51 protein-coding genes and 1 tRNA gene (1 of these 52 running past the window's edge) are annotated in these 57671 nt (G+C 46.0%); 15 read left to right on the forward strand and 37 right to left on the reverse strand.

The window, feature by feature from the left end; genetic code table 11:
- Nucleotides 1–299: 299 nt before the first annotated feature.
- Nucleotides 300–875, reverse strand: coding sequence for a DUF5710 domain-containing protein (locus tag LRL21_RS37310; protein ID WP_240420882.1), 576 nt, complete (start codon nucleotides 873–875; stop codon nucleotides 300–302).
- 344 nt (nucleotides 876–1219) lie between these two features.
- Here LRL21_RS37310 and LRL21_RS37315 point away from each other — a divergent pair, with 344 nt between their 5' ends.
- Entirely contained in the window at nucleotides 1220–2854 is a 1635-nt protein-coding gene (locus LRL21_RS37315; protein ID WP_240420883.1) for an Ig-like domain-containing protein, read from the forward strand.
- A gap of 60 nt (nucleotides 2855–2914) precedes the next feature.
- Nucleotides 2915–3538, forward strand: coding sequence for a hypothetical protein (locus tag LRL21_RS37320; protein ID WP_240420884.1), 624 nt, complete (start codon nucleotides 2915–2917; stop codon nucleotides 3536–3538).
- A 163-nt stretch (nucleotides 3539–3701) separates the two neighbouring features.
- On the opposite strand, the gene LRL21_RS37325 is transcribed toward LRL21_RS37320, so the two are convergent.
- Nucleotides 3702–5342, reverse strand: a complete 1641-nt coding sequence (locus LRL21_RS37325) for a stalk domain-containing protein (protein WP_240420885.1) — start codon at nucleotides 5340–5342, stop codon at nucleotides 3702–3704.
- 488 nt (nucleotides 5343–5830) lie between these two features.
- On the opposite strand from LRL21_RS37325, the gene LRL21_RS37330 reads away from it, so the two are divergent.
- Nucleotides 5831–5998, forward strand: a complete 168-nt coding sequence (locus tag LRL21_RS37330; RefSeq protein ID WP_240420886.1) for a hypothetical protein — start codon at nucleotides 5831–5833, stop codon at nucleotides 5996–5998.
- Nucleotides 5999–6069: 71 nt separating this feature from the next.
- On the opposite strand, the gene LRL21_RS37335 is transcribed toward LRL21_RS37330, so the two are convergent.
- The 10 genes from LRL21_RS37335 to LRL21_RS37380 all read right to left on the reverse strand — a co-directional run bounded on the left by LRL21_RS37335 (nucleotide 6070) and on the right by LRL21_RS37380 (nucleotide 18872).
- Nucleotides 6070–6357: an alpha/beta-type small acid-soluble spore protein gene (locus LRL21_RS37335; protein WP_240420887.1), complete on the reverse strand. Its 288-nt coding sequence runs from the start codon at nucleotides 6355–6357 to the stop codon at nucleotides 6070–6072.
- Nucleotides 6358–6557: 200 nt separating this feature from the next.
- Nucleotides 6558–7853 carry an immunoglobulin-like domain-containing protein gene (locus LRL21_RS37340; protein WP_240420888.1) on the reverse strand — a complete coding sequence of 432 codons (1296 nt, stop codon included), beginning with the start codon at nucleotides 7851–7853 and terminating at the stop codon, nucleotides 6558–6560.
- Between the two features lie 243 nt (nucleotides 7854–8096).
- The gene (locus LRL21_RS37345; RefSeq protein ID WP_240420889.1) at nucleotides 8097–9119 is read right to left on the reverse strand and encodes an LLM class flavin-dependent oxidoreductase; all 1023 of its coding nucleotides are present in this window, start codon (nucleotides 9117–9119) and stop codon (nucleotides 8097–8099) included.
- Nucleotides 9120–9173: 54 nt separating this feature from the next.
- Entirely contained in the window at nucleotides 9174–11201 is a 2028-nt protein-coding gene (locus LRL21_RS37350; protein ID WP_240420890.1) for an ABC transporter ATP-binding protein, read from the reverse strand.
- Between the two features lie 17 nt (nucleotides 11202–11218).
- The gene (locus tag LRL21_RS37355) at nucleotides 11219–12100 is read right to left on the reverse strand and encodes an ABC transporter permease (RefSeq protein ID WP_240420891.1); all 882 of its coding nucleotides are present in this window, start codon (nucleotides 12098–12100) and stop codon (nucleotides 11219–11221) included.
- A gap of 28 nt (nucleotides 12101–12128) precedes the next feature.
- A complete protein-coding gene (locus LRL21_RS37360) occupies nucleotides 12129–13055 on the reverse strand; it encodes an ABC transporter permease (protein ID WP_240420892.1) in 927 nt (308 codons plus the stop codon).
- A gap of 26 nt (nucleotides 13056–13081) precedes the next feature.
- Nucleotides 13082–14749: an ABC transporter substrate-binding protein gene (locus tag LRL21_RS37365; protein WP_240420893.1), complete on the reverse strand. Its 1668-nt coding sequence runs from the start codon at nucleotides 14747–14749 to the stop codon at nucleotides 13082–13084.
- Between the two features lie 102 nt (nucleotides 14750–14851).
- Complete coding sequence (locus tag LRL21_RS37370) at nucleotides 14852–16180, reverse strand: LLM class flavin-dependent oxidoreductase (protein WP_240420894.1); 1329 nt, start codon at nucleotides 16178–16180, stop codon at nucleotides 14852–14854.
- Nucleotides 16181–16230: 50 nt separating this feature from the next.
- Nucleotides 16231–17379 (reverse strand): FMNH2-dependent alkanesulfonate monooxygenase, encoded by a 1149-nt coding sequence (gene ssuD, locus LRL21_RS37375; protein WP_240420895.1) that lies wholly within the window; start codon nucleotides 17377–17379, stop codon nucleotides 16231–16233.
- A 38-nt stretch (nucleotides 17380–17417) separates the two neighbouring features.
- Nucleotides 17418–18872, reverse strand: coding sequence for a 4-hydroxyphenylacetate 3-hydroxylase family protein (locus tag LRL21_RS37380; RefSeq protein WP_420832536.1), 1455 nt, complete (start codon nucleotides 18870–18872; stop codon nucleotides 17418–17420).
- Between the two features lie 366 nt (nucleotides 18873–19238).
- Here LRL21_RS37380 and LRL21_RS37385 point away from each other — a divergent pair, with 366 nt between their 5' ends.
- On the forward strand, nucleotides 19239–19838 hold the full coding sequence (locus tag LRL21_RS37385) for a TetR/AcrR family transcriptional regulator (protein WP_240420896.1): 600 nt from the start codon (nucleotides 19239–19241) through the stop codon (nucleotides 19836–19838).
- Nucleotides 19839–20162: 324 nt separating this feature from the next.
- Here the strand turns inward: LRL21_RS37385 and LRL21_RS37390 are convergent.
- The 3 genes from LRL21_RS37390 to LRL21_RS37400 form a co-directional block, all read right to left on the reverse strand.
- Nucleotides 20163–20233: transfer RNA gene (locus LRL21_RS37390), tRNA-Gly, on the reverse strand.
- Nucleotides 20234–20704: 471 nt separating this feature from the next.
- Complete coding sequence (locus tag LRL21_RS37395) at nucleotides 20705–21160, reverse strand: DUF6884 domain-containing protein (RefSeq protein ID WP_240420897.1); 456 nt, start codon at nucleotides 21158–21160, stop codon at nucleotides 20705–20707.
- Nucleotides 21157–21612, reverse strand: coding sequence for a hypothetical protein (locus LRL21_RS37400; protein WP_240420898.1), 456 nt, complete (start codon nucleotides 21610–21612; stop codon nucleotides 21157–21159). Before LRL21_RS37400 ends, LRL21_RS37395 begins: the two co-directional genes overlap by 4 nt.
- A gap of 108 nt (nucleotides 21613–21720) precedes the next feature.
- Here LRL21_RS37400 and LRL21_RS37405 point away from each other — a divergent pair, with 108 nt between their 5' ends.
- Entirely contained in the window at nucleotides 21721–22641 is a 921-nt protein-coding gene (locus tag LRL21_RS37405) for an aldo/keto reductase (protein WP_240420899.1), read from the forward strand.
- Between the two features lie 152 nt (nucleotides 22642–22793).
- Complete coding sequence (locus LRL21_RS37410; RefSeq protein ID WP_240420900.1) at nucleotides 22794–23981, forward strand: MFS transporter; 1188 nt, start codon at nucleotides 22794–22796, stop codon at nucleotides 23979–23981.
- Nucleotides 23982–24080: 99 nt separating this feature from the next.
- On the opposite strand, the gene LRL21_RS37415 is transcribed toward LRL21_RS37410, so the two are convergent.
- From LRL21_RS37415 to nikR, 4 genes are all read right to left on the reverse strand, one after another.
- Nucleotides 24081–25838 carry a putative bifunctional diguanylate cyclase/phosphodiesterase gene (locus LRL21_RS37415; protein WP_240420901.1) on the reverse strand — a complete coding sequence of 586 codons (1758 nt, stop codon included), beginning with the start codon at nucleotides 25836–25838 and terminating at the stop codon, nucleotides 24081–24083.
- A 150-nt stretch (nucleotides 25839–25988) separates the two neighbouring features.
- Nucleotides 25989–27659, reverse strand: coding sequence for a copper resistance CopC/CopD family protein (locus LRL21_RS37420; protein WP_240420902.1), 1671 nt, complete (start codon nucleotides 27657–27659; stop codon nucleotides 25989–25991).
- Between the two features lie 30 nt (nucleotides 27660–27689).
- Nucleotides 27690–28094, reverse strand: coding sequence for a DUF2203 domain-containing protein (locus LRL21_RS37425; RefSeq protein WP_240420903.1), 405 nt, complete (start codon nucleotides 28092–28094; stop codon nucleotides 27690–27692).
- Between the two features lie 11 nt (nucleotides 28095–28105).
- Nucleotides 28106–28591 (reverse strand): nickel-responsive transcriptional regulator NikR, encoded by a 486-nt coding sequence (gene nikR, locus LRL21_RS37430; protein WP_240420904.1) that lies wholly within the window; start codon nucleotides 28589–28591, stop codon nucleotides 28106–28108.
- Between the two features lie 696 nt (nucleotides 28592–29287).
- Between nikR and LRL21_RS37435 the strand changes: the two genes are divergently transcribed.
- From LRL21_RS37435 to LRL21_RS37450, 4 genes are all read left to right on the forward strand, one after another.
- Nucleotides 29288–29668, forward strand: a complete 381-nt coding sequence (locus LRL21_RS37435) for a hypothetical protein (protein WP_240420905.1) — start codon at nucleotides 29288–29290, stop codon at nucleotides 29666–29668.
- Nucleotides 29669–29676: 8 nt separating this feature from the next.
- Complete coding sequence (locus LRL21_RS37440) at nucleotides 29677–29925, forward strand: hypothetical protein (RefSeq protein WP_240420906.1); 249 nt, start codon at nucleotides 29677–29679, stop codon at nucleotides 29923–29925.
- A gap of 462 nt (nucleotides 29926–30387) precedes the next feature.
- Entirely contained in the window at nucleotides 30388–32613 is a 2226-nt protein-coding gene (locus LRL21_RS37445; protein ID WP_240420907.1) for a ribonucleoside-diphosphate reductase subunit alpha, read from the forward strand.
- Nucleotides 32614–33071: 458 nt separating this feature from the next.
- Nucleotides 33072–34109: a ribonucleotide-diphosphate reductase subunit beta gene (locus LRL21_RS37450; protein ID WP_240420908.1), complete on the forward strand. Its 1038-nt coding sequence runs from the start codon at nucleotides 33072–33074 to the stop codon at nucleotides 34107–34109.
- A gap of 340 nt (nucleotides 34110–34449) precedes the next feature.
- On the opposite strand, the gene LRL21_RS37455 is transcribed toward LRL21_RS37450, so the two are convergent.
- Together LRL21_RS37455 and LRL21_RS37460 are read right to left on the reverse strand one after the other, a co-directional pair.
- Nucleotides 34450–36186: a diguanylate cyclase gene (locus LRL21_RS37455; protein WP_240420909.1), complete on the reverse strand. Its 1737-nt coding sequence runs from the start codon at nucleotides 36184–36186 to the stop codon at nucleotides 34450–34452.
- Between the two features lie 37 nt (nucleotides 36187–36223).
- On the reverse strand, nucleotides 36224–36598 hold the full coding sequence (locus tag LRL21_RS37460; protein ID WP_240420910.1) for a response regulator: 375 nt from the start codon (nucleotides 36596–36598) through the stop codon (nucleotides 36224–36226).
- Between the two features lie 216 nt (nucleotides 36599–36814).
- On the opposite strand from LRL21_RS37460, the gene LRL21_RS37465 reads away from it, so the two are divergent.
- Nucleotides 36815–37198 carry a hypothetical protein gene (locus LRL21_RS37465; protein ID WP_240420911.1) on the forward strand — a complete coding sequence of 128 codons (384 nt, stop codon included), beginning with the start codon at nucleotides 36815–36817 and terminating at the stop codon, nucleotides 37196–37198.
- 42 nt (nucleotides 37199–37240) lie between these two features.
- On the opposite strand, the gene LRL21_RS37470 is transcribed toward LRL21_RS37465, so the two are convergent.
- The 7 genes from LRL21_RS37470 to LRL21_RS37500 form a co-directional block, all read right to left on the reverse strand.
- The gene (locus LRL21_RS37470; protein WP_240420912.1) at nucleotides 37241–38008 is read right to left on the reverse strand and encodes a LamB/YcsF family protein; all 768 of its coding nucleotides are present in this window, start codon (nucleotides 38006–38008) and stop codon (nucleotides 37241–37243) included.
- Nucleotides 38009–38156: 148 nt separating this feature from the next.
- Complete coding sequence (locus LRL21_RS37475; RefSeq protein WP_240420913.1) at nucleotides 38157–38444, reverse strand: CD3324 family protein; 288 nt, start codon at nucleotides 38442–38444, stop codon at nucleotides 38157–38159.
- A gap of 562 nt (nucleotides 38445–39006) precedes the next feature.
- Complete coding sequence (locus tag LRL21_RS37480; RefSeq protein WP_240420914.1) at nucleotides 39007–39795, reverse strand: alpha/beta hydrolase; 789 nt, start codon at nucleotides 39793–39795, stop codon at nucleotides 39007–39009.
- A gap of 121 nt (nucleotides 39796–39916) precedes the next feature.
- Nucleotides 39917–41035 carry a histidinol-phosphate transaminase gene (gene hisC / locus LRL21_RS37485; RefSeq protein WP_240420915.1) on the reverse strand — a complete coding sequence of 373 codons (1119 nt, stop codon included), beginning with the start codon at nucleotides 41033–41035 and terminating at the stop codon, nucleotides 39917–39919.
- A 68-nt stretch (nucleotides 41036–41103) separates the two neighbouring features.
- On the reverse strand, nucleotides 41104–42321 hold the full coding sequence (locus LRL21_RS37490) for an MFS transporter (RefSeq protein WP_240420916.1): 1218 nt from the start codon (nucleotides 42319–42321) through the stop codon (nucleotides 41104–41106).
- A gap of 197 nt (nucleotides 42322–42518) precedes the next feature.
- Nucleotides 42519–43346, reverse strand: a complete 828-nt coding sequence (locus LRL21_RS37495) for an eCIS core domain-containing protein (protein ID WP_240420917.1) — start codon at nucleotides 43344–43346, stop codon at nucleotides 42519–42521.
- A gap of 87 nt (nucleotides 43347–43433) precedes the next feature.
- Nucleotides 43434–45023 (reverse strand): bifunctional metallophosphatase/5'-nucleotidase, encoded by a 1590-nt coding sequence (locus tag LRL21_RS37500; RefSeq protein ID WP_275901095.1) that lies wholly within the window; start codon nucleotides 45021–45023, stop codon nucleotides 43434–43436.
- A gap of 278 nt (nucleotides 45024–45301) precedes the next feature.
- On the opposite strand from LRL21_RS37500, the gene LRL21_RS37505 reads away from it, so the two are divergent.
- Nucleotides 45302–46294 (forward strand): phosphate/phosphite/phosphonate ABC transporter substrate-binding protein, encoded by a 993-nt coding sequence (locus LRL21_RS37505; RefSeq protein ID WP_240420918.1) that lies wholly within the window; start codon nucleotides 45302–45304, stop codon nucleotides 46292–46294.
- A gap of 141 nt (nucleotides 46295–46435) precedes the next feature.
- On the opposite strand, the gene phnE (LRL21_RS37510) is transcribed toward LRL21_RS37505, so the two are convergent.
- Genes phnE (LRL21_RS37510) through phnC form a run of 3 tightly spaced genes read right to left on the reverse strand, consistent with a single transcriptional unit; the run spans nucleotide 46436 to nucleotide 48794 of the window.
- Nucleotides 46436–47233, reverse strand: a complete 798-nt coding sequence (phnE, locus tag LRL21_RS37510; RefSeq protein WP_240420919.1) for a phosphonate ABC transporter, permease protein PhnE — start codon at nucleotides 47231–47233, stop codon at nucleotides 46436–46438.
- Nucleotides 47230–48024 (reverse strand): phosphonate ABC transporter, permease protein PhnE, encoded by a 795-nt coding sequence (phnE, locus tag LRL21_RS37515; protein ID WP_240420920.1) that lies wholly within the window; start codon nucleotides 48022–48024, stop codon nucleotides 47230–47232. Before phnE (LRL21_RS37515) ends, phnE (LRL21_RS37510) begins: the two co-directional genes overlap by 4 nt.
- On the reverse strand, nucleotides 48024–48794 hold the full coding sequence (phnC, locus tag LRL21_RS37520; RefSeq protein ID WP_240420921.1) for a phosphonate ABC transporter ATP-binding protein: 771 nt from the start codon (nucleotides 48792–48794) through the stop codon (nucleotides 48024–48026). Before phnC ends, phnE (LRL21_RS37515) begins: the two co-directional genes overlap by 1 nt.
- 295 nt (nucleotides 48795–49089) lie before the next feature.
- On the opposite strand from phnC, the gene LRL21_RS37525 reads away from it, so the two are divergent.
- Both LRL21_RS37525 and LRL21_RS37530 read left to right on the forward strand, forming a co-directional pair.
- A complete protein-coding gene (locus LRL21_RS37525) occupies nucleotides 49090–50040 on the forward strand; it encodes an aldo/keto reductase (protein WP_240420922.1) in 951 nt (316 codons plus the stop codon).
- A gap of 86 nt (nucleotides 50041–50126) precedes the next feature.
- Nucleotides 50127–51056, forward strand: coding sequence for an aldo/keto reductase (locus tag LRL21_RS37530; protein WP_240420923.1), 930 nt, complete (start codon nucleotides 50127–50129; stop codon nucleotides 51054–51056).
- A 144-nt stretch (nucleotides 51057–51200) separates the two neighbouring features.
- On the opposite strand, the gene LRL21_RS37535 is transcribed toward LRL21_RS37530, so the two are convergent.
- The 5 genes from LRL21_RS37535 to LRL21_RS37555 all read right to left on the reverse strand — a co-directional run bounded on the left by LRL21_RS37535 (nucleotide 51201) and on the right by LRL21_RS37555 (nucleotide 55617).
- A complete protein-coding gene (locus LRL21_RS37535; RefSeq protein ID WP_240420924.1) occupies nucleotides 51201–52172 on the reverse strand; it encodes an NAD-dependent epimerase/dehydratase family protein in 972 nt (323 codons plus the stop codon).
- A gap of 111 nt (nucleotides 52173–52283) precedes the next feature.
- On the reverse strand, nucleotides 52284–52805 hold the full coding sequence (locus LRL21_RS37540) for a TetR/AcrR family transcriptional regulator (protein ID WP_240420925.1): 522 nt from the start codon (nucleotides 52803–52805) through the stop codon (nucleotides 52284–52286).
- Nucleotides 52806–53011: 206 nt separating this feature from the next.
- Nucleotides 53012–53437, reverse strand: a complete 426-nt coding sequence (locus tag LRL21_RS37545) for a chemotaxis protein CheW (RefSeq protein ID WP_240420926.1) — start codon at nucleotides 53435–53437, stop codon at nucleotides 53012–53014.
- Nucleotides 53438–53454: 17 nt separating this feature from the next.
- Nucleotides 53455–55023, reverse strand: coding sequence for a methyl-accepting chemotaxis protein (locus LRL21_RS37550; RefSeq protein ID WP_338044735.1), 1569 nt, complete (start codon nucleotides 55021–55023; stop codon nucleotides 53455–53457).
- A 24-nt stretch (nucleotides 55024–55047) separates the two neighbouring features.
- Nucleotides 55048–55617, reverse strand: coding sequence for an HD-GYP domain-containing protein (locus LRL21_RS37555; RefSeq protein WP_240420927.1), 570 nt, complete (start codon nucleotides 55615–55617; stop codon nucleotides 55048–55050).
- A 195-nt stretch (nucleotides 55618–55812) separates the two neighbouring features.
- Here LRL21_RS37555 and LRL21_RS37560 point away from each other — a divergent pair, with 195 nt between their 5' ends.
- Complete coding sequence (locus tag LRL21_RS37560) at nucleotides 55813–56763, forward strand: tyrosine-type recombinase/integrase (RefSeq protein ID WP_240420928.1); 951 nt, start codon at nucleotides 55813–55815, stop codon at nucleotides 56761–56763.
- Nucleotides 56764–57028: 265 nt separating this feature from the next.
- Here the strand turns inward: LRL21_RS37560 and LRL21_RS37565 are convergent, their stop codons facing one another.
- Nucleotides 57029–57671, reverse strand: partial view of a lipid II flippase Amj family protein gene (locus LRL21_RS37565; RefSeq protein ID WP_240420929.1) — the 3' portion only. 155 nt of this gene lie beyond the right edge of the window; only the last 643 of its 798 coding nucleotides appear in the window; its start codon lies off the right edge, out of view; the stop codon is at nucleotides 57029–57031.

Consider the following 57671-nt stretch of genomic DNA (forward strand, 5'->3'; position numbering starts at 1 on the left):
CAGTTTTCACGCTTTTTCGTTCTTGGTAAGTTACCCGTTGAATGGATCGTTTGTATTCAGCGCTTCATTCAAACGTATGTCTCTGTTGAGGTTAGAGTTACAAAATCTGGTTAATCAACAGGTCTGACTTCAAATAAATATTAGTTGGAATGAAAACAGCCTAAAATCGTCTGATTTTAGGCTATAAAATTATTCAAATTATGGCAAAGAAATAGTTCAAGCAACAAATACCTCCGTGACAACTCCTTCAGATTCTATATTATCTATAATGACAACTTGATCTACAAATGCCCATATTTCTACTCCATCCAACCCTTTGTGGTTGGCAGCCACTGCTCAAATGGCTTAAGATCAGCATCACCGGGAATATACCAGGATTTATTTCTGGAATTCCATTGCGCTCCCAGCTTTAATGCTTTATCCTTTTCCATCATAGGGACAACCAGTTGTACAGGCCTGATAGCCGGACTCTCGCTCAGCTTTTTTCTCCACTGCTCCAGGGGAATCTCGCTCCAGAGCTCAGTTTGTTCCTCATAGACAGCAATAAAGCTTTTTTTCATAAGCGTTCTGTTGATTTGCTGGTTGTCCACGACAACATAGTTATCGCCCTGCCCGGCGTCGCAGTGGGGACAAACATGCATGATATATTCCGATTTGATAAAGGCACTGTATCTGTTCTCCAAAATAATGCCGTGCTGTTTTGCTAGATCAATCATAGCCGCGGACTTTTCATAAGCTAATTCAGTATGAAAAAAATACCCGTTAAACAAAAATATCGTGTTGGTCGGTTTATACAGCAGTAGAATGTCCATGTGCTGATCGCATTTGTGGCAATGATATCCGGAGTGTATTTGAACTCCCCATTGTACAGTCATAAACAGCCTCCTTAGGTTTTGCATAGCAAAACTTGCATCATAAAGCGTATCCCTGGTTGTCCATAGCCAAGCTTGCTTGGTTAGCGTAACTGGATTATGCCAATTTGAGCTTCCTAGGTCATTTAACGGATGATGCGGAGTGAATCAAATTATATGCGTCCCCAATGTACTGTATTATACAAATTATACCACACTAATCCGACCATTCACACTGCTTGACTACTTAAATTCCTCAGCATATTTTATGGATTAATACTTTACTTTTCAGGTGCATATGTCGATAAAATAGTATGTAGATCAAATTCATATCATCATCCAAGAGAATAGAAGGAGACTTGTCGTATATGAAGTTACGTATTCCTCAGACACTGCTGCTGTCTGCTTTCCTTTTAAGCTCTAGTGTAACAACTACTCTATGGTGGGAAACTCCTGTTTATGCCGCTGTCCAAACAGCGAACGATCTCAAAGATTTGCAGGACAAGCTTGAAGCTGCCATATTCAGTAAGCCGGCTTCCTTCAGTATTACTTACACTGGCGGTGCCTTATCCAAGACCAATATGAACGCTTTGCTGGCAGCCATATATGAGACTGACGATTATTTACTTTATAGCACAAAGTCCTACGGCTATACGCTGTCGCCTGACAAGGATTTTACGACAATCAACCTGACTTTTACGTACTGGGAAACGGTAGATCAATCCAAAGATGTTGCTGCTCGTGTAAGCGATATATTATCTGAAATCATTACACCCGACATGAATGATTTTCAAAAAGAAAAAGCGATTCACGACTGGATCGTGTCCAATCTCGCTTATGATACAACTATGGTACAGCACTCTGCATACGCCGGACTTTTTGGCAACCGAAAAACGGTATGTCAAGGCTACGCTCTACTCGCCTATCGAATGCTGTCGGATGCAGGCCTGGAGAATAAGATTATTGAAGGAACCGCCGGAGGTCAGCTGCACACATGGAATCTGGTCAAGCTGGAAGGAAATTGGTATCATCTCGACACAACCTGGGATGATCCTGTACCCGATGTAGCAGGGCGACTTGCCTATGGCTACTACAATCTGACCGACGCCCAAATCAAGTCCAATCACACCTGGAAAAAGAAATATCCAGCTGCGACGGTCGATTTTACCACAACATTATTGAGTAAAGAGAATACAGATACAGCAAGAGCGCCTTTTTATCAAAAGCTCCAGCAATCGCTGGATCTGGATTATATGAAGGATGAGTATACCATCTCCACCCCGGCACAGCTTGCTGTCAAAATCAAAGAAACCATGGCTACCAATCAGCCATCCTTTACCGCTCGTTATACTGCCAAGAAAAGTATTGCCAATGACCTGAAGTCTGCCATTGGCAGCTTTGGTAATATTTCGTCATACAGCTACAGCTCACCCGATTATATGCGTACAGCTATAAGCACGGATGTATTGCTTACTGTTAATCTAACTTATGGTGATTCGGTTGCAGCGGCTGGCATAACATTAAATGACAACAGTATCACACTAAATGCCGGAGGTACGGCCCCGCTGGTTGCAACCATTCAGCCTTTGAACGTGTCTAATAAAGGTATTACATGGTCTTCCTCCAACAGCGCCATCGCTACTGTAAACAATAAAGGTGTTGTCTCGGGCAAGTCGACAGGAACCGCCACTATTACAGCTACAACCACCGATGGAGAGCTCACGGCTGCTGCTGAGGTTAATGTGCTGCAACCTGTAACCCGCATTTCGTTGGGAAAAACATCATTAAATCTCAAGGTTGGCGACCCTGATTTTACATTGAACGCTACAATCGCACCAACCAATGCCACGAACAAGACTCTCACCTGGTCAAGCAGCAACACGTCGGTTGCTACGGTAGATGAAGACGGTAACGTGCACATTCTTGCCTCTGGTAAAGCTGCAATCAGCGCCAAATCACAGAATGGCAAAACCGCCAGTGTCACCCTTAGCATCAAGCCTTAACTAAGGTTTCGTTAACATCCGAGAAATTGCAATTAACAAGCGATGCTGGGGGGATACTGCATGTTTAAACAACTTGGGCTTATAGGAATCATTGGCGTCATTATGGTTACACTTGGAGCTTGTGTACCACAAACGTTCGCGGTTTCTGCTCCAACAGATGAACCTCCACGTGCCGAATCTGTGGAGGCACCTGTGCCCCAACCGAATTTAAGCGATGAGGAACTCAAGAAATTCCAGGAGTTCATTCCTTCTATTCGCGCAGCCTCTATTATTCAAATAGCCGAGATTCGCAATCAGAATGAAGCCTTTATTCAATTTTATACGAGTTATAAAGAACTCAAAGAAGCTACACCCAACACTCCCATAACCGAAGAGGAGTTCAACAGTTATTTTCCAGCCATCGACACTGTTCATAAGGTGATCATGGAAGTAACCGTTCGGCTGCTGCACGACATACCTGCAGTTCGTAAAATTACCCTCAACGTGCCATTCAAAAACCAGTTATATGGGATCGACGCTAAAAAAAGGTCCGTTGAAATGTATCTGAAAGCAAGCTTTAGAAAAATGCATGATGAACCCGGCCAAAAACAATGGAAAGAGCTGGTCAAGAAGCTTTTCACTACCAAGGAACGGGATAAATTTGCTCAAAGGTTTATTCGGCCCTATCCGCCTCAGCTCCCATAGGTTTTACCAGCAGACGGTTGAATCAAGCTTATCACCCAACTCGTTAGGTTGGAACCGAGCTGGGATGGATGCCGGAATGCAGATGACGCTTTAGCGGCAAAGACGTCTAATACCAAAAAAGCTTACAGGGTATGACCACCTCGCAAGCTTTTTTGGTATTGAATTATTTATTAACAGGTCCTAATTGAATTTGGGCGATAGAAGCGCCTATTCCCGGCTCATTTGGCTTATTATCGCCGCGCGGCTGGTCAAAGTTGCTTATATACAAGGTATTTCCAATAAAATAAGGACTTGCAGGGAATTCCAAAGGACCATTATTATCGTTATGCGTTACCTCGGTTACCTTGCCGTCTATCGTTACCTTGACAATCGAATTACGCTCATTGGCGCAAACATACAGGGCCTGGTCCGGTCCGAAGTTAATGCCGTCAGCACCATAGAGCAGAGGACTTTTCGCCACTAATTCAGTGGTTCCGAGTGAACCATCTACGTTGACCGTAAAGCGGTTAATTTCCCCGCTGCTCGTATTCGATACGTACAGTTTGCCATCCTGACCAAAGGCGATTCCGTTAACAACAATAAGCTGGTCTGTGCGCTCTGCCTGCAGACCACTTTTAAACGTATGTAACTGCCTATCCGGTGTTACCATATAAATATTTCCATTGGCTCCGCCAGTCACATACAAATTGCCTTTTTTATCGAAAGCTAATCCGTTCGCACCTGCCACACCGCTGACGTAGGTTTCTACCTTAGCAGTGTCGAACATTCCGCCTTCCAAATCCTTGGCCAGCACCCTCAGGATAACACCCTCCTGACCTCCGCTTGCCATATACAGATTGCCGGCTGCATCTAATCCGAGACCTGTAGCTGCACGCGGCAGCTCGGTTAATACATCCACCTTACCACTATCGGCCATAATTCGGAACAGCTTCTTCGAATCTGAGTCTACCGTAAATACATGGCCCTTGGTATTGGCAATAACACCTTCAGTGCGCATCCCAGTTGCCTTCTGCGGGTCCAAATCAGCTAAAATCGATATTTGTGCGCTGTTGAATTTAATTGTTTGCTTTAAATCAGGCTGAAGCGGCAATGAATCATTGCCTACCCACTGCACGGTCAATGTATGCTCACCAGGCTTAATCTGATTGAATGCTACAGGCTCGCCTTTATATGAGTTGATTGCCAGCTTGGGATCGAGATCTGTATCGAGCCACACCAGCAGATGACCTTCACCTGCCTTGGGCGCTTTGTTTACTGTAAAATCGGATAATGTTAGGTTATGCGCCAATACTGCTATCTTCAATTCACTGCCCAAAAGATATTGCCCTTGGTTAATGCCCAATACCGACAAGCTTGGCTTACTATCCGAGCCCACACTGACGGCACGTGTTTTGGAATCATAACCTATGGAATAACCGAGAGATTCATAGATGAAGCGAACTGGAACATATGGCTTTTCTCCGACCACTTGCAAAGGAGCTGCCAAGGCGAGCTCAACACCGTTTACTTTAACCGCTTTCATATTTGCCGTAAATTCAAATGTGCTGCCGGATTTACGCAAAGCAAGCGTCTTAGCAGCGGTATTCCAAGTAATCTCAGCGCCCAACTGTCTCGCAACCTCGTCTGCAGGTCCATACAAACTGTTGTCCACCAAATACGTTCGAGCCGTAAATTCAGCGTCTTTCCCATTTAGCTTGAGCACCATGTCGGATTTCACCGGATCTGCTGCAAATGCAATGGACGATAGTAAGATCAGACTGCTGGTAGCCACCGCTGTCGCCGTGAGCCATTGTTTAATCTTCATTATTGAGCCTCCTTCTAATTTGCATGCTGCTTGTTCCTGTTGTGAGTGTAAAATCCGTGATGATGGAATCAGCTACCCATACATTCGATACGTTCCCTTGCCCTTCCTGCTTAAATCCGACATTCCCTATAAGGAATTTTCTCGTAAGATACGGTTTATTCCAGCGTGATCTCCACGCCGCTTGGGGGTACTGCGTTGTATGTGGATTATGAGGGTAATTATAAGTAGCAGACGATTCCCAATAATCTTAGGAAATGGGGTCTTATCATGAATGATTTGTATATCTATGCGCCGGTTATTTGTGCCCTTGCCGTTGCTTTTATCGTTAGTTATATAGCATTTCGCAAGAAGGACGAGAGTGCAAAATAAGCGGATTGGCTTATTCGCTGCTGCCCAGCCAGGATGAACCAGCTTTGACTGAATTTATCCGCTCATATTGTGGATGGAGTATCCTGTTTAGGAAACCCTAACCGTAAGGGGGTGACTTTATGACAGGCAGAAACAATAAACCGGATAATGACGGATCTGCAAGCAATCCAAGTCGGCTGGATCAGTTTGGCGATAAGCTATCCTCCCACAACGAAGAGGAGTTTCGTTCAGCCGCTGACTTGAACACAGAACAAAATTGTGAAGCTGAAGAACAGGAAAATCAGTAAATGATCGTATGATTTAAAAAAAGAGGATCGCGACGAGCTCCGGTCCTCTTGTATATTTTAAGCATTGAGTTTTATTTGTTATGATTGTTCATAAGCTGCTGTTGTGCCAATAAAATCATTTCACGAACCATCGATCCGCCAATTTGTCCCCCAATTTTACCTGCCTGCTCTGTTGATAAATGTCCATTGCGTCCTGCTGTGAGCGGGATTCCCAAGGATTGAGCAACCTCGTACTTCACATTTCCAGGCTCATTCATATTAACTGAATACCCCTTTCGTTGCATAACCTCACCCTTGAATCGCTCAACAGCTTGTGAAGCCTGGGGTACAATCAGATTGCGTCCTCTTCGTCTGGCCATATCGACATCTCCTTAGCTGGAATGGTTTACGCGTATTAACCTTAGGTTGGACTATACAAGCTTTTCCTATGCTTCGCATATGGAAAGAATGAATGCAGATGCTCGTGTAAACGATAAGATTATTAGAGTGGCAAGAAAAAAAAGAGCCTACCACTCTACTTTCGGTGGCAAGGCTCCTATTCATGTTGGTAATAGTGACTCTATCGAATTCTAATGTACACCGCAGTATCCGGTGCCTTGTACTTGCTGATTTTCAGCACGAGGCTTTTGTCGGATTCCTTAACAGATTCTGGTAGTTCAAACGTTAGGTTTTTTGTTGAGGTCACAAGTGGATCAATTGAACTGAATGTATGATACCAGTTATTGTCTAACAAGTGAGGCGTCTCCTTGTATTCGTAATTTCCGTCAAAGATCAGCATGGCCGTAAGCTTCTGCTCATCATTGCCAAAAATATCAAATGGAGTTCTCCTAATATTATCCTGGTTCTCAATAGTCAAGCTCATGATCAAAAATGTGTTGCCGTCTTTCGCGTTATAATACTGGTAAAAATATTTGGCTTGCTCTGTGTCCGTCCGATTATACACGAACGATTTGGGTGTCAGCTTGTACTTGTTTAATTCAAATGAATCATTTATTTTGTAGATCGGAACAACCTTTACCTCCCGGCTGACACTGGCTTCATTATTGGAGCTGTCCTTAAGTTTGTATGTAATAGTATAAGTACCTTCTTTATCCGTCGTAAAATTCCCCTTATCCATTGTAATGCTCTTCGTCAAATCACCGTCCACATTGTCTGTGCCAGCAATATCCTTCATTAAGTCGAGTGTATCACCGACAAAGACGCTATTGGCTGCAGGCAACTTAATTTGTGGCTTCTCGTTGTCGATAACCTTTAGCTTGACAGGCTGCTCGACTTGGTAACCTTTAGAATCCTTCGCTTTTACAACAAGCGTGTAATCTCCGAGCTTACTGGAGTTGAAGCTGCCCTCGATAACCGCATTTTTAGCAATATCCCCATCGAAATAACTTTGTGCGCTTAATGTCGTTTTTATATAATCCGTGCCTTTATCAGTTGGTGTAGCATTGAGTTCGCTATTGTTCAGCTTAATTTTTGGAGTCAAGCTTTTCTGGATAGCGCTCACCATCTCTTCGTTCTTCTTATTCAGTATCTTGTCATAATCTGGATCGTTCTCCTTCAATGCATTGATTCCGATCATGCCGAGCTCCAATTCATCCTTCGTATACAATTTATTAAGCACTGTTGTATAACCCTCGAGATTATCTTCCTTGTATGTCCGATGCTTTTTAATATCATTGTAATCGTTGTATTGGATTTTATTGTTGACAATGCTTTTGACATAATTTTGATCAATAATTTTTGTAATCTCTGCTTCGGGGTAACCCAGCTTCTCTAGCTTGCCAACTTCTCCACAGGCGCTTAAGGATGCACCTATCGAAAGAACGCTGATCATCATCGCCAAGCGCTTCAGTTTCATTATAAATCCCACTCCATATCCACCCAATTTTAGTTTAATTTTCTATCATTATACCTCTAAATAGGTACTTCATCTAACATAAATTAAAAATATTAGGTAAAAAGAACTATTATTTTGTTCAGGATAAATAAAATGTAATATAATGTAAAAAAGAACCTTGCCAACTTACTTCAGTGGCAAAATTCTCTTTAGGTTTATTGATTAACCATATTAGCGCAATCAAATGCTTACGATAAAGACGAGTTAAGAACGAACAAGCTCCGACAGTCCCAGCCTGATTTCTCTGAGAGCATCAAGCCGCTGGGACAGTGTCTTGAGTTCGATGTTGATCATAAGCTCATCAAATTCATATTTAAAATATAACTGCTTCAGCTTTTCGAAAACGGTTAGATGGGAACCATATATAATTATGGTATTTTTTTGTTCAATGGTGTACTTTTCGGAAGTTTGTCTGGTGAACTCGTTTAATAGCTCCAGGCTGCCTACCCTCAATTTTTTGCCATTTTCCAGAAAAATCTTGATAACTTTAAATTCCTCGGCTTGCCGTTCAGCCTCCTCATCGGTATCTGCCACAATGACTGATACCGCCATAATAACATGCGTGTCTGGCAGTCTTGATGGCTGGAACATGCTCCGATATGCAGCCAGAGCCTGCGTCTGCACTTCATCATCTCCACTGATCCACTGGGAGAATACATAAGGCATGCCCAGCTTCGCAGCTATCTCCGCGCTGGCGACGCTTGCTCCCAGCAAATAAAGCTCAGGCGATTGGGGCGGGCTTGGCTTCGCCCTAAGACCATACAACGGATCAGCTTGGTCCGTTCGATATTCATCGTGAACAAGCTGGTCCAAGAGTACCAACTTATCGACAAGTGGAATCACAGTCTCGCTCGGAACAGGCTGCAGCGCTCGCGTAGATCTGGGGAATCCACCTGGCGCCCTTCCAATACCCAGATCAACTCTGCCTGGCGCCAGGCAGGAGAGAAGATTGAAATTCTCTGCCACTTTATAGGGACTGTAATGCTGCAGCATTACGCCCCCCGAACCAATACGTATATGCTCCGTTCGCGCAAGCAAATAAGCGATTAAAACTTCTGGCGAAGGGCATGCAAAGCTATCCATGTCATGATGCTCAGAGACCCAGAATCGATGATACCCCAATCGTTCTGCTGCCTGTACAAGTTCAAGTGTGTGCTGGAGCGCTTGAGCAGCCGTCTCGTTCTCGGCAATGGGGCTTTTATCCAATATGCTTAATACAAATGACATCTTCTCCATCCTTTCCAGCCGAGTTCCTTTATCTATCTGCTTCCATTCCACTGCCTATACCGGATAATGACAAGCTGTGTAATGGTCCTTGCTGATTTGGGTCCACTCAGGCGGCTCCTCCTTGCAGCGTATTGTGGCAGCGGGACAACGGGTATGAAATCGGCAGCCCGAGGGCGGGTTAGCAGACGAAGGAATTTCCCCTTCTATCGAGGAAAGTACTTTTTTCCGGGTTGGATCGGGCCATGGAATTGAAGCAATTAACGCTTTCGTATAATGATGTGCCGGATGCCGGAATAGTTCTTCGCTGTCGGCAATTTCAACCAGCTTGCCCAGATACATGACACCGATCCGATCGGAAATATGCCTTACAATATGCAAGCCATGGGCGACAAATAAATAAGTCAAACCGATGTTTCTTTGTAAATCCTGCAACAGGTTTACGATCTGCGCCTGAACGGATACATCCAAAGCCGAGACAGCCTCATCCGCCAGCACAAACGATGGATTGAGCGCAATGGCTCTTGCTATACCAATTCTTTGGCGCTGCCCTCCGGAGAATTCATGCGGGTATCGGTCATACCACGAACGGTCCAGACCGACAATTTCCAGTAGCTCTTCGATTCGCTCCCGTTTGTCTTTGGCGTTCAAAGTTTCGTGTACCCTCAGTGGTTCACCTATGATTTCACTTATTTTCCAACGCGGGTTCATGGAGCCGTAAGCATCTTGAAAAATCATTTGCATGTTTCTGCGAACCTTCTGCAACTCCGGCTCGTCCAATCGGACCAAGTCCCTGCCTTGAAACCGAACCTCGCCAGCTGTCGCCTGCTCCAATTGCAGGATAGTGCGTCCAAGCGTACTTTTACCGCTGCCGGACTCACCCACCAGACCGAATGTTTCTCCTTCACGAATATGAAAAGAAACGTCGTCCACAGCACGAATAAAGGAAGAATGGCCCCATCCTTTTTTCAACGGGAACCATTTGCTCAAGCCATTGATTTCAAAGAGAGTCGAATGCCCCACCTTTCTCGCTGCATCGATTTCTACAATCGGCTCGGGTGCGGCAGCCAACTCGGTTACTTCCACCGCTCCCCTTCCCCATTCGGGCGATTTCACCAGTTCTGCGGAATGCCAGCAAGCCGCTTGCCGACCGTTAATATCCATAAGCGGGGGATTATCCCGCCTGCACTTCTCGCTTGCATACACACAACGAGGATGAAAACGGCAACCCGTCGGCAAATCACTCAGATTAGGAACTGCGCCTTTGATCGAATACAATCTCAGACTCCGGTCACTTTCCATAGTCGTGATGGATGCCAAGAGACCCTTGGAATACGGGTGATGCGGCTGCTCGAACAGTTGAAGCACGTTTGCTTGCTCAACAATTTGCCCCGCATACATGACAATAATCCGGTCTGCCATCTCGGCTGCTATCCCCATATCATGGGTAACCAGCAGGATGGACATGTTAAATTCTTTTTTTAATTCCTGCAGCAGTTGAAGAATTTGGGCTTGAATGGTCATATCCAACGCCGTTGTCGGCTCGTCGGCAATGAGCAGCTCCGGTTCGCAAGCTAGCGCCATGGCAATCATTGCCCGCTGCAGCATCCCGCCTGACAGCTCATTCGGATATTGCTTCATCCGCACCTCAGGCTCGGAAATACCAACTCGCTCCAGTAAATACACCGCCCGCTCCCAAGCTGCTTTCCGGCTGCTCGTTTTATGATGTACAATAATCTCAATAATTTGACTGCCGATTGTGAAGACGGGGTCGAACGCCGACATGGGCTCCTGAAAGACCATTGCCATTTTTTTGCCTCGCAAGCTGCGAAGCTGTTTAGAGGAGAGCGAAACCAGATCGATTCCGTCCAGCACCATCTCCCCTTTGGTAATCACACCGTTCTCATAATCAATCAATCTCATGATCGACTTGGATGTTATGGTTTTACCGCTCCCCGACTCCCCTACAATACATACCGTTTCCCCAACTTTAATATTCAATGAAACGTCAGAAATAGCCGTAAGGCTACCTTTCTTCGTGGAAAATTGTACCGTCAAATCCCGAATATCGAGCAAGTTTTTCAATAACAACCCTCCCTTCCCTATATCCGGCTGCTCTTGGGGTCTAAATAGTCTCGTAGATGGTCTCCTAACAAATTAACAGAGAGCACCAGCATCGTAATGATTAATCCCGGAAATGTGGACATCCACCAAGCCACCGTCAAATAACTACGTCCCTGTGACAGAAGCGAGCCCCAATCGGGAATTTCTTTTATAATACCTAGTCCGAGAAAGCTTAGGCTTGAACCTACTAATATCGAAGTCCCCATCCCGATTGTTGCCATAACCAGCAAAGGCGACCACGAATTGGGCAGCACATGCCGAACAAAAATTTGTATTCTGCTCGTTCCGATGGAGCGTGCAGCAGTAATAAACGAGCGCCTCTTAATGCTTAATATTTGCCCCCGAAGCACTCGCGCGTATCCAGGAACAGCCGATATGGCTACTGCAAGTACAATATTGAACAAGCTCGGCTTTAATGCTGCTGCAATGGCAAGTGCGAGTAAGATACCAGGAATGGTCATAATAATCTCAACCAATCGCATAACAATGATATCAAAGAAGCCCTCTATATATCCCGCCAGAACGCCAATTGTCCCTCCAATGATCCCTCCCGCAATAACGGAAGCAACCCCTATTAATAAGGAGTCCCGACTACCGTGCACAACGACACTAAACACATCTCTCCCTAAAAAATCCGTCCCGAACAGATGGACAGCGTTGGGTGGCTGCAAAATATGCGAAGGCATCATCACAGTTGGCGAATAAGGTGCAATCCACTCTGGAAAAAGAGCGCAAGCGACAATAAATATAATGAACAGAATGGAGCCATAAACAAGTAATTGGGAAACAATAAAACGTTTAACAACACCCGTAATTGAAGAAATGGACCTTTTTTTTATCCCGGTCTTATTGGTGGGCATGGACAATCTCATTATTTGCCGACTCCCTTCACCTATTTTGTCGCCTAACCCGGGGATCAATGAACGAATAGGAAATGTCCACGAGTAAATTTACCAGAACATAAATGATCGCCGTGAAGAAAATAACACCCTGTATAACCGGTAAATCCTTGGCCATCAAAGCTTCTGATATGACTCTGCCTATGCCTTGTCTGGAAAACACCGTTTCGATAACTACGGCTCCCGCCAGCAGCTCACCGCTCAGCACTCCGATCATCGTTACAGCCGGGATTAATGCATTACGTAATGCGTGCCGATACATCACCAATTTTTCAGGCACGCCCTTAGCTCGTAGTGTAACGATGAAATGCTCATTAATTACTTCAAGCATACTGTTGCGAACCAATCGTACAATGAAGCCCGCACCGACGATTCCCTTTGCAAACGCGGGTAAAACAAGCGTCCGCCATCCATCCGAGCCAATGGAGGGAAACCAGTTAAAATGAACGGAAAAGATAAGAATCAGAAGAATACCGGACCAAAAGGTAGGCATAGAGATACCGAATAAACCGACAATCCGCGCAGTCATATCTATCCAGCCACCGCGATGTACCGCTGAAAGCACACCCAATCCGATGCCGAGTACGACAGCGACAATAGCGCTCGCTGCCGCCAGCTTCAGGGTAGAGGGGAAATTCAGCATAATTTTGGGCAGCACGGGCTCGTCATTCATCAATGATTTGCCAAAATCCCCGCGAACCATGCGGCCCATGTATTCAGTAAACTGCACGTAAAATGGCCTGTCCACTCCGAGCTGATGCCGCAGCTGTGCCACCATCTCTGGAGTAGCGGACGGATCCAGCATACGATCTGTAGGATCACCCGGGAGCAAATATACGATAACGAATACGAGCACAAGCGAACCGAAGATCACCATCAGGGATGTCAGAAAACGAACAATTACCGCTTTGAGCACGTTAATGAACTCCTTCTACCTTAACCTTATTTTGCGATGAACACATCATTAAACAACGGGTATCCAGGCGAATCGAATTTCAAGTCGTGAACTGATTTGGCTGCTGCAACGGTATAGGGAAACACATAAATCGGAATGATGACGGCCTTGTCTATAACGGCCTTTTGAAACTGCTTGTAAATCTCCTCACGCTTGCTTTTGTCTGTTTCTTGCCCGCCTTGATCAATCAGCTTGTCGATCTCCGGATCAGATAATCCCGGTATGTTCCGTTGGTCGCCAGGCACGTTGTTAACTTGAGAATGATAGAAGAAACGAACTCTGTCGGGATCCGGGCTTACTGTGCTGTTTCCAAATACATCATAGGGCTGGCCTTTGGTTATTACGCTTGTGTAAGCATCCTTTGTGATCTGCACGTCTACGGAAACTCCAATTTCCTTCAACTGCTGTTGGATAATCGCGGCGATATCATTACGCTTTTCACGATTGGGGGAGCTGTCTACATAAAGAATTGTCAATTTCTTGCCATCCTTCTCCCGTATTCCATCCGCACCACGAACCCACCCCAATTCGTCCAACAGTTGATTCGCTTTCTTGACATCAGGCTTGACCTTATTCTCCACAGACTTGGAATAACCGAAAGTAGATGGAGATAATGGTGACCACGCACGTTCATAGGTGCCCATATAGAGTGTCTTCACAATAAAATCGACATCAATCGTTAATTGAAGGGCTTGTCTGGCTTTAAGCTCATTCCATGGTGCGTGTTTTTGGTTAATAAAGAGCGTGTAGGGCAAACCGCCCGTCTGAGTTTGAAAGATTTGAAAATTGGGATCGTTTTTTAGAGCAACAACGTTTTGCGGAGGGATCGTTTCACCCGCAAGCACCTGTTTGCTTAATACACTTCCAATTCGCGTCGCTTCTTCAGGAACAATCTTGAAGGTTAGCTTATCCAGGTAGGCTGGACCGTTATTGGACAAGCCCGTCGGTCCCCAGTTGTAATCGGGATTTCTTTCTACCACAATCTCTGAATTTTCCACCCATTTCACGAATTTGAACGGTCCTGTTCCTGCAGCCGGAATTTTACCTAATTGAGACCCAAGCTTCTCCAGTGCAGTAGGGGATACATTGCCAATAAAAAACTGGCTAAGTCCTGATAGGAAAGGAGCGTATGGCTTTTCGAGATTGACCTTGAGCGTATAGTCATCGATGACCTCAGAAGATAAGTAAGGCCCAATCGCCTCTCTTCCTACGCCAGACTTGGTGTTCGGATCAATAAGTCTGTCAAAATTGTACTTCACAGCTTGAGCGTTAAAAGGGGTTCCATCATGAAACTTGACGTCCTTACGAAGCTTGAACGTATAAACCATGCCATCTGCCGAGTTCGACCATTCGGTGGCAAGCCATGGTTTGACCTGATTATCCAGCAAAATAACAAGACTATCGAACAAGGTCCTCTGCACTCTGGCACCCAATGCCGATCCATCTCCATGCGGGTCAAGACTTCGTGGAGAGCCTGCAAGCGCATAGGTTAATTCCCCACCTTTTTGAGGTCCATTCGCTGCGGTGGTGTCTGGACCAGGCGCAGGTGAGCTCACCTTATTGGTCGATACATCGCTGCTGCACCCCGATAGAATCAACATAAGAATCATCATAATTGCGATATACCTGGTCCAGTCTCTTTTCAATATATGCATATTTGTTTCCCCTTTACTTGTTTGTGAATAATATTACAATTCCAATAGAATTAGTAGGTTTTAGTGCAAGAGCTTTCCGTTTTTGGAAAGAACCTGCGATGTTTAATGAAACCGATTTGCCGGACGCGACAATCCAAAATGCTCACGCAGCGTTGTTCCTTCATACTCGGTACGGAATAAACCACGCCTTTGCAGCTCCGGTACGACAAGATCAACAAAATCGTCCAGACCTCCCGGCAAATACGGTGGCAGAATGTTAAAGCCGTCCGCTGCTCCGGCAACAAACCACTCCTCCATAATGTCCGCTATTTGCTCGGGCGTTCCCTTTACCTGCAGATGCCCACGATTACCTGCATAACGTTCGTACAGCTGTCTTATGGTAAGCTGTTCCCGATCGGCGATGTCCTTAATCGGTTGAAACCGGCTGCTGGCTCCATGGGAATCGCCTAAATTGAACGATTTCGGTAACGGCTCGTCAATAGGGAATGGGGATAAATCGTATCCGAACATATAAGACAGCTTTGCAACGCCAACCTCAGGCAAGAGCAAATTCTGCAGTTCCCTTTCTTTACGCTCCGCTTCCTCCTCGGTTCTTCCGACAATGGGAATCAGGCCGAGCATAATTTTCAACTGGTCGGGAGTTCTTCCATAACGGGCAAGCCTTCCCTTGACATCCTGATAGTACTTCACGGCATTCTCCAGCGTAGACCAAGCGGTAAAAACCGCCTCGGCCGTCTCGGCCGCAAGCTCCTTACCGCCTTCGGATGTGCCTGCCTGGAAAATTACAGGGTGCCCTTGGGGTGGACGACTAATATTAAGTGGACCTCGAACCGAAAAATGCTTGCCTTCGTGGTTTAAATCGTGAATTTTATCCTCTAATGAAAAAATCCCCCTCTCTTTGTCAGCTACCAAAGCGTCTTCCTCCCAGCTGTCCCATAAGCCCTTTACGACCTGTACGAATTCTCTTGCCCTTTCATACCTCACACTGGGATCAGGCAAGCTATGCTGGTTGAAGTTATTGGCTTCCTGCGATTTGAAGCTTGTTACTACGTTCCATGAAGCACGGCCATTGCTGAGATGGTCTAGCGTTGCAAATCGCCTTGCCACATTAAACGGTTCGTTATAAGAGGTGCTTACTGTGGCCACAAGCCCTATACGCTCCGTCACGACAGCCAGTGCCGCCAAGGGAAGCATCGGATCCAAGCGTACATTGCTGGGATCGAACCGCCTATCATTCTGGCCAATGCCCAGCACATCTGCAAAGAAAAATGCATCAAATTTGCCTCTTTCAGCCGTTTGCGCAAGACGTTTGTAATAGTTAAAGTCATGAACTCCCAATGCATCAGCTTCTGGATGCCTCCAACCTGACACATGATGCCCTCCTGCCAGCAGAAAAACAGCAAGATGGAATTGATTGTGGGGATTTGCCATCGCGTATACCTCCATAGGTCTAAAGCTTCACGAGCATAAGCTTTTCAATTTCATTTCCCGCTTCTTACCTTCGCGTCAGGAATCTCATTGTTCGCAATCATTTCCCCGAATGGGCTAATGAAAGACGGGTTGCCGTTCCCTTCCGGTCTCTTAAGCGGCAGCTTGGGAAATAGCAGCTCTGCCGTGCGATAAGCTTCTTCCAAATGTGGATAGCCCGAAAGAATGAACGTTTCGATTCCTAAAGCGGCGTACTCCTTCATTCGAGCAGCCACGCTGTCAGGACTGCCTACCAGCGCTGTTCCCGCTCCTCCGCGTACAAGACCAATGCCTGCCCACAGGTTAGGGGAGATTTCCAGCTTTGAACGGTCTCCATTATGGAGAACGGACATCCGTCTCTGCCCTTCAGAGTCCATACGGGCAAAGATCTTCTGTGCTGATTGGATCGTCTCCTCATCCAAGTGCGCAATCAATTCATCAGCTGCCTTCCAAGCCTCCTCATCCGTCTGGCGGACAATTACATGAAGCCGAATCCCAAAGCGGAGGGTGCGTCCCTTGGCTGAGGCGAGCTTGCGCATATGCTTGATTTTATCTTCTACCTGATCGGGTGGTTCGCCCCAGGTAAGGTAGACATCTACATGCTCTGCAGCTATTTCTTGAGCTGCTTCCGACGAACCTCCAAAATAAAGCGGCGGGTATGGCTTTTGGATAGGAGGATAAAGTGTTTTGCCGCCTTCAATTCGGATATGATCTCCTTCAATATTGACTTCTTCACCCTCAAGCTCCTTGCGCCACACATCCAAAAACTCGCCAGTTAGCTTGTACCGTTCATCATGGCTGAGGAAAATGCCGTCTCCCGCCAATTCAACAGGATCACCGCCCGTTACAACGTTGATTAGCAGTCTCCCTTGGGAGAAGCGATCCAGGGTAGCCGTCATTCTGGCAGCAAGCGTTGGAGACATCAGTCCGGGGCGGACAGCCACCAAAAATTTCAATTTTTCTGTGGCCGTTACGAGTGTTGACGCGACGATCCAAGCGTCTTCGCACGATTTTCCTGTCGGCAGCAGCACACCGCTGTATCCCAATTCATCCGCAGCTTGTGCAATCTGTTTGCAGTAGGCGTAACTGACAGCGCGAGCGCCCTCCCTCGTCCCTAAATACCGGCCATCCCCGTGCGTTGGAATAAACCAAAACACTTCCATTGTAAACCCATCCTTCCCTTGCAATTAGTGGTTCTGTCTTAAACAAAGCTTGCGCCACGCTTGCTTGCTTCTTTGAGCAGCTTCCATACAGGGTCAGTCAATTGCTCTGTATGGGTCCCCAAATACTGATTGGCATATGCCCGAACCGGATCACCGGCGTAGAATCGTTCATATAGCTCATGCCTTGCCCCCAGAGGACTTCCGATCAAATCCCATGCGAGCTTAAACAGCTGCACTTTCTTCTCGGCACTGACAGATGCGCCTTCGAAATAAAGGTGCATCAGCTTGGAAATCGGCCCGTAGAAATCCTCCACTCCCGACGGGGCCTGTACGAAACCACCACCGCCCACTTGCTGCAAGATCTCTATCGCTCGTGGATAAAACTTGGTCCCGATGCTGCGCGCCGTATCAATATACGAGAGCTCGGGAATCCATACCCCCGTTTCATCCGGCTTTGCTTGCGTTTCCGAGGCAATTACCAAGGCTTTCATCACATTGATCTGATTCAGCAGTTCGCCAAGCTTCTCCTGAACATGTAGGAATCCGTTGGCACCGATCGCTTCCGCCACTGCGAACGCGATTCCAGCCACGAATTCCAGCTTAGCTACGTAGCGGACAATATTCTGGTGAAATGCAAGAGAATTGGCCGTTTTATTAGCCCGCAGCTTCAAAACCTTCTCCGAATCACCATGTAGCAGCACCCGTTCCCAAGGAACAAACACGTCTTCGAAGAATAGTACTGCGTCCATTTCCTCATACCTGGAGCTTAGAATATGGCTTTGCTCCCGATTGTCGGCAAAGGACTCCCTACAAACGATATGAAGCCCTTCTGAATTCGCCGGAACTATCAAAACATGCGCATGCTTACTTTCATCAGCTTTAAAATTCAAAAAAGAAAAAACGACAAAATCGTGGGTATAGGGGGCTCCGGTAGCAATCATTTTAGCTCCCCTTATGACAATGCCCTCACTCGTTTCCTTCACGACATGCAGGAAGCGATCAGCGATACGGCTGTCCTCCAGACCGCTGGAACGGTCAATTTGCGGATCAATAATCGCAGTAGTTAGGAATAGGTCATTATCCCTTGCCATTTCATAATAGGAAGATATTTTGGATTCAAAATGCGGATCAAGCCTGCCTATTTGTTCCCGGGCTGCGTACCAGCCGGTAACTAGGGAACGAGCGTAATCCGATAGGCGACTCATCATTCCATGTGTTTCTTGAGACCAATACGCGAAGGACCTGCTCCGCTGGGACAACTGCTCTGTCGAGTAAGGCACCAGAAACGAGCTGTGCGCAAAAGCTTCTTTACCCGGCACCTGGAATCCCACGATGTCTCTTTTATCAGGATCATCCAACATATTAAATAAATGGCGAATGGTCTCCAATGTTCCTTTGAATGCGGAATGTTGGGGCAAGGCTTCGATTTTAACACCTCCAAGCCAAACATTTCGCCCGTCCTGCAAACTTTTTAGAAAATAATCTCCCCGCACTCGTCTGATCTCCTCTCGCTATGCAGTAAAATCGATCGGTAACTCTTAAATATTCCGATTGATTTAGTGCGTTTAATTCATTATTATAGGTAGTATTCTATTTTATTCAACAATCAATATTTCAGTTTTTGACGAATAAACGACATTATTCGCCATTCTGTTGCCTAAGGAACCAATAAACTACTTGTGCCCCTAAATTGTAGATTTGATCTGCAGTCTGCTATAAACGCGTTATTGGGTAATTTTATCAATCCAAGCTCAATTATGGAATAAATTACAAATTATTATTTTGTTGTTTATTCGACATTATTAGTAAATTTGTTGTCTAAAAGGAGTTGAACCTATTTGTCATCCACTCATTCCAATATGGATCGACGCATTCAAAGGACACGCCAAATGATCGTGGAAGCTTTTCTCGCATTGTTGGAGCAAAAAGATTTTTCTGATATCATCATCAAGGACATTACCGAGAAAGCGAACGTTAACCGTTCCACATTCTATCTCCACTACCTGGATAAATTCGACCTGCTGGAAAAAATAACAGCCGAGCATATCACCGCTCTAAGCGAAGTCCTCCATCACGACAAAATAACCTATTACGAATATTATCCAAGCCATGATGTTCCTGATCCTTATTTCATCGCACTGTTTGAACATATAGCGAAGAACGAATTTTTTTACAAAATGATGATCACTAAAATGCCACGGTTGTCATTCTCCACTAAGCTGCAGGAATTGATTCGTGACAGTTGCTATGTAAGGATTTCGCACATTAGTCTTGAGAAAAAACTGATCGTTCCACTAGATTTGCTGCTGGATTATCTTAGCTGCTCCCTCATAGGCATTATCTATAAGTGGCTTGACCAGCAAATGATGTACGCACCGCGATACATGGCTTTACAGCTCACTCGCTTGTCTTTATCAGGTACTTACGAAGCCATGGGTCTGACTAGTCAGAATCCTTAAGCCAACTTCATCCTCGCGGATATAGCACTCGGGTCACCTATGCACTACCGCCACCTCACGGCGTGCTAGAGGCCTTCACTCTTGGGACGATGTGCTGCCGAGCACATAAAAAAACCGCCTTATCGGCGGAGTGACGAAGCTTATTCAGCAACCTTACTCAAACGTACGTTTAACTCATTCACCTCTTAAGAAGTCTGCAATAGCTTTCCGTCTAAAACAAAAAAAGGGCCTGCCACCCTACTTTCAGTGGCAAAGCTCCTTTACATGTTTGTTGCTCAAACCCATCTCGACTCATTTATCCCCATTCCAACGAGCGTAACAAAAAGCGGGTGAAGGGAATCGAACCCTCGCCTCGAGCTTGGGAAGCTAGCGTTCTGCCATTGAACTACACCCGCATGTATGGTATCCACGTCAATCTCATGTTACCTGCTCATTGATTATAAAGCGTTTTATTGCGATTGTCCAATAGGGTGTGACTTGAGACAGCTCGATGTTCAGCTATTTCAGCCGACAATCTTACGGGCTTTTCTCAGGTGATTTCAGCCCGCTATCCAACTCCGCATTTTTCAATTTGGTATCTTTTTTATAGCTCTAGCGAAAATCATTGCAATACTTCAAGAAATTCGAGATACTTCACATCACCAAGCCAAGGGAATGCTTAGCAAACTATCTACAGAAACAGCTCCCTTTCAAAATGAATATTTTTAATAGAAACCAGCACCTTCTCCTAATAAAACAAGAAAAAGAGCACCTCTATTATTGGGATGCTCTACAAATGTTAATATTCATCTTACCTATTTCTTTTTTTCCAACCCACGATACAACTAGCTCAGTTATGACCGCAAGCATACGAAACATCTCTTTACCTATTGTATTTTGTTGTATGCTAACAGCTCGTTGTTCAGCTTTTGCAGCATATAACCAATCCCTTTGCAGTCGCTCAACGGATAAGTCACGCTGCAGCTCGGATCGTAGAGCTGACTCAAGACGCGAGCATGCTTCTTCCCGCCTAGCATAATGATCTCCTTTATGTGATCCAGACGTTTATCTATAAGCTGCTGTCGGAGTGAATCGATGCTAATAATGTCTGTGCTTTTGTGGTTGAAAGCCAGATCGTAATTAGAGGGTACGATATCATCGGGCAGTAGAAAACCGTGCTTGGCAGAAAGAATGACCCAATCGGTGAAGAAGGTCACTGCATATCGCTGACAAGCCTTATGAAAGGCTCCAACATAGGCTTGTCTGGCTTCGGTAGGTCCAGCGGCAGCGTGGATGTCCCATATTTTCCTGGACCCGCAGGGAATGATGCATAATCGATTCATGGGGTAGCAGCGGCTGTCTTCAGGGTCGGGGTGATGTATTCCGCATACTTCGTAGTGTCCACCTTCCAATCGACAGTGATTTTATCTATATCTTTCCATGAAACAACTTTTGAACTTCCGTTAAGTTCGATCGCCTGCCCACTTTTTAACGCATCTGGATTAATTACCTGGTATGTTAAAGGCTGTTGGCCCTTATGTGTTATCGTTACCGATGCTTCATTAACATCTACTGTGGACAAGTACTGAATCGTGGGTACTTCTTCCAATGCATTATCTTTGACCAAGTAATTCACGTTTATCTTCCAATGCTCGGATTGCCCCTGCAGGGTTGCAGGCTCCATTGCTGCACTGGGTGCTGGTGAAGGTGTTGGTGTAGCCGTTGAGTTACAAGCTGTCAGAACAGCTGCTGCAAGCAATAGGACAATGAGGGGTGCTAATATACGGTTGCGCATTTCTCTAATCTTCTCCTTGTATGCTTTTAGCTTTATTATCTGCTTTTGACATCCGTTATGCAAATGTCGTTAAATAAAAGGATAACCATTATTCAAGGAGGAATACCTATGAAATATCGTCAATTGGGATCAACAAAGCTGAAAGTATCTGTAATTGGGGTCGGCACTTGGCAGCTTGGAGGCGAATGGGGTAAAACCTACACGCAGCAGGAAGCCGATGCCATTCTCGATCAGGCTAAAGAATCTGGCATTAATCTGATCGATACGGCCGAATGTTATGGAGATCATACCTCGGAATCGCTTATCGGCAGTTACATTGAGCGTGGACGCCGCGAGGACTGGGTAATTGCTACAAAGTTCGGTCATCAATTTCATGAGCATATGAACCGCTCCCAGCGTTGGTCGCCACAGGAGGTTATCTCCCAATTGGAGGCGTCGCTTCGAGCACTGCGTACGGATTATATCGATGTATATCAATTTCATTCCGGTACGGATGAAGCGTTTGATCAAGACGAGCTGTGGACCTTGCTCCACAAGCAGGTAGAAGCAGGTAAAATCCGTCATCTGGGCACCTCCATCGGCAGTAATGATAATTTGTACCAAACCGAACGTTCGAACAAGGTCGGCTCCGAGGTGATTCAGGTCATTTATAATCGACTGGACCGCAAACCCGAGGAGCGCGTATTCCCGTTATGTGAAGAGCAAAATCTCGGAGTATTGGCACGGGTTCCACTTGCTAGCGGTTATTTGAGCGGAAAATATAAGCCAGGCGTGGTGTTTGCTGACAATGACGTACGTAATGCTCATGATCGGAATGTTACGATAAGCAAGCTGGAGGAAGCCGAGCGCATCCGGCAGCACGAGGTACCTGAAGGCATGAATATGGCTACCTGGGCTTTGGCCTGGTGCTTAAAGCATCCTGCCGTTACAGCTGTCATACCTGGTTGCAAAAATGCGGAGCAGGTAATCTCCAATGCCGCAGCTGCCCAATACATATCCGACAATCACCCACAAAGCTGGAAAGCCTGATTGTGCGATTAAATTGTATAGTAAGATAATCCATGTTTTTGAATAGCACCGTCCATGTAAATTGACCGCTTATCAAGGTATGCTAATCCGTGAACATACTTCAAGGGCCAATTTCTGCCTCTGCCGCCCTCATACGAAAGGTTCTGAAGCAGATGAAAGTGTCGACCCGTATTTATTTGGATGCCGGATTGCAAAACATGAAAAGCGTGTTTTTCTTCACCTTTCTGGGGGTATTAATTGCCCGGTTGGGAGCTACCAATTTCCAAATTTCTTTATCCAATTCGCTTCCGCCTCTGTTTTGTGCGCTTTCGCTAGCTTTCCTTACGCGACAGCTCCCATTAACCAGAGGCGTTTTTTTGACAAGCGGATATGTGCGGCAGGGTGCATTTTTATGCATGGCCTTTTCCGTACTGCTCCCCAATCCAATCCCTTATTTGATGATTTTCTGGTCGATCAATGCTGTTTCGGTCATGATCAGCAGTGCCCAGCAGCCAGCCATTTTACGTAAATGGGTGGAACCATCCGAGTTTCCACGCATTTTTAGCAACAATAAAATAATTGGAATTATTATTGTCACGATTGGCAGCTTTACTGTCGGTCATTTTCTTGATATTTACAACTGGATGTTTCCCAAAAACTATGTCATATCGATGCTGATCGGCTGTTTTGCCACTTTTGCCGGAATGTCGCTTATTGCCGAGCTCGCTCCTCGTGAAAAAATGAAGTTCAAATTGTCCAAGGTTCATCCTTTTCAGGAATGTGACCGAAGAACCTGGTGGATGGGTCTCAATAATACAGGGATTGCGATGGTAGCACCTTTATTCGTGATTTACCATGTCAATGTACTCAAGCTTAGCAACGCACAAATCGCCTATTTCGTCGTCACGGCCGGTATCGTCTCCACCCTGCTGCTTCCGGTTGCACGACGTTTAATGGACCGCTACGGTATTCTCAAAGTATACGGCGTTGCTGTGATCGGCATGGCTCTAGCGATAATCCCTTATGGATTTATTCAATCGTTCTGGCTGCTGCTCGTGATTCAAGGCTGGGTGGGTGTATGTCTGGCCGTCCATGAAGTGTCTTCACAGACCATGATGATGAATGAAGCCGCGCGGCATGACAAGGAAATGGCTTACTTCTCTGACTTTCAATTGGTCATGAACCTGGGCAATGGCATCGGGGCACTTCTGGCCGGTGCGCTAACCGCCTTTCTGCCGATCTGGGGCTGTTTTATTACCATTGCCATTATACGGGTGCTTTTCTACCTGACATATCGTTCTTCACAAGCAAGTGAGGTCAAAGAGCAGCTTGCACTACCGAACGCATCGGCCAAGCTGTAGGGAATAGTTCCATAATACGCAGGCTTAGAAATGAATTTAAAAAACACTTCAACGACACTTTATTAGTGGGTTTGAAGTGTTTTTTTGAATGGGTTTCACTCACATGACATGATGTGCAATCGTTGGCATCATCTGAATTAGCTCATGAGCAGGCAGGGGCCTGCTGTATATGTATCCTTGGATTTCTCTGCATTCCACACTAGTCAGAAATTCAAGCTGCTCATTGGTTTCTACACCTTCTGCGATAACATCCAGCTTCAAACTGTGAGCCATCGCAATAATTGCCTGAACGATAGCCGCATCATCCGGATCAAAAGTGAGCCCTCTCACAAACTCCTGAGCAATTTTCAGCTTATGGATCGGAAATTTTTTCAAATACGTTAAAGAGGAATATCCTGTACCAAAGTCATCTATCGAAATCTGAACACCATGACAGCGCAATGTATGCAGCTTGTGTATGACTTGATCGACCTGAAACATCGCTATGCCTTCCGTAATCTCAAGCTCCAAGTATTGCGGATCCAAGCCACTTTCCTTCAAGGCATCCAGCACAACCTCAACAAAGCAGCCCTGATGAAACTGAATGGGAGAAATGTTGACAGCCATTTTCATCGGTTCATAGCCTGCCTGCTGCCATGCTACATTTTGCTTGCAGGCCGTCCGTAGTACCCACTCTCCGATTGGAATAATGAGTCCGGTTTCCTCTGCCAATGGAATGAATTCCCCCGGCGGTATCATTCCGAGATTCGGGTGCTTCCATCGCAGCAGTGCTTCCATTCCGATGATTCGATTATTCTCAATCTTAATCTGGGGCTGGTAGAACAAAACAAATTGTTCTTCCTCCAACGCCTTGTTCAGCCATTCCTCCATGATCAAGGTTTGAATGGCCTTATCATTCATCTCCGCAGTATACCTTTGAAATCCTGTCTTTCCATGCTCCTTGACACGATACATGGCTGTATCCGCATTTTTCATCAGTGTGACAGGGTCGCCGCCATCATCCGGATATAGGGCGATACCGATGCTGCAGCCGATACGCAGCTCATGCCCCTGCAGTTTGAAAGGAAGCGTTAACTGGGTTAAAAGCTTTTGTGCCACTTTATGTGCATCCTCTGCATTTGTTAATTGCTCGATGAGCACACAAAATTCGTCGCCTCCGGGTCGGGAAATGTGATCAATCGATCGCAAGCTGCTGCGCAGACGATCTGCTGCTTCAATAAGGAGCAAATCGCCGAAGTAATGACCGAACGTATTATTCACATTTTTAAAACGGACCAGATCAATGAACAGGACAGCTAATGAGTGATTGTTGAGCTTATGGCGTACGATTGCGGTTTCCATGTGCTCCTCGAACATTTTTCGATTGGGAAGGCCTGTTAGCATATCATGATACGCCAGGAAAAACAGCTTCGACTCCAACTTTTCCTGATGCCTGTTATCCATTAAAGCAAAGTACAGCATAGGTGGCATAAATAGAAGCAGTCCAGCAATATCGTATAACGTATACAGCATACCCTTGTGAATATCCGCATACGTAGTGAACATTCGGATACCCACCTCCACCAACTCTGCAATGACGAAAAGCAGAATCAACAAAGGAATAAAATAAGCCGTTTTCATCGCTCTCCGCCTAGCCAGCACATATACGAATGGAACGATTACGAGCAGGGCAAAACCTGTCATTAAATAATTCAACAAATCCAATTCCATTCCAAGTACAATTCTGGATGAGATGATTACGGTATATGAGCAGAACGTAACCAACCCAATGCATAGCAAGGAGGCATTATTCATGCTACCGCTTGTCCACTTATTTCCTTCTCCGACTTCATTGGACATAACCCTTTTATTATTCATGATGTGCCTCAGCTTCCTTAAAGGAATATCCTCTTTCCATCTATAATCCTCATTTTACCTTTTTCGATTAAATTCGACAATAGGAAGATAGACCAAAAGGCCTAATATCCAACTTTAAGATAATAGGCCTTTCATATTACTGCTTCACGATTAAAATACACGAATTTCTTTGACATACACAGTCTCATCATCGTTACTGTTCATAGCACGCACTTCCAGCTTCCAATAACCAGCATAAGGCAGATAAGCACCGCGCGATTTGTATGTGTACTGCTTCATTCCATACGTTTCTTCCATGCCATTACTATTGTCTGTTAGCTTCAATGGGACCTCAAGCGGCGCTATCTCGGGTGAACGCATATCCTGCAGCTTCAGCATGACCTGTTTAGGCTTGCCCAGCTCTTCCGGAAGCCAGATCTTCACCGTGAAGTCGTTCACTCCCGGATTATTCGGTGAGATTTGTGCAGTCATATGAACTTTATCACCCATGACATGCCAGCTCAGCGGCTCGTTTGCTGGCAGTGGGGTTAAATAGGTGAATATGCCGACTATTGCAACTATTAGTAAGGCTAGGACAGCATCTATTTTAAGTAAAGAGCCAATTCTCGAAACCCCATTGCGTTGATGGTAGAAGCGAAGCAGCGAGCCGGTCACAATAACGAGCAGTACCAGTGCGCTTTTGAACAGGAGCAGCTTGCCCCATTGTGTTTCTATTACGTAAAGAACATCCGGCAGCATAATAAGTACCGACAATACACCGGATACGACAAGTACAGCCAGACTGGCCAGTGCGACCCCCGAAACACGCGGGAATAAGGTGATCGCTTCATCCCTGCTTCGTTTCCACAATACTAGAAGCATCAGCAGCCCTGCTACCCATAGTGATGCAGCAGCCAAATGAACGACATCCAGCATGACAGTCTGATTCACTGGCTCAAAGGCAGCCGCGTGGCCGTTAAGGCTCTTGAACAGCCAAATGAGAACGACCCACAATAGATCGATCCATAGACTGCGGAATAACACGACAAACCCGAGAAGCGACAGCACCAATGAGGCAACCCACACATATCCGATACTCGTTTGCGTGAACAGCATCGCGAGAGCCTCTGAGCCACCATCCCCTACCATTGCAAACAAATGCGTGAACATCATAAAAATAAAAGCGACCACAAAGCCCCTTTGCAGCTGTAATGTCCAGCCTTGAAGCATCGTGTGCGTCGTTGCTCTCTGCATTCCGCTAAATCGCAGCCACAGCACCCAACCGGTAAACGCCAGCATAAAAGCATAATAAACGATTCTTGAGATGAAATGAATAATATCAGTAAATTTAACTCCACCGGAAAGCCCTGATGGATGCAAATGCTCACTATTTCCCATCGTACCTGTCGGTATATTGCTTAGGGTTTGTCCAACAGCGAACAAATACGTCGAGTCCACCGGATGACCGTCCGCCGATATCACATGATAACTAACGAGATAATTGCCTTGCCCCAGATTCGGCAGATCCAGCGTCAGCTTTGTGCGTTCCTGATTGATTTGTGCCTTATTGGCAGTAACCTGTTTTTTGTTCGTATCCATTACTCGAATCCAGAATACACCGTCTTCGAGACGTTCGTTAAAAGTCAAAACAATTTGGGCGGGTGGTTGATCCAACTCTGCATTGGCAGGCGGTACGGATTCCAGCAAACCGGCATGTGCTCCTGCAAATTGAGGTATTCCCAACAGCAGGGTAAACACGAACAAACTGATAAGAAGCAGCCCCGTCAGCCTTTGAACATACGCCGATTGCTTTCCCAGGTGCTTCATTCGTACGCTTGACATACTCTTAAATCCTCCTCGTGCAATCCCCGGTTATTCTTCAGTAAGCTTTTTTCTGCCCGCAAAGCCTTCTTCCATTCCATGGTAATGCGTAATGCTGTCCTCTCCCTGCCGCCAGCACAACAGCACCTCATGTCCGTTCCATATGGCCGGGAAATCGACAAGCCCAGTGTCAATGTCCTTTAATTGCACGCCCTTTAATTCAAAATTCTTCACAATTGTATTGCCTTCCATCTGTAAAAAATCCATTTCACATTCCAAGGTAAAAAATGGATCTCTACCTGCAGGCGGCACATGCTTGCGAAAATAGGCCTTCAACAGCTGCAGCTCATCATGTTTCTCGCGATATTGCTGTTTAATGCCCTGCAGCTTCTCAACATCCAATTTCACTAAAGGAATCATTGCATTAGCTTCTGCTAATGTAAAATAAGTAGTCACATGTTCATCCCCTATTCATGTTCATTGTGATGATGGTCATGGTCATGGTCATGATGATGTCCATGTCCAGCCGGGTCCGTTTCATCTACATGAGTCACGGAAAGCTCTGCATAGCCTACACCCTTTAATACCTGTATGCGCTGCTGCAAATCGCGAAGCCGACTGACAATTCCTCTAACGACAATGACCTCCAGGCATTGATGCTGGTTCAGATGAATGTGAAGGGTTGAATTAATTTCTTGATGGTACTGATGCTGAAGATCGGTTAAAACCATAGGCAGATCACTGACATGATGGTCATACACCAGCACAATCGTTCCCGCAGCCATCTGTTCAGTTTGAATATGACCCGGAGCCAGCAAGGCTCTGCGAACCAAATCCCGAACGGCTTCCGAACGATTGTCATATCCTTGGCTGACCAGCATGGCATCGAATTGTTCGATCAGTGATTGCGGCATGGAGATGCCAAATCTGACGAGCGCTTCCTTATCGTTCATATTTTTGTCTCCTTAGAGATGCATAGTCGTATTACCCCAAACCTCGCTTATTGCTTTAAATGTAGCACATCCACGAGCTACAAACCAAATTATTCACGTTAATGTCACACTTGAAGTCAGTTATGAGAATTCTCATTTTACAGGTGTCCATGAACCGAAAGGAGATGGAAGAAAGCAATGATTTCATTTGCTTGTCTACTCGCGTATACTACTATAGAATGACTAACTACATGGATAATAAGGTGATTTCCAATATGTCTACTTTTGATCGATATACGAATACAAAATTAGTCGCTTCAGCATGAAAAGTATATCATTTATCGAGGCTATGCCCCTACAAATAGTTCATATATCCTCGTCAAAGCTCTTACATCTGCATCTCCTCATATACACGACATTACGAAGCTGATCCATGAATACGAAATTTCCAAAGGCCTCTCGCATGAAGGTTTTGTCAAATCCATTAGTTTAGAAAAACAAGGCTCCGTCTTTGCTCTGACTATGGAGGATTTCGACAGTATCCCCCTCACAACCTATCTTCGATCGAAGCCTGTACCCCTTCATGTTTTTTTCCGATTGCCATTCAGCTCAGCAAGGCGCTGAGCGGGCTTCATCATCATCAACTTGTTCATAAAGATATTCATCCTGAACATATCTTGATAGATCCCGATACACTTAAAGTGAAGCTATGCGGCTTTGGACCCGATTGAATGGATTCACGCTCATATCGCTAAAGAACCCATTGCGGTTGACATCTACAATACAGAAATCCCTACCCTTGTTTCCCAAATGATTATGAAGCTGATACCCAAAAATATGGAAGAGCGGTATCAAAGTGCGTATGGCCTATCGGCTGACCTTGAAGCCTGCTACCAGCAATGGTCAGAAACAGGCAGCATTGCCAGCTTTGTGCTGGATCAGACTAGTCAGTTCGGTAATTTTGAAATTCCGCAGAAGGTTTATGGGCGTGAACTGGAGACAGCTCAGCTCGTAGAATGCTTCGAGAGGTTCGTAGATCATGGTAATAAAGAAGTCGTACTCATTACAGGTCACGCGGGCATTGGCAAAAATCGTTAATCAAAGAAATGTACAAACCTATCGTCGAACAAAAAGGGTACTTCATTTCCGGCAAATTCGTTCAAATAGATCATCATATTCCGTATGAACCGATCATCCAGGCATTTCGTGATTTAATTGGAGAGATTCGGTCTGAGCATAGCGGCAAGCTTATAATTTGGAAGGAGCAGCTTATTCAGACACTGGGACCGAATTTACCTGTCATTGCTGAGAATGAAGGCAGTCTCCCAGGCAAGAGAATTGAACCTACTGAATGAGGATCCTATTTAGTCATTATCGAAAAAGTCAACTAATCTATTGAACTCTTACAATGTGTAGGTCTATCCGACTATTTTTTATTTAGTTGATTTTCGTGTCGATTTAGAACATCTCGCTTATTTATCCGTAATTGACCGATTATGGCGAAATACAGCCATTTATTATAAAGCCCAAACCTTTCAGGACTATTTTTCGAGAAAATTAAGAGATTGACACGACACCATATATTGAGGTAAATTCATTTTACGGCTTCAAAAGCAACTAGATCTTGTGTGATCCACTATCATATGTCATTTGTTTTGTCAATGTGTTTTGCACAAACTTTTTAACCTCCATGCATGCAGCTGATGACTGGCATGTGCCTGTTTTGTCAACAGGACAACATGCTTTTTCATTGTCTAAAAACGGACACCGTATCTGATTTCATCTTATTTTTGTTCAATGAAGGAGTAGATAGCACGATGATTATTGTCAAAAGAGATGGCACTAAGGAAGAACTGGTATTTTCCAAAATGAAAAAGGTTATCGATTTCGCCAGTGAAACGTATCCGGATTGTGATCCGCTAGAGCTGGAAACGGCTTTACTGCCTCTATTCCGCAATGGAATCACCACCAAAGAAATTCAACGACTGTTGATTCAAGTTGCTGTGGAAAAAACAAGTGTGGAGCAGCCAACCTGGCAGTATGTTGCCGCCAAGCTGCTAGCCTATGATTTATATAAAGAAGCTCGCCTGAACCGCAAGTACGGACATTTCGGCTATGGAGATTTGTACTCGCTGATTACATATTTAACGGATATGGGCTTATATGGAAAATACATTCTCGAGCATTACTCCCGTGAAGAAATTCAAGAGCTTGGAACATATATCAAGCCTGAACGCGATTATTTGTTAAATTATATCGGACTCAAGACGCTGGCAGACCGTTATCTCATCCGCGGTCTTGACAAGGAAGTGCTGGAGCTGCCGCAGGAGCTGTTCATGGGAGTTGCTATGCATCTGGCCATGAAGGAAACGGACAAGCTCAAATGGGCGAAGCAGTTCTACGATGTGCTGAGCAAGCTCGAAATGACGGTTGCAACACCAACACTTGCTAATGCACGTAAACCGCTGCATCAGCTGTCCAGCTGCTTTATTGACACGGTGCCGGACAATCTGTGGGGAATTTACAACGTGGATCAAAGCTTCGCGCAGGTGTCCAAGCATGGTGGCGGCATGGGTATCTATGTGGGTAAAGTCCGCAGCAAGGGCTCCAATATCCGCGGATACAAGGGCGTCGCTGGCGGCGTTATTCCGTGGATCAAAAACTACAATAACACCGCTATTGCGGTTGACCAGCTAGGCGTACGCTCCGGTGCTGTCGCTGTCTATCTCGACGTATGGCACAAGGACGTACTGGACTTCCTGAACCTGAAAACCAACAACGGTGACGATCGGATGAAAGCCCACGATATTTTCCCTGGCATTTGTATTCCCGATCTGTTCATGAAAACCGTTCAGGAACGCGGCAGCTGGTACTTGCTGGATCCTCACGAGGTTCGCAAGGTCAAGGGCTACTCCATTGAAGACAGCTGGGGCGAAGAATGGGAGCGTCGGTACCAAGAGTGCGTCAATGATGATAAAATTTCCAAGGACGAAATTCCGGCGATTGATATCATGAAGCGTATTTTGACCAGCGCATTCGAAACCGGCACACCGTTCCTGTTCTTCCGCGATACCGTTAACCGCGCCAACCCGAACAAGCATGCCGGCATGATCTACTGCTCCAATCTGTGCACCGAAATTTGCCAGAACATGAGCCCGACCGAATTGCTGCAAACCCAGCATGAGGATGGCATCATTACCAACCAAGTCAAAAGCGGCGATTTCGTTGTATGCAACCTGTCTTCTCTTAACCTGGGCCGCGCCTACACCAAGGAAGATATCGAGCGTGTCGTCACTACCCAAATGCGGATGATGGACAATGTTATCGACTTGAATTACTACCCGATCCCGCAAGCTGAAATTACGAACAAAAAATACCGTGCTGTCGGTCTCGGCTCAAGCGGTTATCACCAAATGCTGGCTCAGCTCAAAATCCAGTGGGAATCCGATGACCACGTATCCAAAGCCGACGAGGTTTATGAATGGATGAATTATTATGCCGTCAAAGCCTCCATGGAAATCGCCAAGGAAAAAGGTGCGTTCAACGCATTCGAGGGCAGTGAATGGCAAACAGGCGCTTACTTCGACTCCCGCGGCTACAACAGCCCTGAATGGCTGGAGCTGAAGGAGCAGGTTGCTCAATACGGGGTGCGTAACGGCTGGATGTTCGCTATCGCACCAACGGCGTCTACATCTTTGATCGCCGGTTCTACTGCAGGCATCGACCCGATCTTCAATAAATTTTTCGTTGAAGAGAAAAAGAACGCCGTGATCCCGCAAACGGCACCTAACCTGAATCCTGAAACCATGTGGTATTACAAAGAGGCCCACTTGATCGATCAACTGTGGAGCATCAAAGCCGCAGGCGTTCGCCAACGCCATATCGATCAGGCGCAGTCATTCAACCTGTACATCACACCCGAGCTGTCCGCAAAGGAATTTCTGGACCTGTACATCGCCGCATGGGAAAACGGCCTGAAAACCGTTTACTACGTCCGCAACAAAAGCCTGGAAGTCGAAGATTGCGTAAGCTGCTCCGCTTAAAAAAATAGTAATCAGCAGCAATTGGGAAACAATATCTTATAGGTATGTCTTGCTGTTGCTCTGGCCTTTGCTATTGATCTTGCAGCAGCGAAGCGAACTGCTTGCTCTTGGCTCTTGATCTCGCAGCAGCGAAGCGAACTGCTCAGCCCTTGACCTTAAGCCTTAAGCTTGTCATCTCGTATCTCTTGACCTGCACCAACCGTAGAGCGTGTATCCCCGAAGGGGTACGAAAGCGAGGATACCACCAACCTTACCGCTCTAACCATCACAGCACTACAGTTAAGCGTGTGACCCGCAGGTGGGACTTGGACTCTGGCGCAAGACAGAGCCTAAGCCCCACCTGCGGGTCACGAACGCGAGTATAACACACAATAGAAACTCTCCCGTCAGAGGGGGTCCAGGGGGCAGCGCCCCTTGGGGTCCCCCTCCCAGGGGGATTTAGGGGGTAGGCATCCACTTTGGATCTCAAAAAAAAGAAACTTTTTAACGAACATGGCGACCGTGATTGGGGCAAGCGCCGAATGATTGGCGGCAATACCACAAACCTGATCGAGCTTAACAATGTCAAATACGATTGGGCTACAAAGATGTACCGCAACATGATGAATAACTTTTGGATTCCAGAGGAAATTCCTTTGGCCCAGGATGCCAAGGACTATAAATTTCTTTCACCGCATGAGCGCCAAGGATATGATAAAATCATCAGCTTCCTGATTTTCCTGGACTCCCTGCAAACCTCCAATTTGCCTAACATCAATGAGTACATCACCGCTCCCGAGGTTAATTTATGTCTGACCGTCCAAACCTTCCAGGAGGCTGTGCACAGCCAAAGCTACTCTTATATCCTGGATAGCGTTTGCTCTGCAGAGGTGCGTGACGATATTTACAACCAATGGCGCGAAGACAAGCATCTATTGCGTCGCAATCGTTTTATCACAGACCTGTATGAGAAGTTTATCGAGGATTCTTCAACAACGAACCTGCTGCGCGCGATCATGGCTAACTATATTTTGGAGGGCATTTACTTTTACAGCGGCTTCAGCTTCTTCTATTCGCTGGGTCGTCAAGGTAAGATGCTCGGAACCGTATCCGAAATCAAATATATTCAACGTGATGAGCTAACCCATTTGGCTTTATTCCAAAACATTTTCCGGGAAATCCGCAAGGAAAACCCTGAAATTTTCACGAACGAGCTGATCGACGATTTGCGTCAAATGATGAAAACCGCCGTTGAGCACGAAATCGAATGGGGTCAATATATTACTAATGATATGATGAATGGTCTGAGCAATGAGATTATTGATCAATATATCAAATACTTGTCCAATGAGCGCCTGAAGATGCTTGGTCTGGAAATCCTTTACCCTGAGGTTGTCGAGCATCCGATGAAATGGGTCGAAAACTTCAGCAATATGAACAGCATGAAAACCGATTTCTTCGAGCAAAAGGTAACCAATTACAGCAAATCCTCCAGCCTGAACTGGGATGATTTGTAAGAAATGCAAAGAGCCCACCTAATAGGCTTGCCTACCAAGAAGACCCGCGCGGCCAACGATGGCTGTCACGGGTCTTCTTGGTAATCTTTTTTCGATCTCCTACTATCCCCTTTAACTCCACTTACGTTCAGCAGACGGATGCAGAACCATCATCCACAGGTTAATGAGCTGGACACCGCAGGGAAGAAATCGAATCCTCGACGATATCATTCGTATCCTGGCATGGTAAAGCCGCAACAAAACAAGCCGCGTTAACCACACTTGAAGCGTGGCTAACGCGGCTTGTTGATAACAGGGTACTCTGTTTAGTTATCAAGCTTTTTGGATCGAACTTCACACTCTACCCAAGCTCCAGGAGCTGCTTGACCTTGACCTCCAGCTCTACCATGGAAAAGGGCTTGTGCATATACGTATCAACGCCCAGCTCAAGTCCTCTGGTCAAATCCTCCTCGCGGCTGCGTCCTGACAGCATCAGTATCCGTACTTCTTCCGGCTTGCTGGACTCTTCCTTCATTCGTTCCAGCATTTCGAAGCCGTCCAGCCTTGGCATCAATCCATCCAATATACACAAGTCGATTTGCTGACTTTTCAATATGGTGTAAGCCTCCTCACCATCGACCGCCTCAACAAAGGTAACAGGAAGGTGCTTCAGCTTGGAGACAAGAATAGAACGGAGAATACGATCGTCATCGGCGATTAATACCGTCTTTTTACGTTCCTGAACCGTAACCGTTCCTGCGATCTCAGCAGCAGACATACCTTCGGAATAGAGAAGTGCTCCGTTGCGTCCATTTTGCTTGGCCGTATACATCGCATCATCGGATTTTTTGATCCATTCCTCCACCGTCATCCTACTTGACCATTCGCAGATACCCGCGGAGAAGGTAATATGGATGGCTTGCCCTTCATTCTGGGCTACGGGCCCGCTCCTGGCATGCTCCAATATGGATTCAACTACTTTCAACGTTTGTGGCCCCGACATTCCAGGGAAAATAATGACAAACTCTTCTCCCCCGAACCTGGCCAGCACGTCGGTTGTCCTTAAGTGATTTTGCAATAAGTGCGCCAAGCCTTGTAGCACGAGATCACCTATATGATGTCCATATGTATCATTGATCGATTTGAATCGGTCGATATCGATAAATACGAGAGACATCGGTGACGGATAACGCTCGATACGTTGAAGCTCAACCTTAACCTGATGGTCAAAATAACGCCGGTTATACACTCCTGTCAATGGATCACGAAAAGCCATCTGTTCAAAATCCTTGGTCCGCTTCAGCAGACTGTACACACGGGCGCTTAGTTCCTCATACTGAAACGGCTTTGTAATGAAATCATCCGCACCCAAATAAAAGCAGCGAACCTTGTCATGAAGATGATTACGCCCCGAAAGAACAACCAATGAAATCCATTTGAGCGTTGGATCCTCTTTTACAAATTCGAACAGCTCATAGCCGGATTGAGGGTGCATCATCAAATCCAGCAAAATCAGATCATAGTTGAATTCCCTCAGTAATTTTTGTGCTTCTGCCACATCTCTGGCTTCATCAACCGCATAGCCCTCGAGCTTAAAGCGACGAACCAAATAGGAACGCAGCACATCGTCATCATCGATGACAAGCAATCGGCTTCCCAAAGCCATCAATGGCATGCGCTTACTCATTTGCTCCTGATGCTCATCGAGGTCAAGCTCCTGCTCATAAATATCGAGCTCCATCGACAACTGCTGCATCAAAGCCGCACTCCCCACAAGCGATGTTTGAAATTCGTTCCTTATCAAATGCTCCTGAATGACTGTAAGTTCAAAATCCTGGGCCCACTCCCAACGAAGAACGAGTTGTTCGGCAATAGCTCCAATGCGAATAAAACCAAACATCGGTGCGCTTCCCTTAAGCGTGTGGACAAGCCGATACAACTTCAAAGCAATATCCAGGTTCATATCCGCTTCCTGAGTCACACTCAGTTCACTGAGTTGAGCCAGCTGCTTGCGTAGTTCTCCTATATATTTTTTCCGGCCTTCCTTTAACAGCTTTTCTTCTCTACGAATACGTTCCTCAGGTGTCGTTTGCCGCAAAACCTTTCACATCCAGTCACAATTTATATTATTGAATTTAGCTTTCAATTAATTGCTGTACCGTATCCACCAGCTGCAGCGGGCTGAAGGGCTTGACAATATAAGTGCTTACCCCGGCAGTACGTGCCCGATCCCGATCCTTCTCCAGTGCCTTGGCTGTTAATAAAATGACCGGTGACAGCTGATTAGGGTTGTCATGATTGCGAAGCCATTCACAAACCTCTACGCCCGTCATCTCTGGCATCATATAATCGAGGATGATCAGATCATATTTGTTGCTCTTTATATAATTCAGGGCTTCCTTACCGTCTTCTGCTTCTGTAATGCTGTAACCTTCGTCAGCGAGAGTTTCGGTCAATAAAAATCGCAGCGATAATTCATCATCGGCCAATAAAATGTTATAATTGGACATTAACTGGATTCTCCCTATATTAGTTTTATCTAAACTGACATTAAGCAGTATTATAGCATTGTTTTACATTTATATGTAAAAAAATTAAGTAATCAATTTATGGGTAATAAGGCTTATTTTTAAGTCATAAGAACTATGTTATTGTAAGAAATATCACCTTTATAATTGAAATTATTATTCAGTTAGATCGTTAGTACTACTACAGGAGTTGAGCATATGGATAATATTGACTATGTTATAAAAAAAGTATCGACCTGTATCACATTTGGCCAGCCTGTCTCCTCAGGATCAGTTATGAGTCAACGTCTATCAGACCCCCGTATATCTATTTTAGCCTATTATATGTCTATGAAAATGATAAATGAAGCGGAACATTACTATCATGAGGTTTGGTTAAAAAAAGAAGGCCTCTTCGCGATCACGGAAGCTTGGTATAAAGACTCTAGTGTATCACGCAAGCTTCTACATGACAACCTTACTTTTGAACAGCTCAAGGGGCATTTTGGTGAAGAAGAAGCGAACTCAGTCGTGCTGAGAATGACTGAGATTATTAAAAAATCCGAAAGAGAGGACTGGCGCCCTCAAACCAGAAGGAGTTAAGCAATCCTACATTCATTCTTTTCCATGCAAGAGCCGTTGCACTCATCCGCGCAATCCAGCAGCGGCTTGGAGTGTAACCCCCTCCTGCACCAGGCGACTGGAAATCAACTCAGCGAAGACCGGTGCATGAGGTGTGTCCCCATGGATACACAGGGTATCCGCCCTCAAGGATATACTTCCCTTGTCAGTAAGCACTCGACCTTCCTTAATCATCCCGATAGCCTGAACGATCGCCTGCTCGGCCTCTTCAATCACTGCATTCGGTTCAGACCGAGGAGTCAGTGTACCATCAACACGATATGTACGATCAACAAAAGCCTCCTCAGCGACACGCAGCCCCATCTTCCGACCTGCCCGGATCAGTTCACTGCCCGCAAGACCGAACAAGATCAATCTAGAATCGATACGATAAACCGCTTCAGCTATTGCGATGGATAACTCAGCGTCTACTGCCGCCATATTGTACAAAGCACCATGCGGCTTAACATGCCGCAGCACAGCACCTTCCGCGAGCACGAACCCCATTAAAGCTCCAACCTGGTATACCACCATCTCATAAGCTTCATCTGCAGTGATCTGCAGCTTCCGTCTTCCAAAGCCTGCAAGATCGGGCAGTCCCGGATGAGCGCCAATCGCAACTCCATGCTCAAGACACAGACGAACCGTCCGACGCATAATAGCAGGATCGCCCGCATGATAGCCGCAGGCAATATTGGCCGAAGTGATATACTTCATTAGCAGCTCATCACGATCTACCACATAAGAACCAAAGCTCTCCCCCATATCACAGTTCAAATCCACACTTGGCATTTAGACTCTTCCTTTCTTATACACAGCATGCATGTGCATCGTTTGTAAAATGAAAAAAAGCCCTCAGGCTTTTTTCATAGTCATCTTTTCAATTGCTTATATGCAGACCGACTGTGAAGCAGCTGCATCAGCCGAGCCAGTAATCCAGCTAGTGCTGACGGGCAGCGGCACAGCGCGTTTTGACGATAATTTTACGAATGCTATCTTCAGATAAGTGATAAGTCTGAATGAGCTCCAGAACCGTTGAACCGTTCTCATACAGTCTGTATATCTCATGATTACGACGCTGAATCGTTTGGCGCGTACCGTTATTCTCGCCCCAGCCAGCGCGTGTCTGTTCTTTTTTGGGGATGTAGATAATCTCGCCCTGAATGTAATCCTGCAGTTGCTTAAGCAGGCTAGGGGGAAGAAAATCTCTTCCGTTCTTGTAACCCATAGATGAAATCCTCCTTCCGTGCTTTCATTGCAAGCGCCGCCGAGAAAGAGATAAGCATTTTCATCTTCACACCTCCTAAAATTAGAAAAAAAAAACACGATCGCCGTATCGTGCCTGAGAGTCCAACTATGTCATGTTCCATGTCAACGACGTCAGGTAACGGTGGTGGAAAAAATGCTTATTCAGTTCAGCCCTACCTCTTTAATTGCTGTGCCCTCAAACATTGAATGCCACTCCCTTCGTCTTAGTTTTCATGAAACTCATATTCACATCTAACAACTGCATATACAAACAAAATTATACATTATGTACGGTTGAAATGTCCACTCCTGTATCGACCCAAAACATATAAAGGGAGGCTATAAAGCCTCCCCGCCATTATGGCATCCCTGCTTACGCAGAGATCACCTCAGGTTGTAGAATCATTGTTCATGATCACTCCTTTCCTTGGTACGTTAGCGGGCCCGCTACAATATCTATTAACTCATATCAGCACGCTTCTCTCAAGTTAAAGAACAATTATAATTATTTGTTCCTGATTGATCATAAGGATACTTTGCTGTTAGAACCCCTGCTTGGCCAGCCAAATCGCGCAGGCATCCGTCCAGGCACGTACACCGACCTGCTCTTCAGCCAACCCTAATCCATGACGACCACTCTCATACACATGCAGCTCGAACGGTACCTTGTGGCGGCTGAGTGCCGAGGCAAACATCAGACTGTTTTCTACTGGAACAGAAGCATCATCAGCGGTATGCCATAAGAAGGTCGGAGGTGTCTGGTCTGTTACTTGATTTTCGCTCGACAATAGCTCCACAAGCTGCGGATCAGCAGGATCACCCAACAGATTATTGCGTGAGCCCGCATGCGGATAGGCGATGAAGCTGATTACCGGATAGCACAGTACGAGCAGATCAGGGCGGCAGCCTTCCCGATCTATAGGGTCCTCGGCATCTGGCTGCCCGCTGTCATAATGCGTTCCACTGGCAGAAGCCAGATGGCCACCCGCCGAAAATCCAAGAATACCAACACGGGCGGGATCAATATTCCACTCCTTCGCCTTGCTGCGAACGATTCGAATCGCGCGCTGAGCATCGGATAACGGGTTCGGATGCTGATAAGGAGCTACACGATAATGTACAACAAATGCGGAAATACCCAATGAATTGAGCCATAGCGCAATCGGCTCTCCCTCATGATCGGCTCTACGTGCATAACCCCCGCCAGGACATATAACGACCGCAGCCGTTGGCGCTCCACCCTCCACGAGATAAGGCACCAGTGTTGGTAAATCCTCAGCCTCATCCCCTAATGCATTCGGTGTACCCTGTGGCCAAAGCAAAAGACTCATTAACAAATCCTCCTTATAGTGCGTGTTCAATAGTCCACTTTTCATCAAAGAGATGGTTTCAAAGGGGACCGTGCGAACAACCTTTTGCTTTGATCATACTATAATACTGAGAACGTTTACACTATTTTTTACTTATTTCCAGCATCGATGCTTGCAGCGCCGTAATCAAAAACTCATTATCCTCTTTCGTCCCCACCGTGATTCTCACATGCTGTGGAAGACCCCATAATCCGCCATGACGCACAACCACACCTTTGGTTAATAGCAGATCATAATATCGTTTGCTCTGTAGACCAAGCTCTACAAGCACGAAATTGCTCATACTTTTGATAAAGGGCAGCCCAAGTGCTGAAAAAGCTGCATATAGCTGCTCCCGTCCGGCACTATTGATCTGCTGCGATGCCTGCACATGCAAATCATCCGTGATAGCTGCAGCCGCTGCTGCTTGTGCCAATGCATTGACGTTGAAAGGCTCCTTGACCTTGAGAATGTGACTGATGATAGCCTCCGGTGCAGCACCAAAGCCGATACGGAGACCAGCCAAACCATAAATTTTGGAAAAGGTTTGCAGGACCACAACTGGATAGCCCTCACGCACATAATCCATGCCGTCTGTATAGTCATCTGCTGTTGCAAAATGGCTATAAGCAGCATCAATCACGACTAACACTCTTGGTGGCAGGGCGGCAAGCAGCTTTTCCATATCCCGCTTCGGTAAATAGGTGCCTGTCGGATTGTTGGGTGTACATATATAGAGGATCTTCGTTCGCTCCGTTATTGCAGATAGCATCAGCTCGATATTATACCCATAGTCCTGATTGAGCGGCACAGCGATCACTTCGGCATTCATCAAACGTGCGCCAAATTCGTATTCGGTAAAAGACGGACTGGGTACGATGATTTCATCCTCCGGCTCCAGAAAGGCTTCTGAAATGAGCGAAATCAGTTCATCCCCACCATTGGTGACTATGATTTGCCTCGATTGCAAATTTAATTTTGCAGCAATGGCAGCATTCACATCTTTGGCATCGGCGTCCGGATAACGATGTATTTCAGCCATGAATTGCTGAACAGCCTTTATACCTTTGGGTGAAGCTCCCAGTGGATTTTCATTGGAAGCAAGCTTCACTACCTTCGTTAGTCCAAGCTCCCGTTGAACCTCCCATATCGGTTTACCTGGTGTATAAGGCTTGATGCTTTCCAGCGCTTGACGCGGTTTAACCTGTGTTTTGATTGACATCCTGTCAGCTCCTTTTACTTTATCACTACACTCTGATAATACATTAATGCGTTACTATAGTAAAGTATTTATTTTTCCGTTAATGATCGCAGTCGTCGGAGCGACGGGAATAAATACATCCATAAGCCGGCAACGGCTATCGTACCAATCCCTCCGATGAATGCAGCGGGAACAGCCCCCATAAACCCTGCCATCATACCTGACTCGAACTCGCCAAGCTGATTGGACGTCCCAACGAAAAGCGAATTCACAGCGTTCACTCGGCCCCGCATTTCATCTGGCGTTTGCAATTGCACGAGAGATGACCTAATCACGACACTGACTACATCCGAGGCTCCAATGAAGAGCAAAGCCACTAACGATATCAACAAGTTCGTAGAAAGGGCAAAGAGCATGGTCGCCAATCCAAACACAAACAGCGCTCCGAACAATGTGGAGCCAAAGGCTTTTTTAAGTGGAAAATAGGCCAACACAATCGACATGACCAGGGCACCAACCGCTGGTGCAGTGCGCATAACTCCCAATGCCCAAGGGCCTGCATGCAAAATGTCCTGCGCAAATATCGGCATAAGCGCTGTTGCTCCGCCAAGCAGTACAGCAAAAAGATCAAGCGAGATCGTTCCCAATATGATTGGGCGGCGATAAATAAACACCATGCCTGAGAAGATAGAGCTCATGGACAGTGGTTCCAGTTTTCGTATACTTTGCTCCATGCGGATCAGGAAGGTAAGGATTCCGGCAGCTGACAGCGCAACCGCAGCTGTGATGTAAACAAAGGCAGGACCCACAGAAAAAAGCAATCCGCCAAGGGAAGGACCGAGGATTTGAGCTGTTTGACCAGCTGAGGTACTCCATGCGATAGCTTGCTGTAAAATAGCTTTGGGCACCAGCTGTGGTAACAGCGCCGAGGACGAGGGCCCTTCAAATGCCCGACACGCTCCGATAATCGCGGCGGCCACCAAAATTTGATCACGGCCAAGCCAGCCTGCTAGATTCCCGAGCAGCAGCAGAACAGCTATCGCAGCCTCGACGATCTGACAAAAGAAAACGATCTTGCGCCGGTCAAAACGGTCTGCAACATGCCCGACTACTAAGGTTAACAGCACCATGGGTACAAACTGGGCCAGACCCACAAAACCAAGACTGAACGCGTCATGAGTTAAATCATACATCTGCCATCCGATCGCAACGGAGAGCATTTGGAACGAGGTTGAAGATAAAGTTCGCGATATCCAAAATTTCGTGAAAGACGAATGCTTATGAATAGAATCCGGTGATTGAAGCAAAGTGAGGGTCACTTCCTTTTACAGAATTACAAAATTACAGGATCATTGAATCAGAGCTAGTCTAGCCCGCTAGTCATAGATGACAAAAAACCTCTAAAACCAAAGGGTATTAGAGGGTTTGATACAGTCGAACTGGGTTCTATTGAGCAGCCATTAACAGGCTTGTCGGAATTTTATACCATTACAACAAGATCGCTTTACAGCTTGCGTCCAAAGCTTTCATATGAAACCGTGATATTGGCATCGGTAATCGTTTTGGGAACAACATTGTTCTTCTTCAACAGCTTTTTGACCTGCGTATCATAGTTTACCTGGCCTCTGGGATGAGATTTGGTCGTAGCTACATGCTCCTCGCCATCATATTGAAACTCCTGCACGACGCCACCTGCGTCTGTATAAGATCCGGTAATATTTTTTACATAGATTTCGGTCTGCTGGAGCTGAATGACGCCGCCTTCGGTTTTCATCTGAATCGCTTGCTGGCCCATACGGTCTGCTTCCGATTCGAGTGCGGCATCATCATTAATGGAAACTCCGCTCTTCGCCTGCATCGTCGGATTTACACGTCCTTGCTTTTGCTGTACGACATGCCATGCTTCATGCGGCAGATGCTTTTCCTGACCCGGACCCAGATGAATATCAGCGCCCTGTGCGTATGCTAATGCATTCAGCTCCTGCGGCTTCGAGGAATTATAATGAACCTTTACATCGTCCATAGACATTCCTGATAGGTTTTCCACACCTTGCTTAAGCTGATCCGGCATACCATTCTTCTCCTTCTCGGATTCCTTTTCCGGAGGATCCACTACACGTTGAATGGCAGCTCTCGATCGCATCAGCTGGGCAACCGCCTTATTGCCTATCGTTTGTTGAAGCTGCATAAAGTCTTCAGGCGATTCAGGTTCACGCATATGGCTCATGGAACTGTTTGACTGCCGCTGCTCCTCAAGCTGCTGCTGCGGTTGTGTAAGGGCAGAACCTCTTCCCGAATTCCGGTTTGCTTTTTTTCTCATAAATGTCGGCATGTTAACCTCCCTTTAAAGCATCCAATAACCGTACTTATTCGATCAACACCCACAAATTTCCTGCTCTACCGAGCCCAAACCACCAGCTTATTCCCAAATAACTTCCCAATTGCTGTTTAAGGCAGCTTCAATTGTTCCTTTTTCCATAATGTAAGAAGCCAGCAGCTCAGCCATGTCTGTCGGAATGTCTTTCACTATGGGCTTGCCATGAAACATCGCATAGTTCCCGCCACCGCCAGCCCTGTAATTATTCATCACTACATCATAATGACCGTTCATGTCCAAGGGCTGTCCCTGATAGCCCAAGCTCTGCACACGCTCGCCTTCCGGCCGCGATATGTTGAGCTTATATGTGATTCCTTCCCACATATCATAATTGTAATGCTGCGGCTTAGGCTCGCTAAAGGCTGTACTGACCTGCACCGGACCGCCCGTATATGGAGCAAAATATGCTGCAGAATGCTCCAGTGCATCCTTAATATCTTGTCCGCTCACTCTAAGCACCTGCAAAGTATTCGGGTATATATAGTTGGATACAATATCCCTCATCGTAATATCTGACGGGAATCCCGGTGAAATATTATCGAATAGAGCCGTATTGGAAATCGAGGCGCCTGACAGCTCCATCTGTACCCTGTTGATGAACTCGATCAGAGGATGCTCCTTTAAACGAAGGGCCATGGGGTCAGTGACCCGCATATCACCGAGCAGCTTGCCGATAGGCTGATCCAGCCACTTTTGCGTTAAGGCTTCATTTGGTTGCAATAGCTCGACAATTTCTGCCTGCGGCGGAACACCCGAAGGAGACAGCAGCTCAGAGCTGGATTCCAACAAATGCCAGCCGTTCTCTGTATGCTCCATGTGAAGCTGTACCTTTCCGAGAAACGCTCCCTGACTGCCTGGCTGCATAATCGTAACTCCACCCAGACGTTTACCAGCGATCGATCGATGCTGATGTCCGGTAAGCAGCACATCAATCCCCTTTACCTCCTGGCACAGCCTGTATCCCTGATTTTCTCCCGTTAACGGCTCTGTCGGTTCTCCCGTATCCAGATCACGCTCAAATCCGCCATGATAGGACACGACAACGACGTCCGCCTTTTGCTCATTTCGTAAATAAGCTACCCATTTCTGTGCAGCCTCGACAGCATCGTCGAACCGCAGACCCGCAATATGCTCGGCTTTTTCCCAGTTCGGGATGTAAGGGGTCGTCAAGCCAAGTACAGCTATTGTTGGGCCATTGTCGAACGCTTTGAGTATATAGGGCTGTCCGAAATACGGCTCCCCACTCTCGTTATCAACAATATTCGCACTTAACCATGGGAATGCCGATTCCTTTACCGCTTTATGTAATAAAGGCAGACCATAGTTGAACTCGTGATTGCCCATGACAGCAGCATCGTAATGCAGCTTGTTTAAACAGCTGATCATCGGGTTAGGAGCAGCGGCATCCAGACGGGCATGGTGGTAAGCGAGGGGCGTGCCTTGAATCAAATCTCCGTTATCGATCACAAGGACAGCCTCCTGCAAGGCCCTTTCTCTTTCAATTAATGTGGCGATTCGGGCAAAACCAATGTCAGCAGACTCATTATTTGCATATTGAATGGGCAGCATAAAGCCATGAAGATCGCTTGTTTGCAGAATGGTAATCGTCTGCTTTACCGATGTATTTATCAATGGGATGGCTCCTGTCAATTATGGAATGTTGTTGTTATTGATTCTTCTACCTACTATATCAAACAATTCCAAGATGCTTCAAGGCAATTGCAGTACCCTGCTTGGAGCTAATTTCATCCCTGTCATCATATGTAATATACATACATTTTAAAACACAATAACTAACGTGAATGTAACGTGTTAATCATAAATTTATAAATTATTTACTGTCCTGTTGGATATATTATGCTATAGTAGAGGCAGCTTGTATTTTACAATTAACAGGAGGTCAAAAAGACATGTTTAAAAAATTTGCATCCTTAAGCCTGACGCTGGTTCTTACCGCGGGAATCGCAGCAGCTTGTGGACAGACAGCAGCACCGACGCCAGCAGCACCTGCTCCTGCGACTCCAGCTCCAGCAGCAACACCTGCTCCTACTCCAGCACCGACAGCCAAAGGGTATGCACCTAAAGAATTAAATGTACAATTCGTACCTTCCCAAAGCGCTGAAACGTTGGAAGCCAAAGCAAAGCCGCTTGAAAAGCTGCTTGGCGACAAGCTCGGTATTCCAGTAAAGGTAACAATCTCCACTAACTATAACACGATCATCGAAGCTATGGCTTCCAAAAAAGTAGATATCGGCTTCTTGCCTCCTACGGGCTACGTGTTGGCTCATGACGATAAAAAAGCTGCTGATCTGCTGCTTCAAGCCCAACGTTATGGTGTTAACGACGAAACTGGACAAGAAGACAAATCCAAGCTTGTTGATTCCTACAAATCCATGATTATCGTCAAAAAAGATTCCCCAATCAAAACGATTGAAGATCTGAAAGGCAAAAAAATCGCATGGCAGGATGTAACATCATCCGCTGGTTATATTTATCCAGGTCTTGAATTGAAGAAGAAAAACATCGACCCTGATAAAGACGTTAAAGGTATTGTCGTAAAGGGCCACGATAAAGGCGTTCTAGCTGTATTGAATGATGAAGTTGACGCAGCGGCTGTGTTCCAGGATGCTCGCTTGAACGTTGTTAAGGATGTTCCGGACGTATTCGAAAAAACTCGCGTGCTGTTCTTCACAACTCCGATCCCTAATGATACCATCGCTGTTCGTACGGACATGAGCGATGAATGGCGCAAGAAAATTTCCGATGCTTTCATTGCTATCGGTCAAGACCCACAAGGCCAACAAATCATCTATGAAGTGTATTCCCACCGCGGGTATACAACATCGGATGACAGCAAATTCAATGTTGTTCGTGATGCTAACAAGCAAATGGGCGGCAAATAAGCATTTCGATCATCAAGCAACAAAAAGACCGTATCCGCAGGAATTTCCTGTGAGATACGGTCTTTTTGTTGCTCCATTATTAAGGAGTATCCTAACAGAACAGCAGCGCGGTAAGAAGTAATTACCGCGCCTCGTCCTCCATTAAATAATACGTTTACGAATATAGCCTGAAATCAGATCAATGATCGTCACCATCACGATAACACCCAATAAAATAATGCCGACACGAGGCCAACTTCGAGCCTCCAGTGCAAATATAAGCGGAGTCCCGATACCACCAGCCCCAATTACACCAAGGATCGCTGCAGAACGGATATTGATTTCAAAGCGATATAAAGCGAAAGAGAGGAAGTCTGGCATAACCTGCGGAATCACGGCAAACCATAACGTCTGCAGCTTGTTGGCACCACATGCGGTCAACGCTTCTGTTGGACCATGATCCAAATTTTCAATCGCTTCCGAGTACAGTTTACCAAGCATCCCGATCGAGTGTACGCCGAGTGCTAATGAACCTGCGTAAGAGCCGGGGCCTACAGCTTTAATAAATATAATAGCCATCACAACCTCGGGGAATGTACGGATCGCGCTCAGCATAAACTTGCCGCTGCTCGTAGCCCATTTTGCCTTCCCCTTCGCACTAGCAGCCCAGAAAGCAAACGGTATACAGAGCACTGCCGAAATCACGGTACCCAGCACGGCTATCGCGGCAGTTTCCAGCAGACCACGAAGCAGATCCTCGCCCTCAGGTAAATAAACGAAATTCCAATCCGGATGCAGCAGCCCCCGCAGTATGGCCATGGACACCTGGCCTGCTGTCGCTTTAATTCCACTGAACTCCAGTCCGGAAAATCCCCATACAATTAAAATAATCGTCACTAACCATATTGCCCAGTAGCGAATGCGACGGCCAACACTTGCTTTCATCGTCTCTGGCTTCATAACAGCTTCTCCCGTAACTTCGTACTCACATAATCAATGATCAACACGACCACAAATATTAGTAATATGATCGTTGATGCCTGATCATATCTCAGACGATCCAAAGCGCGCTGCAGCAGCAATCCAATACCACCGGCCCCTACAAACCCGAGAATGGTAGCAGCACGCACATTAACTTCAAATGTATAAAGCACAAATCCAGCGAACTGTGCGGTAACCTGAGGCAGCACACCGAATCGAATCCACTGCAGCTTATTCGCGCCAACCGCTGTCATAGCTTCCGGAGGCCCCGGATCAATAGACTCAATAGACTCATAAGTAAGCTTGGATACCAGTCCAAATGAGAAAAAGGCAAGCGCTATTGTTCCCGCCAATGCGCCATATCCGACGATAGCCGCGAAGACACCTGCATACATCAGGTCAGGAATCGTGCGGACAAAGTTCAAAATAAAGCGGGCAGCAGCGCTTAAAACCGGTACACGGGTTACATTGCGAGCGGCCAGGAACGAAATCGGAATCGCAATTAATGAACCGACAACCGTACCGACAATCGCCATGCGAATCGTTTCCAGCATCGGCCCCCAGCCCGTGCTAAAGTAACTCCAATTGGGCGGGTACATTTCGACGAACAGCTTGCCCATTTCCGGAATACCTTCTATAAGCTCGGGTATCGAAACATTGGTCTTGTACGCACTGGCACCCAGGAGTATAAGTAGCATAATAATGGAAAGATTCCTTTTTAATGATGAAGACTTCTGTAAAGCAGCGTTTTTACCCTTGGATGGCGACATCAGGCGTCTCCCCCCAGCAGCTCATCCTTCTTAATTTCGCGACCATAAATTTCTGAAAAACGTTCGTCGGTCGCTTCCGAAACCGGACCATCAAAAACGACAGAGCCTGCACGCAAGCCTATGATTCGCGTCGCATATTCACGGGCAAGATCAATAAAGTGAAGGTTGACAATCGTCGTGATCCCCAAATCCTGATTGATTCGTTTCAAATCATCCATAACCTGTCGTGTTGTTAATGGGTCCAAGGAAGCCACAGGCTCATCCGCCAAAATAATCTTGGCTTCCTGCGCCAGGGCGCGGGCAATCGAAACACGCTGCTGCTGGCCACCGGACAGCTCATCGGCACGTGCGTAAGCTTTTTCGCGAATATTCACCCGTTCCAGTGCCGTTAAAGACAGTTCAATATCCTCCTGCGGGAACAACCCCAGCAACGTCCGCAGCGTAGAATGATAGCCTACACGACCGGACAGCACGTTCCGTAATACAGAGACACGTTTCACCAAATTAAAGCTTTGAAAGATCATTCCGATGTTTCGACGCATACGTCGAAGCTGTACACCACGTGCTGCCGTAATCGAATTTCCATCAATCAATATCTGACCATCGGTTATTTCATGAAGGCGATTCACGGAACGCAGGAGCGTTGACTTGCCTGCCCCCGACAAGCCTACTATAACAACGAATTCTCCCGGATGAATGGTTAAGTTAATGTTATTCAAGCCGACGGTGCCATTGTTATACACTTTGGAAACATTTTGAAATTGAATCATGGGCTCTCCGTTTCTCCTCTCAAGATCAAACAAGCTAATTCGTAATGATTCGACATCAAATACACTTTTCCTCTTCTCCAAGCATGATCTATACAAAACCTTTATACAACCCATAATTTTATCAGATTTTGGCCATTTCCGATATGCTAATTTGTACCAAATGCCTATAACACAAGCAGCCAGAAAGAGCCCCAGATAACCTTAAGGTAACTAGCTGATGTCAAGCACAGTTCTTCCTAAATCAAATTGCTTTCTTTATAATGAATACAAGCCTAATCGAAGGAGAGATTTAACTATGAAATATCGCAAGCTTGGAAAAAACGGTCCGGAGATATCGGTTATCGGCTTTGGCTCCTGGGCAATTGGAGGGGCTGGCTGGGCTAGCGGATGGGGCGATCAGGATGATCAGCTCTCTCACGACAGCGTTCGCGCGGCACTCGATGCAGGCGTTACCTTTTATGATACAGCTGCTGTGTACGGTCTCGGATACTCTGAAGAAATTATCGGTAAAGCGCTTAAAGGAGATCGGGATAAGGTCATTCTCGCAACAAAGTGCGGTCTGGTTTGGGATGAACAAAAAAATGTTTCCAAAAATGGCACCTACGATTCTGTCATTCGTGAAGCAGAAGCTTCTCTCCAAAGGCTCGGTACCGACTATATCGACTTATACCAAATGCATTGGCCGGATACAGATACCAAAGCTCCAGCCGAGGAAACGATGCGGGCCATGGACAAGCTTATTCAAGACGGCAAGGTTCGTTATGCCGGAGTGAGCAACTATGATGTGCCATTGTTGGAGCAATCGCTGGCTGTCCGTCATGTGGACTCATTGCAGCCTCCATATTCAATTTTGAGACCCAAGGCTGAGCAGGAGCTGCTGCCTTATTGTCAGGAAAAGGGGATTGGCGTTGTTGGATACAGCTCGCTCACCTCTGGACTTCTGTCAGGCAATTATACGTATGATACCAAATTTGAAGCAAATGACTGGCGTTCACGCAATGCCGCCCATACAGGCGAGAATCTGAGGAAAAACGTTGACCGAGCAGACAAATTGAAGCTGGTCGCTTCCCGCTATGATCTTACCCTTCCACAACTAGCCATCGCTTATGTATTGGCTCATCCGGCACTTACCAGTGCGATTGTAGGAGTACGCAAGCCAAGTCATATATTAAGCGTTCTGCCGGCGGTTGATGTGGCCTTGGACGAAGCAACCTTGGCAGAAATACGCGCCATTGCGGCCGAATAATGCTTACGAAGTGAATTTTCTACGAAAACTTAATGTTTATGCTTACGATGTCAGTTTTCTACGAAAACTTTAAGGAGGAATTTCTCATGAAATACAGACAATTAGGAAATACCGATATTCAGGTTTCCGAAGTGACATTCGGATGCTGGGAGCTGGGCGGAGGACAATGGGATAAGCAGAGCGATGAAACCAATATTAGTGCGATTCAAAAAGCTTTTGAGCTGGGCATCCATACGTTTGATACAGCCGAAGGCTACGGACAAGGGCATTCCGAGGAAATCGTCGGACTGGCTCTTGAAGGTAAACGTAAAGACTGCATTATTGCTACCAAGGTATCACCAAGTCATCTGAAGCCTGCTGATGTGCGTTCTTCGGCAGAAACCAGCCTGAAGCGCTTACGTGTCGACTATGTGGATATCTATTACATTCACTGGCCAAATAAGGAAATCCCTCTGGCTGATACGTTATCCGAATTGAACAAGCTTAAGGATGAGGGTCTGATTCGTGCGATTGGTGCGTCCAACTTCTCCATCGACCTGCTCAAAGAAGCGAGCAACTACGCGCGTATTGATGTCATTCAGCCTGAATACAGCTTGCTTCACCGCGGAATTGAACCTGAGATTATCCCTTATTGTCAGGAACATCATATTGGTATCATGAGCTACAGCTCGATTGCCAAAGGCATCCTGACCGGTGCTTTTCACAATGGCAAGGCCACTGTCAAGGAAACCGATTTCCGTAACAACAGAAGATTGTTCCTGCCGGAGCATCTGGAAAAGGAACAGCCTTTGATTGATCTGTTGAAGCAAATCGCTGAGACAAAGCAAGTGACGTTATCGGAAATTGCCATCAGCTGGCTGCTGCACCAGCCAGCATTAACTTCTGCTATCGTCGGTACACAAAATGAAAAACATTTGGCCGAAAACACGCGTGCTATCGACGTTACCCTGACGGCCGATGAGTTGAAGCAGCTGGGTCAGATCAGTTCAGAGGTGCTTTCAGGAATTGATGGATAGCTAAACTACAAAACGATTTTTTAAAACCCCGGCACCCATTTATGGATGTCGGGGCTATTTATACCCGAAGCCAGCCTAGGATTCCTAATCAATTCCTGCGTTCGCGCATTCCTTGTTTTTTATTGATTAATCAATAACAAAACTTTAAATATTTATTCCTTTTTTAGGCTGTTGTAAGGAATGAATGGTCGCAGCAATGCCTTCCTCGAATGTAGTCGCCGGAATCGGACCGATCAGCCGCTCATATTTCTCTCCGCTGAGAAGCAGTGGTTCCTCGGTCAAATACAGCATCTCCACTACCTCCTTCATGACGGGAACGAACACGCCGAGCAGAGACAGGCCTACGCTTCCCAACGTTATGACAGGCTTGTTGGTTGTGCTCACCTTCTGGGCTATTCGAACGATTTCCTGACCAGAAATGATACCGGATCCGGGAATATGCCAATTTTGGCCATAAGCAAAATCTTTACCGGCAAGCTCGACGATCATGACCGCCGCGTCCGGCAAATATACGAATTCACGGGGAATGTGCTTGTTGCCGATATAAAACGCCATTTTGCCTGCCGCTATGGCTTCGAGTGTAGATCCAAGATATGAAGCTTCATTCGCCGTTGGCCCGTAATAATCGGGAAGCCGTACAATCATCACCTGCGCATGATTCCATCTATCGCTGAACAGCATCTGCTCAAACGCCAGCCGGACCTTGCCTTTCTTCGTGTGCGGCTGCTTCGGATGTTCCTCGGTTACTTTGTCCATCTGCCGTTTTCCGTATGGATAAATGCCATCTACGGCGACGACTTTAAGGCTAAGCCGATTGGCAGCTTCCATAATCGCTTCACCAAGTGGAATCAATTTGCTGTGCATCTCGTTGTACGGTACGTTCGCGCAGTGAAATAAAACATCCACTCCTTTTGACGCGGCTGCAATATCGTCGGACTGGAAAGCATCGCCAACGGCCAGCGATAAATGAGCCGGATTGCCAAGACGTGCCGCCAATTGCTCCAGCTTGACCCGGGACCGTCCAAAAGCGATCGTATCAATACCCCGTTTGACCAGCTCTGCCGTCACAACCGCACCTGTTCCTCCTGTTGCACCTACCACGATTGCTTTTTTCATTTTCATCAGCCTCTTTTCTTTTTTGTTATTGATCAATCACTAACTTGATAATAATATACCAATTAGTTATTGATTAGTCAATAACTAATTTAAAGGAGTTGTATGACCAACTCACTCCTCCATCAATTCGGGCAAGCCTACTGCCATTGAAATATTGCACAGCATTCCTCTCGCGAGAAAAATAAGCGTTCGCTTTTCAGGGTTATGAATTCCTGCACTGCGAAAAGCCTCCAGCACAATATGACGGACTTCCCGAAATCCACTACGCATTGACTCCCGAATGGCTTCTTCTTGAATTGTCAGCGCCTGCATTTGGAGAAGCGTCTCATTCTGATAAGATTTCAATATATCCTCATATGCTCCGCTCAGATTGGTTTCCAGCCGTTCTGGTGATGAAGAATCCACCACAAGTCGGAAGGAATCGATAATCCTCGTCCACGATACCTCCAGCGCGGCTAGCAGCAAAGCTTCCTTGGTCGCAAAAAAGCGAAAAATATAAGGCTGAGATATATTCGCCCGCTGTGCAACCTGCGCTGTAGTCGCCCGGTAATACCCGATTTCGGCAAATACTTCGATTGCAGCTGATATAATTTCTGTCCTGCGATTAACAGAGGTCGTATCATTTTTGACCATAGCAATCCCACCCTTCAAAATGTTAGTGATTAATCAATAGCAATTTGAGTATAACTGAAATGAAATCGTGACGCAAATCACGACGTCTTGGAAGCTGTATCAGATCGTTGCCACAAGCCCTCACTGCCAATACGAATCACCTCTCCGCACGAAAGGAATAGCAGCGCGGAAAGGTGCATCGGGAGACATGGACTGGCGATATCGGATTACTCCTGTAAAATATTCATAAGCTTTAAAATAAACACCAACCCGGATTCCGCTTGACCGATCCCGGAAAAATAAACCGTTTGTTGATCATTTGAATGATCAGGAGGATCTTGAATGGCGGAGAAGGATGTTACCTGATTGACCCTATCTACGATAATTCCGACCATTTCACCCATAAAATTGACAACGACGATTCGGGTCAGCTTGGTGTTATCCTCCTCCGGGAGGCCAAAGCGGGCTCTCAGGCTGATAATAGAAATGATCTTGCCTCTCAAATTAATAACACCTTTAATATACGAACTCGTATTAGGAATACAAGTAATGGTCTGCATCTTAATGATCTCATGAATATCATCAATTTTTAATGCGTATTTTTCATTTCCGATCCCAACCTCGATATATTGATCCTGGTGGGTTGTTTTCAATTCGTTCACCTTCTTACCTACTTGATTTTAAACATTTCGACTGCAATATTGAGTTCCTCTGCCAGCATGGCTAATGATTGAGCTGCCGAGGCGGTTTCCTCACTGCTGGCTGCCGCCTCCTCAGTAGCCGCGGAAATACTTTCTATGGAAAGCAAAACCTCGGAGGTTTGAGCAGCCTGCTGCTCGCTGGCAGCGGCAATTTCCGACACTTTATTCGCGGAATCGTTGACCATGTACACGATACTTTCGAAGGACTCTCCGGTTTTTTGCGAGGACACTACACCTTGATTAACTGCCGAGATGCTTAGCAAGGTATTTTTTTGCATGCCTTTAATAATCGCTGTTATTTGCTTGGTTGCTTCACTGCTGCGCTCTGCAAGCTTGCGCACTTCGTCTGCTACGACGGCAAAACCTCTGCCCTGATCCCCTGCCCTAGCCGCTTCGATCGCTGCATTCAAGGCAAGCAAATTCGTCTGATCGGCAATATCGTCAATGACTTCAATGATTTCACCAATTTTATTCGAATCTTCCTCCAGCCGCGCCATCTGCTCGTTAGCCGAGTTCATTCCTTCAATAGATGAACGCAGCACTTTGCCGCCCTCCTGGGCAAGCTCCATCGTATTGTTTGATAACTCAGCTGCCTGCTCGGCTCCTTTGGCTACAGACGTAATCGCCATGGACAGCTCTCTGAACAGTTCATTGATCGTTTGCGCGGAGCTAGCCTGATTGGCGCTGCCGCTGGCTATTTCCTCGGTGCTGGCCGAAATCTGCTGCGCAGCTGCTGAAAGATTTTGTGAGGATATGAGTACGGTACTAATAATTGCAGTTATGCTGGCCGACATTTTGTTAAATGCAATTGCCATATCACCAATTTCATCCCGGTTTTTGATGGAAAGCGAGTCGCCAGTCAGATCTCCATTCGCAATTCTTTCCGCGGATTTCGCCACTTCCATAATAGGCAGCGATATTTGACGGCTGATGTAAAAAGCAACACCGATTCCGGCGATAACGGCTAAGATACTTAGTGTCAACAACCAGAACAGTGTGGAGTTGACCTTTTTGGAATTATCCTCATTACCTTTATCCAGCGTATCCTGCTGCAGCTGAATTAAATTTTTAGCAGCTTGGGTTATTTTATCAACGACAGGACCTGCCTGTGTCTCGGAAATTTTCAAAGCCTCGTCCAAGTTGTTTTGTTTCTTTAACTGAATTGACTGACTGCCGATCTGGTTATATTGTGATTCCAGCTGATCCAGCTGAGACAAATATTGTACACCCTCAGCCGAAACCACTATTTTATTAAGTTTGGCACTGTTTTTTTTGAATTGCTCCTTAGCCGTTTCCCAATTCTGAATATACTTGTCATCGCCTATTAATAAATAACTGCGAATCATGATTTGTTCATCTCTTACGGCTATCAGCATGTCTTTGGTCAAACTTACTTTGTAGGCACGGTTATCGATCAGATCCCCATAGGATTCATCAATTGTACTCATTTGATAATAACTGATGCTGGCGATTCCAGCCAAAAGGAGCAAAATTGCAAAGAAACCACTGTAAAGCTTTTTAGAAACTGTCATTTTCATCGTACAGTCACTCTCCCCGAGTTGTTATCTATGTATTGTCTGTTCGTTCTTTAATGCGACGTCAGGCAGGCTTAACAGTTTATGTACCAAATGCTTGTCGAATTGTCGATCACTTTGTAATAAAAGCTCATCTTTGGCCTCTTTAAGGGACAGCCGTTTGCGATAAGGACGGTCGGACAGCATACAATCCAAGGAGTCGATAATCGAGCACCACCTGGCCAGCAGTGGAATTTGTTCGCCGCTAAGCCCGTAGGGATAACCGGTTCCGTTCCAGCGTTCATGATGATAAGCGATGATCTCGATAATTTCCTGATCTATGGCAGCATACGCCTGCAGCATCTCCTTGCCCAGAGAGGGATGACGCTTCATCGTTTCCCATTCATCCGATTCAAGACTTGTCGATTTGATCAACACGTTCTGCGGTATCCCGATCTTGCCGATATCATGCAAATAGCAGCCTATAACCAGATGATCCGTCATGCGTTTATCAAAACCAAAACGAGAAGCTACGTACTCAGCCAACTTTCCCACACGTACACTGTGCTCGTAGGTATCCACATCCTTTTCCTTCAGTTGCATTAATGATTTCATCATGAAATGCGCCTGCACGCGATGCTCCTCCTTTCGTATTAGCAAAAAAAGATAGAACCCTCCATAGGAAAAGGAAATTCCATCTACAGATATCCTAAATTTACAAATAAATCATTTATTTGCATTTCTCCTTTCGGTTCAACATGCTAAACTAAAGTTCGTACAATTTGCGTTGTTCGCATAATAAGGAGGCACAATATGCGCCCACAAACGGTTTCACCGGTACTTGCAACTCTCGGGGAACACAATGAAACCTACACTGATGATCAAATCCTTAATATGTTTATAGCAGCATGTCATCGTTCCACCTACACCATTAGAAATTACCGGATTGCTATTAACAAATTTCGGGCCTTCATCGGCAACAAGTCACTGCGAGATGTAACCTGGAGAGAAATCGAGGTGTATAAACTTGGGTTAATTCAAGGCTATTTTAGTAAAAACAATAGTCCCCAAGCTCCCGCAACAGTTGCAGTTTATATAGCTCCTGTGCGCTCTCTATATAAATGGGGCAGTGATCCGAACATCAATATTTTCACAAAAAATCCGACCACCTCTGTCCGTATCCCAAAAGTATCCGTTACCAGCAGAAATCATTATTTGACGAAAAATGAAGTCGTTTGCCTGATCCAGCAGCTGCAGCGGCAAGGATTACGCAACTACATGATTGGATTAACACTTGTATTCCTCGGTTTGCGTGTGTCTGAATTAATTGCTATCGAAAGTGGGCATTTTCATTCCGATCCAGAGGAGTCATCCATGTGGCTGACGGTTTACGGTAAGGGAGGCAAGGAGCGAGAAGTCAAGGTCCCGCCGATGCTGTGGAGACTTCTCGAACCCTATATTCAAAATTTAAAGCAAAATGAAGATGAACAGGATCAACGAATTTTCCCGATAACCGTAAGAGCTGTTGAAAAAATGATCCAAAAAGCACGTGAACAGTGGGGATTGGACAAAAAGGTAACTCCCCATTGGCTTAGACACACCAACGCCACCCTGGCGCTTCTTCGCGGCGCTTCACTCCAGCAGGTTCAGGAATCACTTGGTCATACCCATATCAATACGACACAACGTTACTTGCACACCGTTCAGCAAATTAAAAAAGCTGCCCCCGATTATGTCGAGGACAGCTTAAAAGACCATATTTAGGTATATATTCCTGCTTCTTAATAAAAATGATATTGTTATTTTGGATATAATTAACTATACTACTAGTGACTATACCAAAATTCAGTATCATTTTTTGTCGAAATTTTACGAACAACGCAAATTGTACGAACTTTAGTATCTCCAGCAATTCGTAAACTCCTTATCCCCTTTCCTAAGAAGTTTCACTACTCATTACTTATCAGAATCAACCCCATTAATCAAGCTCCTTTTATTCCCATACGATCCCCTAATAGAACCGATTGTATTACCAAAAAGGGACTACCGCCGTTATCAAATACGTGCCAGGCACCAATAAAACCTGGGCAAGCACCGTACCAAAAAAACGCGAGAACATCAGCAGTCCATACATTTTGTTAATTTGCGCCAAGCTTTCGTTGCCGCTCATAGCCCTGTCCGTCATCAGTGCGACTTGCGGGTCGACCAGTATCGTCATCAGAATGGTAGCAACCCCATTGATCAAGCCGGACGATTGTGACGCCGTCACGCTGTATTCAGGTAATAAAAAGGAAGCATACAATGCTGCCAGGACGCCAACCGTGTAGATTCCGGTTACCAGCATGTTCAGAATAAGCAGCCGTTTCGGTACACCGCCGATTCGCAGTCTCGACAGCATCGCCCAGCTGGGCATTTGCACATGTCTTCGAACGACCTTAAGCTTGCGAATCGAAACCGATTCGCGAAGCAGCCTCGGGAGCGAACCCGTTTCCTCCAGACGGCTGATCAGACTGACAGACAGCCGGATCGCTGTCGGTATGAATACAATCGCAAACAAAGTTCCGAGCGAAGCAGCGGCAATGAAAATATGAAGTTGAGCCTCCAAAGAGTATTCCGCATGAAGCTTGGCATAATCCACGATTTTACCCATCATGGGGGCCTGGGCCAAATTC

This window comes from Paenibacillus periandrae (assembly GCF_022458865.1).
Classification (GTDB): Bacteria; Bacillota; Bacilli; order Paenibacillales; family NBRC-103111; genus Paenibacillus_S; species Paenibacillus_S periandrae.

Coding starts and splice junctions, on each gene's coding strand:
- LRL21_RS37310 (WP_240420882.1), bottom strand. CDS start 875: ATGACTGTACAATGGGGAGTTCAAATACACTCCGGATATCATTGCCAC.
- LRL21_RS37315 (WP_240420883.1), top strand. CDS start 1,220: ATGAAGTTACGTATTCCTCAGACACTGCTGCTGTCTGCTTTCCTTTTA.
- LRL21_RS37320 (WP_240420884.1), top strand. CDS start 2,915: ATGTTTAAACAACTTGGGCTTATAGGAATCATTGGCGTCATTATGGTT.
- LRL21_RS37325 (WP_240420885.1), bottom strand. CDS start 5,342: ATGAAGATTAAACAATGGCTCACGGCGACAGCGGTGGCTACCAGCAGT.
- LRL21_RS37330 (WP_240420886.1), top strand. CDS start 5,831: ATGACAGGCAGAAACAATAAACCGGATAATGACGGATCTGCAAGCAAT.
- LRL21_RS37335 (WP_240420887.1), bottom strand. CDS start 6,357: ATGGCCAGACGAAGAGGACGCAATCTGATTGTACCCCAGGCTTCACAA.
- LRL21_RS37340 (WP_240420888.1), bottom strand. CDS start 7,853: ATGAAACTGAAGCGCTTGGCGATGATGATCAGCGTTCTTTCGATAGGT.
- LRL21_RS37345 (WP_240420889.1), bottom strand. CDS start 9,119: ATGTCATTTGTATTAAGCATATTGGATAAAAGCCCCATTGCCGAGAAC.
- LRL21_RS37355 (WP_240420891.1), bottom strand. CDS start 12,100: ATGCCCACCAATAAGACCGGGATAAAAAAAAGGTCCATTTCTTCAATT.
- LRL21_RS37365 (WP_240420893.1), bottom strand. CDS start 14,749: ATGCATATATTGAAAAGAGACTGGACCAGGTATATCGCAATTATGATG.
- LRL21_RS37370 (WP_240420894.1), bottom strand. CDS start 16,180: ATGGCAAATCCCCACAATCAATTCCATCTTGCTGTTTTTCTGCTGGCA.
- ssuD (WP_240420895.1), bottom strand. CDS start 17,379: ATGGAAGTGTTTTGGTTTATTCCAACGCACGGGGATGGCCGGTATTTA.
- LRL21_RS37385 (WP_240420896.1), top strand. CDS start 19,239: ATGGATCGACGCATTCAAAGGACACGCCAAATGATCGTGGAAGCTTTT.
- LRL21_RS37395 (WP_240420897.1), bottom strand. CDS start 21,160: ATGAATCGATTATGCATCATTCCCTGCGGGTCCAGGAAAATATGGGAC.
- LRL21_RS37400 (WP_240420898.1), bottom strand. CDS start 21,612: ATGCGCAACCGTATATTAGCACCCCTCATTGTCCTATTGCTTGCAGCA.
- LRL21_RS37405 (WP_240420899.1), top strand. CDS start 21,721: ATGAAATATCGTCAATTGGGATCAACAAAGCTGAAAGTATCTGTAATT.
- LRL21_RS37410 (WP_240420900.1), top strand. CDS start 22,794: ATGAAAGTGTCGACCCGTATTTATTTGGATGCCGGATTGCAAAACATG.
- LRL21_RS37415 (WP_240420901.1), bottom strand. CDS start 25,838: ATGAATAATAAAAGGGTTATGTCCAATGAAGTCGGAGAAGGAAATAAG.
- LRL21_RS37420 (WP_240420902.1), bottom strand. CDS start 27,659: ATGTCAAGCGTACGAATGAAGCACCTGGGAAAGCAATCGGCGTATGTT.
- nikR (WP_240420904.1), bottom strand. CDS start 28,591: ATGAACGATAAGGAAGCGCTCGTCAGATTTGGCATCTCCATGCCGCAA.
- LRL21_RS37440 (WP_240420906.1), top strand. CDS start 29,677: ATGTACAAACCTATCGTCGAACAAAAAGGGTACTTCATTTCCGGCAAA.
- LRL21_RS37445 (WP_240420907.1), top strand. CDS start 30,388: ATGATTATTGTCAAAAGAGATGGCACTAAGGAAGAACTGGTATTTTCC.
- LRL21_RS37460 (WP_240420910.1), bottom strand. CDS start 36,598: ATGTCCAATTATAACATTTTATTGGCCGATGATGAATTATCGCTGCGA.
- LRL21_RS37465 (WP_240420911.1), top strand. CDS start 36,815: ATGGATAATATTGACTATGTTATAAAAAAAGTATCGACCTGTATCACA.
- LRL21_RS37470 (WP_240420912.1), bottom strand. CDS start 38,008: ATGCCAAGTGTGGATTTGAACTGTGATATGGGGGAGAGCTTTGGTTCT.
- LRL21_RS37475 (WP_240420913.1), bottom strand. CDS start 38,444: ATGGGTTACAAGAACGGAAGAGATTTTCTTCCCCCTAGCCTGCTTAAG.
- LRL21_RS37480 (WP_240420914.1), bottom strand. CDS start 39,795: ATGAGTCTTTTGCTTTGGCCACAGGGTACACCGAATGCATTAGGGGAT.
- hisC (WP_240420915.1), bottom strand. CDS start 41,035: ATGTCAATCAAAACACAGGTTAAACCGCGTCAAGCGCTGGAAAGCATC.
- LRL21_RS37495 (WP_240420917.1), bottom strand. CDS start 43,346: ATGCCGACATTTATGAGAAAAAAAGCAAACCGGAATTCGGGAAGAGGT.
- LRL21_RS37505 (WP_240420918.1), top strand. CDS start 45,302: ATGTTTAAAAAATTTGCATCCTTAAGCCTGACGCTGGTTCTTACCGCG.
- phnE (WP_240420919.1), bottom strand. CDS start 47,233: ATGAAGCCAGAGACGATGAAAGCAAGTGTTGGCCGTCGCATTCGCTAC.
- phnE (WP_240420920.1), bottom strand. CDS start 48,024: ATGTCGCCATCCAAGGGTAAAAACGCTGCTTTACAGAAGTCTTCATCA.
- phnC (WP_240420921.1), bottom strand. CDS start 48,794: ATGATTCAATTTCAAAATGTTTCCAAAGTGTATAACAATGGCACCGTC.
- LRL21_RS37525 (WP_240420922.1), top strand. CDS start 49,090: ATGAAATATCGCAAGCTTGGAAAAAACGGTCCGGAGATATCGGTTATC.
- LRL21_RS37530 (WP_240420923.1), top strand. CDS start 50,127: ATGAAATACAGACAATTAGGAAATACCGATATTCAGGTTTCCGAAGTG.
- LRL21_RS37535 (WP_240420924.1), bottom strand. CDS start 52,172: ATGAAAAAAGCAATCGTGGTAGGTGCAACAGGAGGAACAGGTGCGGTT.
- LRL21_RS37540 (WP_240420925.1), bottom strand. CDS start 52,805: ATGGTCAAAAATGATACGACCTCTGTTAATCGCAGGACAGAAATTATA.
- LRL21_RS37550 (WP_338044735.1), bottom strand. CDS start 55,023: ATGAAAATGACAGTTTCTAAAAAGCTTTACAGTGGTTTCTTTGCAATT.
- LRL21_RS37555 (WP_240420927.1), bottom strand. CDS start 55,617: ATGATGAAATCATTAATGCAACTGAAGGAAAAGGATGTGGATACCTAC.
- LRL21_RS37560 (WP_240420928.1), top strand. CDS start 55,813: ATGCGCCCACAAACGGTTTCACCGGTACTTGCAACTCTCGGGGAACAC.